Source organism: Candidatus Nitrospira neuquenensis (assembly GCF_979578155.1).
The window spans coordinates 1-57,671 of record NZ_CEFZDU010000006.1; the positions used below are offsets into that span (position 1 = coordinate 1).

General features: G+C 69.5%; 39 protein-coding genes (1 of these 39 running past the window's edge). 20 read left to right on the forward strand and 19 right to left on the reverse strand.

Features of this window, described 5'->3' with window-relative positions; all coding sequences use genetic code 11:
* The first annotated feature begins 265 nt into the window (after positions 1 to 265).
* The 5 genes from AC1U7O_RS03110 to AC1U7O_RS03130 all read left to right on the forward strand — a co-directional run bounded on the left by AC1U7O_RS03110 (position 266) and on the right by AC1U7O_RS03130 (position 4,422).
* Positions 266 to 859 (forward strand): hypothetical protein, encoded by a 594-nt coding sequence (locus AC1U7O_RS03110; protein WP_479893112.1) that lies wholly within the window; start codon positions 266 to 268, stop codon positions 857 to 859.
* 38 nt (positions 860 to 897) lie between these two features.
* Positions 898 to 1,446: a hypothetical protein gene (locus AC1U7O_RS03115; RefSeq protein ID WP_479893113.1), complete on the forward strand. Its 549-nt coding sequence runs from the start codon at positions 898 to 900 to the stop codon at positions 1,444 to 1,446.
* A 124-nt stretch (positions 1,447 to 1,570) separates the two neighbouring features.
* On the forward strand, positions 1,571 to 2,173 hold the full coding sequence (locus AC1U7O_RS03120) for a DUF3332 family protein (protein WP_479893114.1): 603 nt from the start codon (positions 1,571 to 1,573) through the stop codon (positions 2,171 to 2,173).
* Between the two features lie 20 nt (positions 2,174 to 2,193).
* On the forward strand, positions 2,194 to 2,343 hold the full coding sequence (locus AC1U7O_RS03125) for a hypothetical protein (protein WP_479893115.1): 150 nt from the start codon (positions 2,194 to 2,196) through the stop codon (positions 2,341 to 2,343).
* A gap of 42 nt (positions 2,344 to 2,385) precedes the next feature.
* Positions 2,386 to 4,422: a transglycosylase domain-containing protein gene (locus AC1U7O_RS03130; RefSeq protein ID WP_479893116.1), complete on the forward strand. Its 2,037-nt coding sequence runs from the start codon at positions 2,386 to 2,388 to the stop codon at positions 4,420 to 4,422.
* Here the strand turns inward: AC1U7O_RS03130 and AC1U7O_RS03135 are convergent, their stop codons facing one another.
* The 4 genes from AC1U7O_RS03135 to AC1U7O_RS03150 form a co-directional block, all read right to left on the reverse strand.
* A complete protein-coding gene (locus tag AC1U7O_RS03135; protein ID WP_479893117.1) occupies positions 4,423 to 4,707 on the reverse strand; it encodes a cupin domain-containing protein in 285 nt (94 codons plus the stop codon). It abuts the gene before it with no gap.
* A 68-nt stretch (positions 4,708 to 4,775) separates the two neighbouring features.
* Positions 4,776 to 5,186, reverse strand: coding sequence for a hypothetical protein (locus AC1U7O_RS03140; RefSeq protein WP_479893118.1), 411 nt, complete (start codon positions 5,184 to 5,186; stop codon positions 4,776 to 4,778).
* A gap of 111 nt (positions 5,187 to 5,297) precedes the next feature.
* Positions 5,298 to 11,015, reverse strand: coding sequence for an LAGLIDADG family homing endonuclease (locus AC1U7O_RS03145; RefSeq protein WP_479893119.1), 5,718 nt, complete (start codon positions 11,013 to 11,015; stop codon positions 5,298 to 5,300).
* Positions 11,016 to 11,446: 431 nt separating this feature from the next.
* Positions 11,447 to 11,830, reverse strand: coding sequence for a DUF4359 domain-containing protein (locus AC1U7O_RS03150; RefSeq protein ID WP_479893120.1), 384 nt, complete (start codon positions 11,828 to 11,830; stop codon positions 11,447 to 11,449).
* A gap of 126 nt (positions 11,831 to 11,956) precedes the next feature.
* Between AC1U7O_RS03150 and AC1U7O_RS03155 the strand changes: the two genes are divergently transcribed.
* Entirely contained in the window at positions 11,957 to 12,250 is a 294-nt protein-coding gene (locus tag AC1U7O_RS03155; protein WP_479893121.1) for a hypothetical protein, read from the forward strand.
* Between the two features lie 10 nt (positions 12,251 to 12,260).
* On the opposite strand, the gene AC1U7O_RS03160 is transcribed toward AC1U7O_RS03155, so the two are convergent.
* The 3 genes from AC1U7O_RS03160 to AC1U7O_RS03170 are packed head-to-tail and all read right to left on the reverse strand — an operon-like array spanning position 12,261 to position 15,374.
* Positions 12,261 to 13,658: a TrkH family potassium uptake protein gene (locus AC1U7O_RS03160; RefSeq protein WP_479893122.1), complete on the reverse strand. Its 1,398-nt coding sequence runs from the start codon at positions 13,656 to 13,658 to the stop codon at positions 12,261 to 12,263.
* On the reverse strand, positions 13,655 to 14,932 hold the full coding sequence (locus AC1U7O_RS03165) for an AmpG family muropeptide MFS transporter (RefSeq protein ID WP_479893123.1): 1,278 nt from the start codon (positions 14,930 to 14,932) through the stop codon (positions 13,655 to 13,657). Before AC1U7O_RS03165 ends, AC1U7O_RS03160 begins: the two co-directional genes overlap by 4 nt.
* 37 nt (positions 14,933 to 14,969) lie before the next feature.
* A complete protein-coding gene (locus AC1U7O_RS03170) occupies positions 14,970 to 15,374 on the reverse strand; it encodes a hypothetical protein (RefSeq protein WP_479893124.1) in 405 nt (134 codons plus the stop codon).
* Positions 15,375 to 15,550: 176 nt separating this feature from the next.
* Here AC1U7O_RS03170 and mtaB point away from each other — a divergent pair, with 176 nt between their 5' ends.
* The 11 genes from mtaB (at position 15,551) to AC1U7O_RS03225 (ending at position 43,665) form a co-directional block, all read left to right on the forward strand.
* On the forward strand, positions 15,551 to 16,879 hold the full coding sequence (gene mtaB, locus AC1U7O_RS03175; protein ID WP_479893125.1) for a tRNA (N(6)-L-threonylcarbamoyladenosine(37)-C(2))-methylthiotransferase MtaB: 1,329 nt from the start codon (positions 15,551 to 15,553) through the stop codon (positions 16,877 to 16,879).
* Positions 16,880 to 16,908: 29 nt separating this feature from the next.
* Complete coding sequence (miaB, locus tag AC1U7O_RS03180; RefSeq protein WP_479893126.1) at positions 16,909 to 18,237, forward strand: tRNA (N6-isopentenyl adenosine(37)-C2)-methylthiotransferase MiaB; 1,329 nt, start codon at positions 16,909 to 16,911, stop codon at positions 18,235 to 18,237.
* A 456-nt stretch (positions 18,238 to 18,693) separates the two neighbouring features.
* The gene (locus tag AC1U7O_RS03185) at positions 18,694 to 24,531 is read left to right on the forward strand and encodes a protein kinase domain-containing protein (RefSeq protein WP_479893127.1); all 5,838 of its coding nucleotides are present in this window, start codon (positions 18,694 to 18,696) and stop codon (positions 24,529 to 24,531) included.
* A gap of 79 nt (positions 24,532 to 24,610) precedes the next feature.
* On the forward strand, positions 24,611 to 25,525 hold the full coding sequence (locus AC1U7O_RS03190) for a nuclear transport factor 2 family protein (RefSeq protein ID WP_479893128.1): 915 nt from the start codon (positions 24,611 to 24,613) through the stop codon (positions 25,523 to 25,525).
* 70 nt (positions 25,526 to 25,595) lie between these two features.
* Positions 25,596 to 26,594: a hypothetical protein gene (locus AC1U7O_RS03195; RefSeq protein WP_479893129.1), complete on the forward strand. Its 999-nt coding sequence runs from the start codon at positions 25,596 to 25,598 to the stop codon at positions 26,592 to 26,594.
* 439 nt (positions 26,595 to 27,033) lie between these two features.
* Complete coding sequence (locus tag AC1U7O_RS03200) at positions 27,034 to 30,468, forward strand: serine aminopeptidase domain-containing protein (protein ID WP_479893130.1); 3,435 nt, start codon at positions 27,034 to 27,036, stop codon at positions 30,466 to 30,468.
* Between the two features lie 242 nt (positions 30,469 to 30,710).
* Complete coding sequence (locus AC1U7O_RS03205) at positions 30,711 to 36,146, forward strand: PAS domain S-box protein (RefSeq protein ID WP_479893131.1); 5,436 nt, start codon at positions 30,711 to 30,713, stop codon at positions 36,144 to 36,146.
* A 266-nt stretch (positions 36,147 to 36,412) separates the two neighbouring features.
* Positions 36,413 to 38,095 carry a PilZ domain-containing protein gene (locus AC1U7O_RS03210; RefSeq protein WP_479893132.1) on the forward strand — a complete coding sequence of 561 codons (1,683 nt, stop codon included), beginning with the start codon at positions 36,413 to 36,415 and terminating at the stop codon, positions 38,093 to 38,095.
* Positions 38,088 to 41,051 (forward strand): ATP-binding protein, encoded by a 2,964-nt coding sequence (locus AC1U7O_RS03215; RefSeq protein ID WP_479893133.1) that lies wholly within the window; start codon positions 38,088 to 38,090, stop codon positions 41,049 to 41,051. The genes AC1U7O_RS03210 and AC1U7O_RS03215 overlap by 8 nt, the downstream gene beginning before the upstream one ends.
* Positions 41,023 to 42,435, forward strand: coding sequence for a sigma-54-dependent transcriptional regulator (locus AC1U7O_RS03220; RefSeq protein ID WP_479893134.1), 1,413 nt, complete (start codon positions 41,023 to 41,025; stop codon positions 42,433 to 42,435). Before AC1U7O_RS03215 ends, AC1U7O_RS03220 begins: the two co-directional genes overlap by 29 nt.
* A gap of 108 nt (positions 42,436 to 42,543) precedes the next feature.
* Positions 42,544 to 43,665 carry an HD-GYP domain-containing protein gene (locus AC1U7O_RS03225; RefSeq protein WP_479893135.1) on the forward strand — a complete coding sequence of 374 codons (1,122 nt, stop codon included), beginning with the start codon at positions 42,544 to 42,546 and terminating at the stop codon, positions 43,663 to 43,665.
* Positions 43,666 to 43,673: 8 nt separating this feature from the next.
* On the opposite strand, the gene recN is transcribed toward AC1U7O_RS03225, so the two are convergent.
* The 11 genes from recN to moaC form a co-directional block, all read right to left on the reverse strand.
* A complete protein-coding gene (gene recN, locus AC1U7O_RS03230; RefSeq protein ID WP_479893136.1) occupies positions 43,674 to 45,359 on the reverse strand; it encodes a DNA repair protein RecN in 1,686 nt (561 codons plus the stop codon).
* Between the two features lie 27 nt (positions 45,360 to 45,386).
* Complete coding sequence (gene trxA / locus AC1U7O_RS03235) at positions 45,387 to 45,719, reverse strand: thioredoxin (protein ID WP_479893189.1); 333 nt, start codon at positions 45,717 to 45,719, stop codon at positions 45,387 to 45,389.
* A gap of 142 nt (positions 45,720 to 45,861) precedes the next feature.
* Positions 45,862 to 46,407 carry a hypothetical protein gene (locus AC1U7O_RS03240; RefSeq protein WP_479893137.1) on the reverse strand — a complete coding sequence of 182 codons (546 nt, stop codon included), beginning with the start codon at positions 46,405 to 46,407 and terminating at the stop codon, positions 45,862 to 45,864.
* A gap of 71 nt (positions 46,408 to 46,478) precedes the next feature.
* Positions 46,479 to 48,839 (reverse strand): LPS-assembly protein LptD, encoded by a 2,361-nt coding sequence (locus tag AC1U7O_RS03245; RefSeq protein ID WP_479893138.1) that lies wholly within the window; start codon positions 48,837 to 48,839, stop codon positions 46,479 to 46,481.
* Position 48,840: 1 nt separating this feature from the next.
* Positions 48,841 to 50,133 carry a bifunctional folylpolyglutamate synthase/dihydrofolate synthase gene (locus AC1U7O_RS03250; protein ID WP_479893139.1) on the reverse strand — a complete coding sequence of 431 codons (1,293 nt, stop codon included), beginning with the start codon at positions 50,131 to 50,133 and terminating at the stop codon, positions 48,841 to 48,843.
* A gap of 27 nt (positions 50,134 to 50,160) precedes the next feature.
* Positions 50,161 to 50,997, reverse strand: a complete 837-nt coding sequence (accD, locus tag AC1U7O_RS03255; RefSeq protein ID WP_479893140.1) for an acetyl-CoA carboxylase, carboxyltransferase subunit beta — start codon at positions 50,995 to 50,997, stop codon at positions 50,161 to 50,163.
* 21 nt (positions 50,998 to 51,018) lie between these two features.
* Positions 51,019 to 51,807 (reverse strand): MBL fold metallo-hydrolase, encoded by a 789-nt coding sequence (locus AC1U7O_RS03260; RefSeq protein ID WP_479893141.1) that lies wholly within the window; start codon positions 51,805 to 51,807, stop codon positions 51,019 to 51,021.
* A 106-nt stretch (positions 51,808 to 51,913) separates the two neighbouring features.
* Entirely contained in the window at positions 51,914 to 52,615 is a 702-nt protein-coding gene (locus AC1U7O_RS03265; RefSeq protein WP_479893142.1) for a HoxN/HupN/NixA family nickel/cobalt transporter, read from the reverse strand.
* 51 nt (positions 52,616 to 52,666) lie between these two features.
* Positions 52,667 to 53,725, reverse strand: coding sequence for a GTP 3',8-cyclase MoaA (gene moaA, locus AC1U7O_RS03270; protein ID WP_479893143.1), 1,059 nt, complete (start codon positions 53,723 to 53,725; stop codon positions 52,667 to 52,669).
* A complete protein-coding gene (locus AC1U7O_RS03275) occupies positions 53,722 to 54,429 on the reverse strand; it encodes a molybdenum cofactor biosynthesis protein (protein WP_479893144.1) in 708 nt (235 codons plus the stop codon). Before AC1U7O_RS03275 ends, moaA begins: the two co-directional genes overlap by 4 nt.
* A gap of 54 nt (positions 54,430 to 54,483) precedes the next feature.
* Complete coding sequence (gene moaC / locus AC1U7O_RS03280; protein ID WP_479893145.1) at positions 54,484 to 54,981, reverse strand: cyclic pyranopterin monophosphate synthase MoaC; 498 nt, start codon at positions 54,979 to 54,981, stop codon at positions 54,484 to 54,486.
* Positions 54,982 to 55,146: 165 nt separating this feature from the next.
* Here moaC and folB point away from each other — a divergent pair, with 165 nt between their 5' ends.
* Genes folB through AC1U7O_RS03295 form a run of 3 tightly spaced genes read left to right on the forward strand, consistent with a single transcriptional unit; the run spans position 55,147 to position 57,346 of the window.
* On the forward strand, positions 55,147 to 56,082 hold the full coding sequence (folB, locus tag AC1U7O_RS03285; protein ID WP_479893146.1) for a dihydroneopterin aldolase: 936 nt from the start codon (positions 55,147 to 55,149) through the stop codon (positions 56,080 to 56,082).
* Entirely contained in the window at positions 56,069 to 56,920 is an 852-nt protein-coding gene (locus AC1U7O_RS03290) for a PHP domain-containing protein (RefSeq protein WP_479893147.1), read from the forward strand. The genes folB and AC1U7O_RS03290 overlap by 14 nt, the downstream gene beginning before the upstream one ends.
* A gap of 45 nt (positions 56,921 to 56,965) precedes the next feature.
* Complete coding sequence (locus tag AC1U7O_RS03295; RefSeq protein ID WP_479893148.1) at positions 56,966 to 57,346, forward strand: hypothetical protein; 381 nt, start codon at positions 56,966 to 56,968, stop codon at positions 57,344 to 57,346.
* Between the two features lie 12 nt (positions 57,347 to 57,358).
* Here AC1U7O_RS03295 and AC1U7O_RS03300 read toward each other — a convergent pair whose 3' ends face one another.
* On the reverse strand, positions 57,359 to 57,671 hold the end of the coding sequence (locus AC1U7O_RS03300) for a hypothetical protein (RefSeq protein ID WP_479893149.1). 701 nt of this gene lie beyond the right edge of the window; only the last 313 of its 1,014 coding nucleotides appear in the window; its start codon lies off the right edge, out of view; its stop codon occupies positions 57,359 to 57,361.

The following is a 57,671-nucleotide window of genomic DNA, read 5'->3' on the forward strand; positions in this document are numbered from 1 at the left end:
TCCATTGTGGAGGACTGGATCTCTATCCGACCCACACGAAAGCCTGAAGAGCCGTAAAATTTTTCTGTTTGCAGCCCCCTACACCACCGGCCGGTCGGCCGACCACCTGCCACGAGGGCGCCGAAGTCATTGCCGGATTTCGACATTTTTCCTCATTTCGTCCGCGGAACCCGCCTGGTCCGGTCCTTGCTGTGCCTCCGGTGCGACAACGGCCCCTGCCTGTCTCACCGGCGACGGCGCGGGCCCAATTGCGAGGAGGTGCACCATGACCAGACTCACGAGCCCCTTCATCGCAGCCGGACTCTCTTTTCTCCTGCTCCAGACCGGGCCGGCGCCGGCGCAGATCGCGACGGAGGAGGCGCAACTTCAGACCCAGGAGCAGGAGATCAACCGCAGCGGCGGCTTGGGGCAAGACCGGGCCCGCGCGGAGGCCCTGGCCAGGCAATTCACCGTCTCCGTCTCGACGGTCGAGGAGATGCGGGACAAGAAGCAGGGCTGGGGCAGCATCACCATCCAACTGGCGATGGCGGCCCATCTCGTCAAGCTGGACCCGACGACCTACCCGACGATGGCCGACGCCCTGAAGAAGGTCGAAACGCTCCGCGCCGAGGGACGCGGCTGGGGGAACATCGCCAAGGAACTGGGCTTCAAGCTGGGGCCCGTCGTCAGCGACGTCCAGCAGGCCCGCCGGGAGCTGAGGGCCGAGGCCCGGGGCGACGCGCGGGTCGAAAAGGAGCGGGATCGCGGCCGGGCCGACCTGCACGCGGAGGGCCGGCTCGACCGACCGGATCGCCCCGCCAGGCCCGAACGCCCGGAGCGGCCGGCCAAGCCGGAGCGGCCGGAGCGGCCCGGCCGCTGACCGGGCGCCGAGGAAAGCGAGGAAAGGCGCAGACAGCCATGAACACCGCGACGACACGAGGACGGGCATCGGGCGGAGCCCTGCCGCGCCTGCTCCTGCTGGCGGGGCTCTTCATCGGAGGCTGGGAGGGCGCGGCGCGGGCCGCCGAGCCCGCGCCCGGCACCTGGACCGTCGGCGGCGGGATCGGCTTCCTGGCCAATACGCCGGACGACACGGCCTTTGCCTTCAACCTGAACGTGGACCGGTTCCTGACTCAGCACTGGTCCGTCGGTCCCCTCCTGCAGATGGGCTTCACGGGCGACATGGTGCAGACGGGGGTCTCGGGCCAGGGCAAATACTGGATGGACCTGCCCGGCATGTCCAACCGGTTGAAGCTGGTCATACAGGCGGGGATCGGGTTCGTTCACTCGGACTACCGGGACGGCGACACCTCCTGGCTGATCCCGATCGGCGTGGGGCTGGACTACAAGGTGGACGACACGGTCACGCTCACCTCCACGTTCTTGCTCAACTTCACCGACCTGGACACCGGTCGAGGGACCGGGTCCAGCGTGATGCCGGGACTGACCTTCGGCGTCCGGTTCTGACCGAACCGACTGATCAGCCTCGACCACGACGAGACAACGAGACGTCGGCGAAGCCCGGCCGCCGGGCCGGGCACGGGCGCGGACCGTCGTCCGCGGTCGGACCGGCGGCGATGAGGAGGAGACCATGCTGCGACTTCGCGCGTACCGGGCCGGACTTGCGGCCCTGGCGATCGGCGCCCTGCTCACGACCAGCGCCTGCTACGGCCCCTTCAACCTGACCCGCACGATCTACAACTGGAACGGCAAGGTGCAAAGCTTCCAGGACATCCCGGCGAAGTGGATGCAGGAGGCGGTCTTCGTGGCCCTCGTGCTCATCCCCGTCTATCCCTTCGCCCTGATCATCGACGCGCTGTTCTTCAACTCCGTCCAGTTCTGGACCGGCGAGAACCCGATCAAGGTGAGCGAGGCGCCCGACGGGGACGGCCGGATCATCACCGCCGGCGACATGACGATCACGATGAGCGCCCCGGACGCGGACGGCCTGGTGCTGGTGACCTACAGGCGGGACGGGCGGGTCTTCGCCCGCGCCAGTCTCCGGACGGAGAACGGACGGATCAGCCTGACGGACGCGGGCGGCGACGCGCTGCTGTCGGCGGAGGTCGGCCCGGCCGGCACGGTCCAGATCGTGGATCGGGACTGCCGGCTGATGGGGATGCTGCCGGTGGAAGCGGCGGCGCTGGCCGCCGGGCCGTCGCCCTCGACCGCGCCAGCCGGGCCCCTGTCCTGACCGCCGAGCGGACGGCGCTCGTGTCCGGCCTCGCGAACCCCCGCGACCTGCTGTTCGCCGCCAACTGGACGCCGGCGCCGCGGGTGAGGGTCCAGTCCTCCTTCGAAGTGGGCCTCTCCAGCGGCGCCCCGAACTACGGCCTGACCGGAGGCCTCGCGGTCCGCTTCTGACGGGGTTCGGCGCAGGCCGGCCGGCGGCCGCCGGAAGAGCAGATGGAGACACCGAGCACAGGGCCCAAACCCGGGCGTGCGCGGCGCGCGGCGCTGTGGTCGGGCCTCGCCCTTGCCCTCCTCCTCTCCTGTTACGTCGGCTACCTTTGGCTGACGATCACCCTGCCGGGCCCTTTGGACCGCCGCACCCTCCTGGTCTACGCCGCCTCGGGCCAACTACTCAGCAGCCTGGCGGATGGGACGAGGCTGGTCCGTCGCTGGGTCCCCCTGCGCGACGTGCCGGCGCCGGTCGTGTCGGCCGTCCTCGCGGCGGAAGACCACCGGTTCTACGACCATCCCGGCGTCGATCCGCTCGCGATCGGCCGCGCGCTCTGGACCAACCTCCGCCACGGGGAGGTCCGCCAGGGCGGGAGCACGATCACCCAGCAACTGGCCAAGAACCTCTACTACGGCCGGCAGCGGACGATCACGCGCAAGGTCCAGGACGCGCTCGCCGCCCTCGTCATCGAGCGGATGTACGACAAGGACCAGATCCTCGAAACCTACCTGAACGAGGTCTATCTCGGACAGATCGGCCCGGTGGCCATCCACGGGATCGGCGAGGCGGCCTACCGGTACTTCGGCAAGCCGGTCGGCCGGCTGACCCCGGCCGAAGGGGCCCTGCTCGCCGGCATGATCAAGGGGCCGAACACCTACTCCCCGCTCAGGGACCGACACCTCGCCCGCAAGCGCCGCAACGAGGTCCTCCGGCAGCTCAGGGACCTCGGCCGGCTGTCCGAGGAGGAGTACCGGACGGCGATCAACAGCCCGCTCACGCTCTCGCCCCGGATCGAGGGCCTGACCCTCGGCCCCTATTTCCTCGACTACGTGCTCCAGGAGGTGGAACGCTCACAGACGCCGGGACTGCCCCCCGGCGCCCGCATCGACACGACGCTCGATCCCCGGCTCCAGCGGCTGGCGGAAGGAGCGATGGCGAAGGGGCTCGCCCGCCTGGAGTCCCGCGTGCCCGAGGCGCGGACCAGGAGCCAGCCCCTACAGGGCGCGCTCGTCGCCCTCGACGTACGGAGCGGCGCGATCCTGGCCATGGTCGGCGGACGCGACTACCGGGCGAGTCAGTTCAACCGGGCGGTCCAGGCCAGGCGCCAGGCCGGCTCGCTGCTCAAGCCCTTCGTCTATCTGGCCGCCCTCGAGGCGGGCGCGGAGGTCGAGGGCCGGCCCCTCACCCCCGCGACCCTCATCAAGGACGAGCCCTTGACCTTCGACGCGGGCGCCGCCGCCTGGTCCCCGCAGAACTATGATCGGCAGTACCGCGGGCCGGTCAGCGCCAGGGCCGCGCTCGAACAGTCGCTCAACGTCCCGGCCGTCCGCCTCGCCCAGGCGCTGGGCGTCAGGCCCCTCATCGCCCTTCTGGAGCGGCTCGGGCTCGCCGGCCCCTTCGGCGAAGACCTCTCGCTCGCCCTGGGCTCGGCCGGCGTGTCGCTGCTGGAGATGACCGCCGCCTACGGCGCGCTCGCGCAGGGCGGCCTCTACCTGTCGCCGACCGGCCTGCGCGCGGTCGGCCTGCCGACGGGCGAGCGGCTGCTGCCCGCCCCCCAGGAGCGACGTCAGGCGGTCTCGCCCCAGGCGGCTTACCTGACCACCTCGCTCCTCCGGGGCGTCGTGGACCGGGGCACGGGGGCGCAGACAAGGGCCCTGGGCCTCACGGCCGTCCTCGCGGGCAAGACCGGCACGACGGACGAGGAGCGCGACGCCTGGTTCATCGGCTACACGCCGGACCTCGTCATCGGCGTCTGGGTGGGGTTCGACGACGGAACGCCGCTGCGCCTGACCGGCGCCCAGGCGGCCCTGCCGATCTGGGTGGACTTCGCACGGCAGGTCATCCCGGCCGACTCCCCGGACTTCCCGCAGCCGAGCGGAATCGCCGTCCGGATGGTGGACCCGGCGAGCGGGCTCCTCGCGACGGCGGACTGCCCCGAGTCCGTCGAGGAGGTGTTCATCGAGGGGACGGAGCCGGAGGACTACTGCCCCCTGCACGGTGGGGGATTTTGGGACCGCCTCAAGCGCGGCCTCGGCCTGTGACTACTGCCGGTACCCGTACAGCCAGCGGGCGGTCGTTCCGCCGACGTTCCTGACCGAATGGCGGGCATGGGCGGGAATGAACACTTCCTCGCCCGGCCGAGCCCGGAACGTCCGCCCCTGAATCTGCAGCTCTAGCTCGCCCTCCAGGACCAGGAGCAGCTCGTCCATCTCATGGACATAGTCCTCCCACGTCCGCCCCGGCGGGTCCGTCCAGAGTCCGCAACTGAAACCGCGGGCGTTCCAGTCGCGCTGCACCCGCGCGCGGTCGGTCGTCGTCTCGATCATGGCTCCCTCCTCGAACAACCATGGCGCGTCGGACCGAAGGGCCGTCGCGGCCGCGGGCACGCGGCCCCTCACCAGATGCGGAGGTCGTTCCCGTCCAGGACGTACTCGTAGATGCCGTTGAAGGTCACGCCCGCCCCCAGGGCCAGCCGCCGGGCGGCGGCTCGACGCCCCTTCGGCACGAACAGATAGAAGGGGACGCCCAGGACAGCACCATCCTGCCATCGGCGATTCGCACGCGAGGCCGACAACGATTCCTCACTCTCCACCTCCGCGATCCATTCGACTATCCGTCTGCCGGAATCCGCTCGCCAGACGACGACGTCGGGCTCGGCTCCCGCCTCGGCCGGCAGCCGACCCCGCTCCGCATCCGTCGTGATCGTGATCGTCCACTGGACGGTCCTGGCCCACCGCTCCGCGACCAGGCTCACCACCCTGTCGTGCAGCGACTCGATGCCGATCTCGCCGGCGAGGACGTTCATGGGCGCGCCTCCCGTCCGTGACCAGGGATTCCGGCTTTCCCTTCCGTGCTCAGAGAGATGACGCCGAAGCCCGCAAGGGGCTTCGGCGCCCATCAACCCTTTCTCCACGCTTCAGGAGCACCCGCTCGTCGCGCCGCAGCCCATGCACTTCAGGCAGGTGCCGTTGCGCACCAGCTTGAACTCCTTGCACTCCGGGCAGGGGTCGCCCTCGTAGCCCTTGAGCTTGGCGCTGGTGACCGCCGTGTAGGTCAGGGTCTCGCGCTGCAACTCCAGCGTGTGCGCCACCGTCTCGTGGCCGTTGGAGCCGTTGCCGTGATCCTGGCGCTTCGGGAAGATCGGGCTCAGCTTGGCCGTGGCCAGCGCCTGGGCGTCGGTCGGCTCCTCGTCCGTGCACTCGGGGTCCTGCTTCACCGTGTCGCCGCGCAGGTCGTCGGCCAGGACCTGGGCCAGGTCGTCCCGGCCGAGGTAGGTGATGGCGAGCTCGCGGAAGATGTAGTCGATGATCGAGGTGGACATCTTGATGTGATCGTTCAGCTTCACCGGGCCGTTGGGCTCGAACCGGGTGAAGACGAAGGCCTCGACGAACTCTTCCAGCGGCACGCCGTGCTGGAGGCCGAGCGAGATGGCGATCGCGAAGCAGTTCATGAGGCTCCGGAACGCCGCCCCCTCCTTGTGCATGTCCAGGAAGATCTCCCCCAGCGTGCCGTCCTGGTATTCGCCGGTCCGCAGGTAGATCTTGTGGCCGCCGACGACGGCCTTCTGCGTGTAACCCTTCCGCCGCGCCGGAAGCGGCCGGCGCTTGGCCAGGTACCGGACCATGACGCGCTCCGCCGCCTTCTCGGCCGCGCCCAGCACCTCGACGCCCGCCGCCTCGACCGCCGCGCCGGAGTCGCTGGAGGCGTTCAGCGGCTGGCTGAGCTTGGACCCGTCCCGGTACAGGGCCACGGCCTTGAGCATGCTCTGCCAGGACAGGAGGTAGGCCGCCTTGACGTCGTCGAGCGTGGCGTCGGCCGGCATGTTGATCGTCTTGCTGATGGCGCCGCTGATGAAGGGCTGGGCGGCGGCCATCATACGGATGTGCGCCTCCACGGGGATGAACCGCCGGCCCGTCCGGCCGCAGCGGTTCGCGCAGTCGAACACCGCGAGATGCTCCGGCTTGAGGTGCGGCGCGCCCTCCACGGTCATCGTCCCGCAGCAATAGTCGTTCGCCGCGAGGATCTCCTCCTGCGTGAACCCCAGGACCCGGAGCATGTTGAACGCCGGGTCGTTGAGCTGCTGGTCGGTGAGGCCGAGCTTCTCCCGGCAGAACTCCTCGCCGAGGGTGAACTTGTTGAACGCGAACTGGATCTCGAAGGCCTGGCCGAGCGACGCCTCCAGCCGCTCGATCGCGGCCGCGTCGAAGCCCTTGGCCTGGAGCGTCTCGTGGTTGATGAAGGGCGCGCCCTTGAGCGTGCGGCGCCCCGTGCAGGCGAGCACGATGTCGTTGATCTGGGCCTCGCTGTAGCCCAGGGTCTTGAGCGCGGGCGGGAGGCTCTGGTTGATGATCTTGAAGTACCCGCCGCCGGCCAGTTTCTTGAACTTGACGAGCGCGAAGTCCGGCTCGATCCCCGTCGTGTCGCAGTCCATGACCAACCCGATCGTGCCGGTCGGGGCGATGCAGGTGACCTGGGCGTTGCGGAACCCGTAGGCCGTGCCGAGCTCCAGCGCCCGATCCCAGGCCCGCCGCGCCCCGAGCAGGAGGTCGGGCGGACAGTGCTCCGCCTGGATGCCCACGGGCTTGACGGTGAGCCCCTCGTACTCCTCGTCCGGCGCGTGGTAGGCCGCCCGCCGGTGGTTGCGGATGACCCGCAGCATGGCTTCGCGGTTCCTGGCGTACCCCTCGAAGGGGCCGAGCTCCGCCGCCATCTCCGCCGAGGTCGCGTAGGCTTCCCCGGTCAGGATCGCGGTGAGCGCCCCGCAGATGGCCCGCGCCCTGGGCGAGTCGTAGGGGATGCCGAGCCGCATGAGGATCGTGCCCAGGTTCGCGTAGCCGAGCCCGAGCGTGCGGAACACGAAGCTCTTCTCCGCGATCGAGCGGCTCGGGAAGGAGGCCATGAGCACGCTGATCTCCAGCACGATCGTCCAGAGCCGGACCGCGTGCCGGAAGTCCTCCAGGTTGAACCGCCCGTCCTCCGTGTAGAACTCGCCGAGGTTGAGCGAGGCCAGGTTACAGTTGTGGACGATCAGCCCCTCGACGATCAGCGAATGGGTCACCGGCTCGGAGACGTCGTAGACGTCCTCGATCCCCTCCTGCACGATGTCCACGACGCGGGCCCGCCGCCCCTCATTCACGTTCCCGCGCCAGGGCTGCTCGGCGACGGTCATCGCCTCCTTGGCCTTCCCTGGCGACAGCGGGAACCCGATGAGGTGGCAGAACTTGTACGCCTGGTACCCGTAGATGCGAAGCTGGCCCTGGGTGTTCTTCCGGCTCGCCGGATGGTACCACCCGATGGAGGAACGGATGCCGAAATCGGCCAGCAGGACCTGCACGTCGCGGAGCAACTCGCGCGAGCTCGACGCGAGGTGGACGGAGAAGAACGATGCGTCCGACGTCTCCTTGACTTCCACCGAGCCGTCGGCGCTGAACAGGGCGCCGATGAAGGCCGCCTGCGCGACCTTGGGCGCCGTGAAGAGGGGCTCGGGCATCCGCTTCTCGGTCGCCGGGGCCGGCTTCATCCCGAGGGACCTCAGGAATTCCACGACTCCCCTGGCGCTCGTGCCGATCTGGCAGACTCCGTTCTTCTGCTCATGCACGAGTATCCCACGCTCCTGTCCGCCCTGTTCGCGGTGGAGCCGCTGGAAGTAGGCGCCGAGCCGCTCGCGCGCGTGGATGTCCTCCGGGCCGAAGACCAACTGCGCGCCGGACTCCTCGGTGAAGACCCCGCCCCCGAGCAGCCAACCGAGGAACAGCGCGCGCTCGACCTCCGCCTCACTACAGCCCCCAAAATCGATCGGAGCCGACTCGCGCTGCATCTCCACGGCATCCTCGTTGATCACGAGGTGGCGGACTTCCTTCCATCCGTCCTGCGTGAGCACTCGATGGTCGTCCGTCAGCCGCAGTTCCTGGCCGGTCGAGAGCTTGACGCGGTACACCGGCTTGCGGCCCGTCTTGACGACGACGGCCGGCCGGTACGCCAACTGCCGATGGTCGGCCGCCTCGGTCGCCAGTTCCGTCTTGATCAAGACCGACCGGCCCTCCTGCTGGCGGCGGTACAGTTCGGCGACGGGCACGAGCCCCTCGCGCGTCGCGACCCGCATATCTCCAGCTAGACACGCGGTATCGTCGAGGAACATGTACTCGGAGCACGGGTTCGACGCGTTGATCCGGCCGTCCTCCGGGCAGGTGTGCCACTCGTTGATCGTGGTGTCGTACTGGACGCCGGGGTCCGCGCAGAGCCAGGCGGCCCAGGCGATCTTGTCCCACAGCTCACGGGCCTTGACCGTCTTGGCGACCTTGCCGTCGGTCCGGCGCGTGAGCGGCCAGTCTCCGTCCCGCTCCAGCACCTCGAAGAAGCCGTTCGGGATGCGCACGCTGTTGTTCGAATTCTGGCCCGAGACGGTCTGGTACCCCCTCCCATCCCAGTTCGTGTCGTACTCGTGGAAGACGAAGTGGGTGTAGCCCTGCTTGGCGTAGGCGAACATGCGCTGGATGTAGGCCTCCGGCACGGCGGACCGGCGGGCGGCCCGGATCGCCGCCTTGAGGCCGGGGTTGCGCTCGGGATCGGTCTCGACCCTCGCGCCCCCGCTCCCGTCGGCCAGGTAGCAGGCCTTCAGCACGTCGTTCAGCCGCTGCGCGCAGATCTTGGAGCCGGTGACCATCGCGGCCACCTTCTGCTCCTCGATGACCTTCCAGTCGATGAACTCCTCGACGTCGGGGTGATCCAGGTCGAGGCAGACCATCTTGGCCGCACGCCTGGTGGTGCCGCCGGACTTGATCGCCCCGGCCGCGCGATCCCCGATCTTGAGGAAGGACATGAGGCCGGAGGACCGGCCGCCGCCCGAAAGCCGCTCGCCGTCGGCGCGCAGCTTGGAGAAATTCGTGCCGGTGCCCGAGCCGTACTTGAACAGCCTCGCCTCGCGCACCCAGAGGTCCATGATCCCGCCCTCGTTGACGAGGTCGTCCTCGATGGACTGGATGAAGCAATTGTGGACGACCACGTTGTTTGAGAGGTACTGGCCGCTCTCCGTCTGGATGTCGAAGACCGGCTGGATACCCGCCGCTTCGATGCGGACGATGGCCTCCTCCCTCAGCCCCGGCAGTGCCCTGCCCGCAAACCGGCTGGAGCAGGCCTCCTGCAGCTTGCGTCGCTTCGCCTCGGAGACGAAGCCGACGAGGTCGCGGAACCGCCGCCTGGCCTCGGCATACCCGATCGACACGACGTAGGGCACCCGCCGGTTCTCCCGGGTCTCGACGCCGCGCTGCACCCGCGCGTAGATGCCCAGGTTCAGCAGCAGCGCCTGGACGCCGAGCGCCAAGGGGTGCGACGTGGTCGTGAGCACGATGGCGGCGGCGCGGCTCCCGCGCGAGCGGAGTCGGACCGTCCCATCGGCCTGGAACAACGCCTTCAGGTAGGCTGCCTGGGCGTCCACCCCGGCCGTCCTGATGGTGGACGGCACGGCCAGGTCTTCCTCCCCCGGCAGCAGCCCGTAGGCGTCGACGAACGGCCTGAGCGCCTCTCCGTCCAGGCGGATACGGCGGAGGTCCAGGCCTTCAGCCTGGGTGTCCACCGGTCGAACATGGTAACGGTGGCCCGGAAATACCCGTTCGATCCGCTCGAGGACAAACGTGTATTCCTCCTTGTCGAGGGTCATGAACTCGATCGTCGGGCTGCGGTTCGTACCTTCCCGGCACTGGCCGACGAACCCGTCACCCTGCAGCCAACCGGCGAGCGCCGCCTCCGCGATTTCCCGCGCGTCGCTCTGTCGCGCCACGGTCGTGGCCGTCGACAGCCGCAGTCTCATGCCCGGCGCGAGCTCGTCCACCCGGCGCCAGGAGCCGGTCTTCCGACGCGCGTCCAGCGCATAGACCAGGTGGTCGGGCGTGGCTTCGACGCAGGCGCCGTTCTTGAGCCGGACGCGGAAGACCGGCTTGTCGCCGTTCTCCCTGACCGCGACGATCCTGGTCGTTCCACGGCCACCCTTCAGCCCGTCGAAGACCTCAAGACCGATCAGCCGCTTCGTCACGATCTCCCCGATCGGTATGGGCCCCTGCGGCGTGGAGACGAGCGCGTGGTATGGCTGGCACGCATGGGGCTGCGGGTGCTCGAAGGCGTTCGTCGCCTTCATCGTCTCGCGGGTGACTGGGTCCACGTAGTAGTGGCCCTGGGCCGGGCCGGACAGGCCGTAGGCCCAGTGCAACCCGGTGTTGAACCACTGCGGCGAGTTCGGAGCGGCCATCTGGTGGGCGAGCATGTAGCAGAGCTCGTCGTAGAAGGCCGCGGCGTCCTCGTCCGTGTTGAAGTAGCCGTGGGTCTTCCCCCAGTGGGTCCAGCAGCCGGCCAGGCGGTGGAAGACCTGCTTGGCGTCCCGCTCGCCGCCCAGCAACGGCTGCCCGTCCGGTCCGGTCAACGGCGCGCCGTCCGGGCCGACCTGGGGCACGCCGGCCTTGCGGAAATACTTCTGCGCAAGGATGTCCACCGCGAGCTGGGACCATTGCTCGGGAACGTTGATGTTGTCCAGCTTGAAGACCGTCGAGCCGTCGGGGTTCCTGATCTCCGACGAACGCTTCACGAAGGTGATGCCCTGGTAGGGATCCTGGCCCTTTTTCGTGAACCGGCGTTCGATTCTCACGTCGTGCCTCCCTCTTCAATAATGGGAATCCGCGGCCCCAACCGGCTCCGCGACCCGAGCCCTTGCCTACCCTTGCAGCCGCCGGCGGCACCGGGGCGCCGACGCCCCGCCCCTTAGGAGCAGCGGTCAACTGTGACGAGCCTGTCGTCTGGAGATTGTCGCCGGATCGAGCGAGCGCCGGACCTGCCCACGAGCGACCTCTGGCAGCCTGGAGAAAGGGGAAAATCCACGGCCCCCGGCGGAAGATGGCGCGCACTATAGACCCAGGATTAGTGTTTGTCAAGAGCGCTCCCCCAACATATGGTAGGAGTCTGGACAGGATGGGGATAACCTGGGAGAGGGAGGCTGCTCGGGGCACTGGAAGCGCGGCGAGCCCGCAGGGCTGACTTATCCACAGGATCGGCGTGAAGTGGGCCGGGGGGGGTTGCGGCCTATTGCGGAAGGGTGGCGCCGAACCTGCCGAGCTTGCGAATAGCCTCTTCGGCCCCGGGCAGGGGAAGGAACCGATGGGCGATGCCGAGCACCAATACCCGCTGCTCCAGCAGCCTCGTCTCGAACAGGCTGAAGGCGACGTAGTCCCGCCGGACCGTATTCGTGCGGATGAGGGAACCGATGAGCCGATGCCCCTGGCCCTCGAGCATCTGCGCCACCCGTTCCCGCTCGGTCCCGCGACCGGCCTGCCCGGCCCCGCCGATCGCCCGCTGCGCCGTCGCCGCGACGAACTCCGTGTAGTCATCCAAGGTCGGGTTGGTCGAGACCAGCCCGATGCCCAGGACCAACAGCAGGACCAGGCCCACCAGGGCCCCCGTGCTCATGATCGTGCCGTCTTCCGGGGAACGCCGCGGCCCCGGCCCGGTTTGACAATCACGGCCGGCTCGCCTATCGTCGCCGCCCAGGCCCCTCGCCGCCTTCCTGGCCGGCGCGGAGAAAGGAGTCTCGCCATGTATGTGTGGAGCAAGCGCCTCGTCATCGGACTGCTCGCCGGCTTCACCCTGCTCGGGCTGCTCTTCCTGGTCGAAGGGTCGGCGGCCGGCCCGAGCGGGCTCAAGCCCCACACGACCAGATGGATCCTGCTCAATTACAGCGGGCTGCTCGTCTGGCTGTTCGTCTGGATGATCGACCAGGCGCGCGTCCGGGGGAAGAACGTCTGGCCCTGGCTCCTGCCCTTCCTCCTCGCGCCGCTGCCCGCCCTGATGGCCTTCGTCCTCTTCCTCCAGCGCCGGCTCAAGCCGTGACCGGCCCCGCCTACCCGATCACCACCTTGGACTCGGGGTAGCGACGCAGCATCTGCGACGGCGTCTTGACTGAGAAGAGCCCGATCATCAGGGGCCCGAACCGCCCGATCAGCATCGTCAGGATGATCACGCCCTTGCCGACGCCGGTGAAGAGCGCCGACAGGCTCCGGACCCCGCCGTCCCCGACCGAGAGGCCCACCGTGCCGATCGCCGAGGTCACCTCGAACATCAGCGAGAGGAACGAGCGCTGCTCCGTGTAGGCCAGCAGCAGCGTCAGGGCGGTCACGGCCGCCATCGCCAGCACCGCCAGGCACGTGGCGCGCACGACGAGGTCCGGGGCGATCCGCCGGTGGAAGACCTCCACGTCCGCTCGCTGCCGCAGGATCGACCAGATGGAGAGCCAGACGATCGCGAAGGTGGTCGTCTTGATGCCGCCGGCGGTGCTGCCGGGCGACCCGCCGACCGCCATCAGCAGGATGATGAAATAGAGCGTGGCGTCGCGCATCAGGCTCAGGTCCACCGTGTTGAAGCCCGCGGTACGCGCCGAGACGGAATGGAAGTAGGACACCAGGGCCTGATCGGACGTGGGCAGGGGCACGAACGTCTTCGGGTTGTTCCACTCCAGAGCCCAGATCCCGAGGGTGCCCGAGACGAGCAGGAGCACGGACACCAGCACCGCGAGCTTGGTGTGGGTCTGGAACCGGAAGCGACGGCCGCGCACGTTCTCGACCACATCCTGGAACACCAGGAACCCGATGCCCCCCAGGATGATCTCCGTCGTGATGACCGAGTTGACGACCAGATCGCTCCGGTAGCGCATCAGATTGTCGGAGAAGAGCGAGAAGCCCGCGTTGTTGAAGGCCGAGACCGAGTGGAAGAGGCCGACGTAGAGAGCCGCACCCGGGTCCATGTCGAGGGAAAACCGCAGGGCGAGCACCGACGCGGCGGCGCCCTCGATGAGCAGGGTGACGGCCACGATCGTCTTGACGAGCCGGACGAGCCCTTCCATGTCCAGCGCGCTGAGCGCTTCGGCCATCATCATCCGCTCCTTGAGCCCGATCCGTTGCCCCAGCGCGAGCAGCAGCAACGTGGCCATGGTCGAGTAGCCGAGGCCGCCGACTTGGATGAGCAGCATGACGACGACCTGGCCGAAGACAGTGAAGTCCTTCGGCGTGTCCAGGACGATGAGCCCGGTCACGCAGACCGCCGACGTGGCGGTGAACAGCGCGTCGAGGAACCGGATCTCCACCCCGGGGGCGGTCGCCCAGGGCAGCATGAGCAGCGCGGCGCCGGCCAGGATGACGGACACGCCGGCCAGGGCGACGACCTGGCCGGGCAGCAGGCGCACGGCCAACAACCGCTCGAAGAGCGGGCGGTTCATCATCCAGGTCAGGCTCCCCGGTTTCATCGCGTGCGTCCTCCCGTTTCGTCCCCCCCCTCGCCGGGGCTCCGGCCGAGACGGAGGAGGTCTCCCCGCAGCCACAGGAGCAACGCCAGCCCCGGCAGCGCGACCAGGACCGTCACCAGGAAAAACCAGACCCAGCCGACCGCCTCCACGAGGAAGGCCGCGGGCGGTCCCACGAGCACGCGCCCCATCGCGCCCAGGGCCGAGAGCAGCGCGAACTGCGTGGCCGAGTAGCGCGCGTCGCAGAGCGCGATCAACAGAGCGACGAAGGCCGCCGTGCCCATCCCGCCGGCCAGGTTCTCGACCGCCACCGCAGCCACCATGACCGGGTAGCTCTTCCCGACCCAGGCCAGGGCCATGAACGTCAGGTTGGACAGGGCCTGCCCGACCCCGAACCAGAGCAGCGCGGCGAACAGGCCGATGCGAGCCATCAGCGCACCGCCCGTCAGCGCCCCCGCGATCGTCGCCAGGAGCCCCATGCCCTTGTTCACGAGCCCGACGTCCGTCGGGGTGAAGTCCACGCCACGGATCAGAAAGGCCGTGGTCAGGGAGCCGGCGAAGGCGTCGCCGAGCTTGTAGCAGACGATGAGCGCCAACAGCATCGGGACCGCCGGGCGTGCGAGCAGTTCCCTGAGCGGCCCCGCCACCGCCTCGGTCAGCGACGTCGGAGGGTCGGTCGCCGCCTCCGGCTCCGGGCTTAACCACGTCGCTCCCACGGCCACCGCCATGATCAGCGCCATCAGCCCATAGGTCCGGGCCCAGCCGATCTGCTCCGACAGGATCAGGGCCACGGCGCCGGAGAGGAGCATCCCCAGACGGTACCCGGTCACCGAGAGCGCCGCGCCCAGGCCCCGCTCCGCCGGCCGCAGCACGTCGGCCCGGTAGGCGTCGAAGACGATGTCCTGGGAGGCGGACAGGAAGGCGACAGAGAGCGCTACCCCCGCGAGCAGCCAGGGAGCGGCCGACGGGTCCGTTCCCGCCATGGCCGCGAGCCCCGCCGCGACCCCACACTGGGTGAGGGCCATCCATCCGCGCCGGCGCCCCAGCCACGGCGGGACGAAGCGATCCATCAGGGGCGCCCAGAGAAACTTGACGGCGTAGGGCAGTCCGACCAGCGTGAGGAGCCCGATCGTGCGGAGGTCCACGCCCTCCACGGTCAGCCAGGCCTGGAGCGTGGCTCCGGTCAGCGCGAGGGGTACCCCCGAGGCGAGGCCCAGGGGGACCATGAGGGTGAGCCGGCGCGGGGGAAGGAACGGGGCGGCGGAAGTCTCGCTCACCGAGGCTGCGGCCGTCGCCGCCCCCCGAGGCCGCCGCTCAGCAAGGCTGCCCGTTGAAGACACAGGGCTTGTAGCGGCTGCGGTCGAACTCGACGTTCTCCTGGTAGACCCGCTCGTTGCCGTTCACGCCGTCCCGCTCGGGGTCGTTCCAGAGGATGTGGTTCCACCAGTAGAACAGCGGATAGGGCTCGGTGTAGTAGACGGGGTTGCCGTAGTGGCTGCGGGCATGCTCCTCGACCATCCGCCCCGTCACGTAGTCCACCTCGCCGTTCCCCTTCAGCGAATAGAGGAAGAGGAACATGCGGGCTTCGTGGTCGTACACCTCGTCGAGGCGGGTGTCCTCGTCCGGCTCGGGCGGCAGGGGACCGGTCGCAACGGCGGGAAAGGCGATCAAGCACGACGCCAGCAGGGCCGAGAGGATTCCGACGTGCCGTCTCGTCATGAGCATACCCCCGGTGCGGTGGAAAGAGGCCATCCGCCCGTCCGCTCCCCGCCCGGCCACCGAAACCGGGCCGCCGCGCAAATTCTAGCATGAGCGCGGCGAGGCCTGTCAATCCGCGCGGGTCGGCCCGTTCCCGCCTTTACTCTCCGCGCCGCGGCCTTCTATAATGCGCGCCCATGGCTCCGATGACGCCGCCCCGCGCCTCCCTCGCCACGATCGGTTGCCGGCTCAACCAGGCGGAAACGGCCCTGCTCGCGGACCGCCTCCGGCAACGAGGCTACCGCCTGGTCGCCTTCGGCCAGCCGACGGACCTCCTCGTCCTCAACACCTGCGCCGTGACCGATCAGGCCGAGGCGGATTGCCGCTACCTCATCCGGCGGACGCTCCGGCGGTCGCCGCGGGCTTTCATCGCCGTCACCGGCTGCTACGCCCAGACCAACCCCGAGGCGATCCGGCGGCTGCCCGGCGTGGACCTGATCCTCGGCGCCCAGTACAAGATGGCCCTGCCGGAGTACCTCCCGCCCGCTGCGGGGCTCCGGAAGCGACCGGGCCCCGAGCTGCTGCACACCCGGACCCTCGCGCGAGAGGAATTCGACCTGCCCGGCGTCGGCGACTACGCGACCACGAGGGCGAACCTCAAGGTCCAGGACGGGTGCAATTTCATGTGCTCGTTCTGCCTGATCCCCTTCGCCCGGGGCCGCGAGCGCAGCCGGCGGGCCGGCGACGTGCTGCGCGAGGCGGAGGCGCTGGCCGCGCGGGGCCACCGCGAGCTGGTCTTGACCGGCGTCAACATCGGGCACTACGCCAGCGAGGGCCTGGACCTTGCCGGCCTGATCCGCCGCCTGGAGGCCATCGCCGGCGTGGACCGGATCCGCATCTCCTCCATCGAGCCGACGACGATCACGGAGCCCCTGCTCGAACGGCTGGCGACCTCGCCCAGGCTCTGCCGCCACCTGCACATCCCCCTCCAGAGCGGGGACGACGAGGTCCTGGCGGCCATGAACCGACGGTACCGGGCGGGCGACTATCGGACGCTGATCGAGCGGGTGCTGCGCCTGGTCCCGGACCTCGGCCTGGGGACCGACCTCATGGTCGGCTTTCCCGGCGAGACCGACCGGCAGTTCGCCAATACGGTGGCCCTCGCCAAGGACCTGCCCTTCTCGTACCTGCACGTCTTCAGCTACGCGGAACGGCCGGGCACCGCCGCCGCCCGCCTGGCCGACCGGGTGCCGGAGCGGACGGTCAAGGCCCGGAGCCGGATGCTCGCGGAGCTGTCCCGGGCCAAGCGGCTGGCCTTCTGCCAGCGCCGGATCGGCCGTAGGGTCCGGGTCCTCGTCGAGCGGCGGGAAGGCGACGGCCTGTGGACCGGCTTGACCGACGACTACCTCCGCGTCGGTCTGGCCTCCCCCGACGACCTGACCAACCGGTTCGTGGACATCGTCGTCACGGGCGCCATGGACGGCCTGGCGATCGGGCGGCTTGCGGTCGAGGGGGCCGGGCGGTAAGATCACGGCTTCGCCACGACGGGAACCGCATGCAGGACTATCGCGTCCACATCGAGACCTTCGGCTGCCAGATGAACGAGTACGACAGCGAGCTCGTCCGCTCGCTGCTCAAAGCCCGCGGTTTCTCGTTCACGGAGGACCGGGCGCGGGCGGACGTGGTGCTGATGAACACCTGCGCGATCCGCGAGAACGCGCACAACCGCGTCTACGGCCACCTGGCCGAGCTGAAGGCCCTCAAGCGCGGGCGGAGCCTCGTCGTCGGCGTCCTGGGCTGCATGGCTCAGAACCTCAAGCAGGATCTGATGGACGCCGAATCGGTCGTCGACGTCATGGTCGGCCCGGACGGGTACCGGAAACTGCCGGACCTGCTGATGCGCGCGATCGAAGGGCGGGAGAAGGGCCTGGCCGTCGACCTGTCCGAGTATGAAACCTACGGCGACATCGTGCCCGACCGAACCGAGGGGGTCACCGCCTGGATCGCGGTCATGCGCGGCTGCGACAACTTCTGCTCCTTCTGCGTGGTCCCTTACACCCGCGGGCGCGAGCGCTCCCGCGACCCGCAGGGTATCCTGGCCGAGGCCGAGCGGCTCGCAGCCCAGGGCTACCGGCAGGTGACCCTCCTCGGCCAGAACGTCAACTCCTACCGGTTCGGCGAGTGGGACTTCGCCCGGTTGCTCCTGGCTGTCGCGGAGGTGCCGGGCCTGGAGCGGGTCCGCTTCACCTCGCCGCACCCCAAAGACTTCCCGCCCGCGCTCCTGGACGCGGTGGCGGGCCATCCGAAGGTCGGCAAGCACATCCACCTCCCCCTCCAGTCGGGCAACGACCGGATCCTGGAGCGGATGAACCGGACCTACACACGCAAGACGTACCTGGCGCTCGTCGAGGACATCAGACGCCGCACGCCGGAGATCGCCCTCACCACCGACATCATCTGCGGGTTCTGCGGCGAAACGGAGGCGGAGTTCGCGGACACGGTCCGGACCGTCGAGGAGGTGGCCTTCCACGCCGCCTTCATCTTCAAATACTCCGAGCGCAAGCACACGATCGCCGCCCGCAAGTATCCCGACGACGTGCCGGAGCCGGTGAAGTCCGAGCGGGTGACCCGCCTGGTCGAGCTCCAGAAGGCCATCTCACTCCGTCATAACCTCGCCATGGTCGGTCGGACGCTGTCCGTGCTCGTCGAGGGCGACTCCAAGAAATCCGACCGGCAGTGGATGGGCCGTGCCGACAACAACGTGACCGTTGTCTGGGAAAAGGGCGGCTCCGTGACGAAGCCCGGCGACCTGGTCCCGATCCGCATCGTGACCGCCTCGGCCACGACCCTCCTCGGCGAGGAGACCTCCTCCACCTCCACGTAGGTCCGCGCCGCCGCCCGACGGCTACCGGCCCCCCGCCCATTCTGGTCGCGATTACCGCGCTTGGCGCTCCGGGGCGAAGCGCGCCCTCGCCCCCTCCCCAACGTTGTTCTTCACGGCTGTTGGGGAGGCATCGGCCCGGCCGAGCTCGTGCCGTGCTCCCGCGCAGCGGTTGAATCGAACCGCCCTGCGTATGAACGAGAGGGAGAAGCCCCCATGCCCCTGGAACGAATCATCTCGACCGGCGTGCGCGGCTGGCCGCTCCTCGGCATCCTCCTGACGGGGATGGCAATCCGGTGAGCGCCCCCTCGATTCAAGTTATTTCACCTAACACTTTTAAGGTGGACAGTAATGATGATATCGGCATTGCGCCCTCCCGCTTACACTGGCCCTATCGGTGAGGTGACGTGACGCTCCTTCCATCCTGACGATGCGGGCGCCGGCAGCCCAGGCCGCCACGTGAGCTACACGGCCCACATATTCGGGACGCGCTACCGCGCGGACCGTCTTCTGAAGACCGGCCAGGGCGTCGACACCTACCTCGGCACCGACCTGGCCCGAGGTCAGGCGGTCGTGATCAAGACGGCCGAGGCCGACAGCCTCTCTCCCGGCGCACGCCTGCGCCTCGAACATGAAGCCCGCGTGCTCAAGGAGGTCCGCAGTCCCTGGCTGGTCCCCCTGCTCCACCTGGGCGCGGAGGCCGGGGTGCTGTACCTGGTCATGCCCTACCTGGCGGGCATGACGTTGGAGCATCGCCTGCGCTCCGGGCCCCTTCCCCTCCGCGAGGCCCTCACCGTCGGCTATTGCCTCTTCGCCGCACTGCAGGAAGCCCACGATCAGGGGGTCCTGCACCGGGACGTGAAGCCAGCCAACGTGATGGTGCGGGAGGAGTCCCCCCTGCAGGGGGCGATGCTCATCGATTTCGGCCTGGCCCGCAGCCTGTGGCTCGCCCCCACCCTCCGCGACCAGCCCGTCGGTTCCATCCGGTACATGGCGCCGGAGTTGGCCGGGGGCATCAAGGACGAGGTGGCGGAGTACTCGGACCTCTACGCCGCGGGACTCGTCCTCTTCGAGTGTCTGGCCGGTCATCCCCCGTTCCGGGGGAACGACGTGGGCGAGGTCCTGCGGCAGCACCTCACCGCGCCGGTCCCCGACCTCCGCCAACTCGGCGTGGCGGTCCCCACCGTGGTGAACGACATCCTGCAGCGACTGTTGCGCAAGGACCCGCGTGACCGCTACCAGTCCGCGGCGGCGGTCGTGGCCGACCTGGCGGAGCTGACCGACGCGCTCGCGCGGGGCGTGGCCGACCCCCTGATCGTCGTCGGCGCGCACGACCGGCGGCGGACCCTCGCCGAGCCGGCCTTCATCGGGCGCGGGAACGAGCTGGCCGCCCTGGGCGATCGTTTGCAACGGACCTGTTCCGGAGCGGGCGGCCTCGTCCTGGTCGAGGCGGAGTCCGGGGGCGGCAAGACCCGATTGCTCGGCGAGCTGAAACGGATCGCCGAGCACCAGCGGCTCTGGGTGCTCATGGGCCAGGGGGTGGATCAGGCGGCCCAGCGGCCCTTCCAGGTCCTCGACGGCGTCGTGACGGAGTTCGTCGCCAGGGCGCGGGCGGATCCCCGGTGGTTGGAGGGGTTCGGGGCGCGCCTGGGGGACCAGGGCGGTGCGGTGGCGGCGGCGCTGCCGCAGGTGGCCTCGATCCTGCGGCCAGACCCCTCGCATTCACTGGGGCCGGAAGCCTTCGGCGAAACCCGCACGATCGACGCCCTGGGCCGTCTCCTCGACGAACTGGGGACGGAGGAGAGGCCGGCGCTCGTCCTCCTCGACGATTGCCAGTGGGCCGACGAGCTGACCGTTCGACTGCTCATCCATTGGCAACGCCGGCGCCCGGCCACCTCGCAGCCTGCGCGGTACGTCCTGGTCGTCGCCGCCTTCCGCGGCGAAGAAGTGCCCGCCCACCATCCCCTCCGCACGCTTCCGCCGGAGCAGCGCCTGCTCCTCGAGCCGCTCGGCGTCAAGGACATCCAGCGGCTGCTGGAATCCATGGCGGGGCCGCTGCCGGCCGAGGCGGTCGAGGTCGCCACCCGGCTGTCCGCCGGCAGCCCCTTCATGGCCTCGGCCGTCATGCGGGGCCTCGTCGAGATCGGCGCCTTAGTCCCGGAATCCTCCGGCTGGGCGACCGACCCCCAGGCCCTGGCCGAGGCACGCTCCTCCTACAGGGCCGCCGTCTTCCTGGCCCGGCGCCTGGAGCAACTCCCCTCCGACGTTATCCGGCTCCTCACGGTCGGAGCGGTGCTGGGGCGGGAGTTTGACCTCAAGTTCGCGCGGAGCCTGGCCGGCCAGGTCGCCGGCCAGGTCGCCACGGGCCTGGAAGCAGCCCGGCAACGCCAGTTGGTCTGGATCGACGCGGCCTCCGGACGATGCACCTTCGTCCACGACAAGATCCGCGAGGCGCTCCTGGCGCGCCTGCCGGACTCGGAACGCCGGCGGTTGCACCACGAGGCGGCGCTCTCGCTGGAAGCTCTCCAGCCCGAACGGATTTACGAACTGGCCTACCACTTCGACGCGGCGGGCGACCCCGAGCGGGCCTTTCCCTATGCCCTGGCCTCCGCCGAGCGGGCCCGACGCCAGCACGCGCTGGAGATCGCCGAAAAACAGTACCGGATCGCCGAACGGGGCGCCGGCATGTGCGAGCCGGCGGTCCGATTCCGCTTGGCGGAGGGGCTCGGCGATGTCCTGATGCTCCGGGGCCGGTACGACGAGGCGCAGCGGCAGTTCGAGCTGGCCAGAACCCTGGCGGCCGAGGAGATCAGCCGCGCGCAGGTTGAAGGCCGGATCGGGGAGCTCGCCTTCAAGCGGGGCGACTGCCAGGCCGCGAGCCAGGCACTCGAAAACGCGCTGCGGTTGCTCGGGCAATCCGTGCCGCGCCGGCGGCCGCTCGTCTTCCTCCGGCTCTGCCAGGAGCTCGCCTCGCAGACCTTGCACACCCTGGTCCCGAGCTGGTTCGTCGGCCGCCGCCCCCTGCAGGGCGCCGACCGCGACCTGCTCGCCGTCCGCCTCTACAGTCGCCTGGCCTACGCCTACTGGTTCCAGAAGGGCACCCTCCACTGCCTCTGGGCCCACCTGCGCGAGATGAACCTGGCGGAGCGCTATCCGCCGACGCTGGAGCTCGCCCAGGCCTACTCGGAGCACGCGCCGGCGTTGAGCCTGATCCCGCTGTATCGCCGGGGCATCGCCTACGTGGAGCGTTCCCTCGCCATCCGCAAGGCCATGGGGGACCTCTGGGGCCAGGGACAGTCGCTCCACTTCTACGGCGTGATCCTGTTCGCCTCCGCGCGCTTCGAGGAAGCCATCCAGAAGTGCCGTGAGGCCCTGCGGCTCCTGGAGCAGACCGGCGACCGCTGGGAGGTGAACCTGGCGCGCTACCACATCGCCTACAGCCTCTACCGGCAGGGGGACCTGGCCGGCGCCGTCAAGGAGGCCCGGCTCGTCTACCAGGCGGGGCTCGACATCGGCGATGCCCAGGCTCCCGCCATCAGCCTGGAAATCCTGGCCAAGGCCACGGGCGGGCGCGTGCCCGCGGACGCCATCCAGAACGAGTTGGGACGCCTCAAGGAAGACGTCCAGCGCACCTCCAACCTCCTCCAGGCGGAGGGCCTTCGCCTGCTCGGGGAAGGCCGGCCGGACGACGCCGTGGCGGCGATGGAGCGGGCCTTCGACATCCTCACCCAGACCGGGATGATGAACGCGTACGTGGCGCCGGCCTTGGCGTGGCTGGTCACGGCCCTGCGCGAAGCGACGGAACGGACCCCCCTCTGGGACCACCGGCGGCGGCGGGCGTTGCTCCATCGTGCGAGGCGGACCGCCCGCCGGGCCGTCCGCCTCGCGCGCAAATTCCCCGGAGACCTGCCCCATGCCTGGCGCGAGGCGGGCCTGCTCGCCGCGATTCGGGGACGCAACGAGCTGGCCCGCCGCTGCCTGGACAAAAGCCTCGCGACGGCCGAACTCCAGGGCGCGCGGGACGAATGGGCCCGCACGCTGCTGGCCAAAGGCCGCATCGGCCTGGCGTTGGGATGGCCCGGCGCGGCGGCGGAAACGGTTCACGCCGAGCAGCGCCTCCTCGCCCTGCGCGAAGGCTTGCACGAAGGGGACCGCCGGGCCCCGTCGTCCTCCGCGCACAGCCTGTCCCTGGCGGATCGCTTCGACACCGTGCTGGAGGCCGGCCGCGCCATCGCCGGCGCCCTGACCGCCCCGGCCGTCGTCGCGGCGGTGCGGGACGCGGCGCTCAAGCTGTTGCGGGGCGAGACCTGCCTGTTCCTGGACGTCACTCTCTCCTCGTCCGCAGACGGCCCGATCATCACCTGTCCCCATGAGGCGGCGGGCCCCTACAGCCGGACCCTGGTCGAGCGAAGCCTCGCCGCCGGCCTTCCCCTGATCGTCACGGAGGGGCTTCCCGACTGTCCCTCGGAAAGCACGGTGTTGACCGGCGTTCGCTCCGTGCTCTGTGCCCCCGTCTTCGTCCGGGGACGGCCCGCCGCCTGCCTCTACGTCAGCCACCGGCAGTTGGACCGGCTGTTCGGGGACGAGGAACGCCGGCTGGCTCAATTCATCACCACCCTCGCAGGAGCCGCCCTGGAAAACGCCGCGGGGTTCGCCGAGCTGACCGCGGCGCACGAGCAACTGCGCTTCCAGAAGACCCTACTGGAATGCCAGGGAGAGGCCTCGATCGACGGGATCCTCGTCCTTTCCCCGCAGGGGGCGATTCTCTCCCGCAACCGCCGGCTGGTCGAGCTGTGGGAGCTTCCAGACACGGCGTTGACCGCCGGAGCCGTGGAAGACCTCTGGGGGGAAATCGAGCGGCGGGTCGCCGCGCCCCCGGGCTGGGCCGCCACCGCCGCGGCGTTGACCGCCCGGCCAGAGGGCACGCAGCAGGAGGAGGTCCTGTTGACGGACGGCCGGACCCTGGATTGCTACACCGCCCCCGTGGCCCATCCGGACGGGACCTGGTACGGCCGCGCCTGGCACTTCCGCGACATCACCGCCCGCAAGCGCGCGGAGGAAGCCCTGCAGCTCGCGCACGCCCAACTGGAGCAGCGGGTGGCCGCCCGGACCGCCGACCTGGTCGAGTCCAACGCCAGGCTGCAGCAGGAGGTCGAGGAGCGGCGGCGGGTGGAGGAGGCCCTGCGCGAGAGCGAGGAGCGGTACCGGACGGTGGCCGAAACCGCCGCGGAGGCGATCATCACCATGGACGAGCGCGGCCGGATCGTCTTCGTCAACCGCGCCACGGAGCAGATCTTCGGGTACACGGCCGCCGAGCTGCTGGGCCGGCCGCTGACTGTGCTCATGCCGGACCGCTACCACACCGCCCATAAAACCGGCCTGACCCACTACCTGCGCACGGGACAACGGCGCATGGCCTGGGAGTGCGCCCATCTCCCCGGCCGCCACAAGAGCGGTCGGGAGATTCCGCTCGAGTTGGCCTTCTGGGAATTCACCCAGCACGGACGGCGGTACTTCAGCAGCCTGATCCGCGACATCACGGACCGCCTGCAGGCCGCCGAGCTGCGGACCCGGCTGCTGGAGCGGGTCATCTCGGCCCAGGAAGAGGAGCGACGCCGCCTCGCCCGGGAGTTGCACGACGAGACGGGGCAGGCGCTGATGGCCCTCCTCGTCCAACTGCACGAGATCGAGCGGGCCTCCACGCTGGCCGCGGCCCGGACCGCGGCCGAGCGGGTCCGGCAGATCGCCGCCCAGACGCTCGACGAGGTCCGCCGGCTCGCGATCGGCCTTCGCCCCAACGTGCTCGACGACGTGGGCCTCGTCGCCGCCATCGAGCGGTACGTCGCCGAATACACCAAGTCCTACGGCATCCAGGTGGACGTGCACGCGCGGGGCATCGAGGGCCGGCTGCCCGCGCCCATCGAGCTCGCCCTCTACCGCATCCACCAGGAAGCCCTCACCAACGTGGCCAAGCATGCGGGGGCCACGCTCGTGAGCATCGTCCTGGAGCGGCAGCCGCGCTGCGTGCAGGCGATCATCGAGGACGACGGGTGCGGCTTCGAGGTCCAGGCCACGCTGGACGCGACGGGACGCAACCAGCAGTTCGGCCTGCACAGCATGCGGGAGCGGGCCGCCCTCGTCCATGGATCGCTGGCGATCGAATCGACACCCGGCCGCGGCACCACCGTCTACGTCACCATCCCGCTGGACCAGGCGCCGCGCGACCCCGCCGACGGCGCCCCCTGCCCCACGGCCCCCTCGACCGGCCTCCGTCCTACCGGACCCGCAGGAGATTGATCTTGACAAAGACGCCCCGCCCGCGTAGCCTCGGCAGCAGTTTGACTGCTGCGCGGCACACCTTCCCAGCGAGCACCTTGTGACCCAATCTCCGAGGGCGCGACGTTTCGACCGACAGGCCTGTCGCCGGGGCTCCAGCCCCCTGCCCGCGATCCTGCTCGGCGTGCTCCTGGCGGGGTTCCCCGTCCTCGCGGCGGAGCCGATGGGGCCCGAGGAGGTCCTGCGGGCGCTGGTTCGCGCCAACGCCGAGAAGGACCTGGCGACGATGGCGAAGTTCATGGCCAAGGACGCCGACAGCGTCGGCTATTCCATCGCGGGGCGCAAGTACCTCGGCTGGCCGCCTTTCGCCAGGGAGATGGAGGAAGAATTCCGGTCCGTGGAACGGCTCGAGATCCCGATCACCGACCTGAAGGTCTGGACGCACGGCGACGTGGCCTGGTTCGCGATGGAACTCGATTACATCCGCTACGTCGGCACCGGCCCCAAGCAGACGCGCACCCTGCTCCCGCTGAGGGAAACCGGTGTCCTGGAACGGCGCGACGGCGTCTGGATCCTCGTGTCCTGGCACGAGTCCATGCGGACGGCGGACGGACCGCTCGCCCAGGCCGAGGCGGGCCTCGCGACCGAATCGAGCGGAAACGGCGCGGCCGCGAGCGCCGGGCATGACCTCAGCGGCCAGTGGGAAATCCAGGAGGAGGACAAGTCCTACGTGGCCACCCTGGATCGGGACGGCAACGGGACCTACTCCTGGCAAGGAGGGCGGATCCAGACGACGAAAGTCGCCGAGGGGCGGATCCAAGGCTCATGGCACCAGACCGGGAACGACCGGGAAGGCGGCTTCGACGTCCTCCTGTCCGCCGACGGCCGCGAGGCGCGCGGCGTCTGGTGGTACACCCGCGTCGGCGACCGGACCAACATCCCGCCCCGGCAATGGGGCGGCACGTACGTCTGGAAGCGGCTGGCTCCCGCGACTCCGACGAGGGGCGCGCCTTGATCCATCCGGCCGCCCCCGCGCCATTCACGATCGAACGATGGACGACAACCCTATGACTTCGGGAGGCCCCATGCTTCGTGCGATGTTCACCGCCCTATTGCTGTTCGGTCAGGCCGGGCTCGCTCTGGCGGACGGCGGACATGACCATGGCGCCGTCCCGACCCTGACCAACCAGACGACCACCACCGTGTCGATCGAGGAGGGCCGGGTCGTCCTGACCTTCGGGCCGATCGACCTCCCCTCGGCCCACGACGGCGAACTGGCCGCCAGCATGCCGAAGCACATCTTCAGCCTGCCGAAGGACATGTACCTGACCGGCTTCAAGTCCGAGGTCTTCACCAAAGACGGCCGTGTGCTGCCGAAGAACTACCTGCACCACATCCTGATGATCAACACGAGCCGCGACAGCATCTCCTGCCCGGGGGAGCCGCTGTTTTTCGGCGGCGCCGGCCTGGAGATGACCGAAGCCCGGTTTCCGGATGGCTACGGCGTCAAGCTGGGCAAGGGCGAGAAGATCATGTCGGTGGTCGCCTTCTATCACAAGGCGCCGCCGACCAAGGACGTGATGGCGCGGTTCACGATGTACATGGCTCCCGAAGGGGCGTCGGTCCAGCCGATGGAGGTCTACCAGGTCGGCGTCAACATCGTCTGCTACAGCAAGTTCAACCTCAGGGGCCCGGACCAGACCGACGAGGGCATCGAGATCAAGCCCGGCGTCCATGTCCTGTCGGCGCCGTTGAAGTTCCGGACCGACGGTTGCGTCAAGTTCGCCTATCCGCACGGTCACGACGAGCTGCTCTTGATCGCGCTGGAGAACAAGACGAGGAAGCAGACCCTGTTGAGGACCGTCCCCGACGTCGAGCGGGACGGCACCTTCATCGCGTTCCAGCCGCATCAAGTCTACCGGGACGGCCGGGGGTTCTCCATCTCGAAGGAAGACGACTACGAAATAACCATGGTCTATCACCACCCGCTCCACGCCCAAAACGTGCACCATGGGATGGGGAATTACCTCCTGTACATGACCCCGGGCACCTGCCCCCCCCAATCCGCCCTGTCGTTGCCCTGACCAGGCCGCCGACTCTCTTCGCGGCGGGCGCCGGTCCTCGACGGGGCGGCGCCGCCTGCCCGATCCTCTCCGACCTCCACTACATTTTGCGGTAAATCGAGATAACCATGGGCCTTGACTACCACATATAGTTGTGGCATAAGGCAGCATCGTAGACTTTCCGGCAAACCTTCTAGCCCAATTTGAGAGTAGACATTCCTCGGTCCTCCGATGTCTATGAGGCCGGCAGTGTCGCGGTTCTCGACTGCGCCGACGGTCGCACAAGTTGGGATGCGCAACCAGCCTCCTTCTCCAGGCCGACATCACGAGGGCACCGTTGCTCCCCGCGGCGCGGCGCGCGCGGGAGACGGCTGCGGCGGCCGCGCCACAAGTCGCGGCCCCCTCCCTTCGGCGGGGGGCGCCCGGCAATCCTCGGCGCGATGCAGAGGGGACCGCCTCCATGCCTGAGCCCCTCAACGCCCTGCTGGCCGGCAACCGTGCCGAGGACATCAAGCAGCTCACGCTGGCCCTGCGGCGGTGTTTCCCCGGCTGTCGCGTCGAGGCGGTCTACTCCGCGGGTGAGGCGGTCGAGTGGGCCGGCCTCCAGGAGTGGCAGGTCATCATCCTCGACGAGCGGCTCGACGAAGACACGGAGCGGGAGGTGCTGCCGGCGATCAGACAGAAGGCGCCGACCGCCGCGATCCTCGTGCACTCGGACCGGTGCGGCGAGGAGGACAGCGCGAGGATCATCAGGGCCGGCGCCGACGCCTGTCTGTACCGCCCCTCGCCGGCCTTCCTGGCGGAACTTCTCGCGGCGACCGGCGGCTCCCTGGAGAAACAGGGCCTGCACCGTCGCCTCCGGGCACTGGAGGCCCGCCACCGCGCCCTCCTGCAAGCCCTTCCGGACGTGCCCTACGAGTTGGACCGGGAAGGTCGGTTCGTCTCGGTCGGGGCGGAGATCCGCCGCCTCCTCGGGCATGCACCGGATGAGCTGATCGGGCTGGCCGCGGGCGAGCTGGTGCCCGCGGACGACCGGCCGGTCGGAGAGCGCCTGCTTCGCGAGCGGCGCACCGGGGCGCGACGAGCGAAGGATCTGCCGATCCACCTCCTCGTCAGGGGCGGCCCGGGCGGGGAACGCCGTGTTCGGACCTTCCTGCTCAACGCAGCCGGGTGCTACGCGTCCACCGGCGAATTCCTGGGCACCATCGGTTACCTTCGAAGCGCCGACGCGGCGGCGCCGGGGACGGCCGTTGCGGCGACGGACCTCGATCCGGCGCGATCGGCGGTCCAGACCGAGGAGCGGACGCAGGGCCGTCCTCCGCTCCCCGTCGGATCGCCCGCGAGCCCGCCGCCGGCCGTCCCCGGCCGCGAGCGCCGCCGCTCATCCCGCGTCTCCCTCGCGGCCGACGTCCATCTCACCATCGGCGGACAGAGCTGGAAGGGACGCGCGCACGACGTCAGCCTCCACGGCCTGTTCCTCGTCACGGAAGGCGATGTCCCCCTGGCCAAGCACCAGCCCCTCCGGGTCGGCCTGCTGAGCGACGTCGGTTTCCTTGAACTCGGGGGCGCCATTGGGGACCTGCGTCGCCGCCGGGCGGAGGGCGACCCCGCCCACTTGGCCGTCCAGGGGCTGGTAATCGTGTTCGATCCCCTGCCGGAGATGGAAGCCCAGGTGCTGGCCTCCATCCTGCGGGGGATCCGGGAAGAGTTCATCCCGTTGAAGGTGACGGTGGCGCTGCCCGATGCGGGGGGCGAACCCCTGTTGTTCGAGGCCGGCATCCAGGCGCTCCCCTCCCGCCCGTCCGCCCCGCTCGCGGGGGAGCGGCCCACCGGCGGAGCACGGCGCGCGGAGCGCCGCCGGTCGCTCCGCCTGCGACTCTCCCTGAGCGGCGAGTGGGCTCGGCCGGACGCGGTCCCGACCGAATCCCGTCGGCGGCTGACCACGGTCAACCTGGGCCTGGGCGGCATGCTCGCCCGCCTCGACGCCGACGCCCAGGCCCCCGAGCACGCGGCTCAGGTCATCCTGCGGGCCCCGCCCGAGGACAGGGGCGCGGAACCGGCGGCACCCATCGCCCTCGTGGCGGAGGCGGTCTGGACGGCGCAGGCAGACCGAGGCGGCTCCCAGCTCGTCGGCCTCCGCATCCTCCCCACCGTCAGCGCGGGCCTGGTCCCCCTGGCCAAGCTGCTCGACCGTGCCCTCGCCCTCCCCGCCTCCCGACTCGCCGACTTGGAGGCACTCCTCCTTCGGAGCGAACCGCTCGCCTGCCGCAATCGGCAGGGCCGCCGACTGGCCGTCCAGTGCGACCATCCCCACGGGCCCGATACCGGCGCGCCCCTGGCCATCATCGCGCCGGGTTTCGGCGAGACGAAGCGGGACTATGTCCGCCTCGCGTGCTCGCTCGTGCAGAACGGCTTCCGCGTCGTCCGCTACGACCACAGCAACCACGTCGGCGAGAGCGAGGGGGAGATCCGGCACACCAGGCCGAGCGACATGCGGGACGACCTGGCGACGGTGCTCGACCACGCCGCCCGCGCTTGGCCGTCGAGCCCGCTCGTCGTGATCTCGTCGGGCCTCACCGGACTGCTCGCCCTGAAGGTCTGCGCGCGGCGCGAGCGGGTCAGGCTCCTGGTCCTCACGGCGGCCCTCCTCGACCTTCGGGCGGCCCTCATCGCCACCCAGGGGGAGGACCTGATCGGCGCCCATCTGGAAGGCCGCCGACTGGGGGAGCTCACCCTCTTCGGGTTCAACGTGGACGGCGACGCCTGGCTGGAAGACGCGGTGGCCGCCGACTTGACGGGACTCCAGACGACCGTGAGGGACCTGACGCACCTGCGGATGCCGGTCGGGCTCCTGCTGGCCGAGGATGAGCCGTGGGACGCCACGGCCGCCCTCGCCGCCGTCGAAGCGGCGCTGCCGCCCTCGTCGCCGCGCCCCATGCGCCTCCCGCGGTCGCCGGGCCGTCTGGCCGAGTCATCCGACCAGGCCTCATCCCTCTGCGAGCGACTGGTCCGCCTGTGCCGGGACCATATCCGTCCCTTCTCGGGCGGTGAGCCGATCCTCCTCCCGCCCGAGCCGGCCGTCGCGGCCCAGGCGGCCGTCGAGGCGCAGCGGGCCAGACTGCGGCACCTGAAGGCTCCCAAGCACCTGCTCGCGCTCCACCGGGCGTGCCTCGACCGGGAGCGCAGCCTGCCCCACGTCACCGAGTATTGGCAACTGCTGGACCATATCGCCCGCTTGCTTGAGCCGCTCGACGACGGGTCGGTCATCCTCGAGGCCGGCTGCGGGAACGGCCACCTCGGCCTCTTCCTCCGGACACACCAGGCGTACCAGTCCCATCCACGGCCTCGAACCTTCCTCCGCTACCTGGGGCTCGACCCGGCGCCGGAGGCCCTGCGGCGGGCCCGTCAGGCCTTGACGAGTCGCCTGGGTGAGCCGGTCCTTCGGGCCGAGCTGTCGAGACCCCCGCTGGCGGCAACCCTCTGCCTGGCGGACCTGGACACTCGACTGCCATGCCACGACGGCGTCTTCGATCGTGTCGTGTGCAACCTGGTCCTGGATTCCCTCTACGATCCACTGGCCTTCCTCCGCGAACTCGTCCGCGTGCTCAGGCCGGGCGGTCGGCTGGTCCTGACCCACCTCCATCCGCTCGCCGACCCCCTGCCCGGTTATCGGGCGAAGCTCCACCTGGCCGACCGGCCCGCCGACCGTGAAGAAGGCCGGCGGTTATTGGCCGCCTGGGGCCTGGTGAACGAAGCGCGCCGCAACGGCCTGTTCCACTCCTTCACCCAGGCCGACCTCCTGACGCTGGTCGCCCTGAGCGGCGCAGAGCGTCCTCAGCTCTACCCCACCTACGCCGGCCAGGCCTACGCCCTGGTCGCAGAGAAGCCGCTGTAGCCCCCGCCGGTCGCCCACGGGACCGCCCTCACCCCGTCGCGCTCCACGCCATCCCGACAGGGCCCGGTCCTTCCCCCAACGGAACCACCCCATCGCACGGATTGACGCCTGACGGCCAACCCCCTAAGAGAGGGGCGCGACGGCCCCGGAGCCGACGGGCCAGCCGTAACCGGCCGGGTTCCCCCGTCAAGACGGCCGGCGAGCGCGATGAGGCCGGCCGACGATGCTCCGGCGCCCTTTCCATGGAGACCATGACGTTTCAGACCATCCCCGCCGCGCCGAGCCGAGCGGGCACGAGGGCGCGCTTTCGCCCCGACCGTCTGGTCAAGGAGACGGGCGGCGTCCGGACCTTCTTCGGCACCGACTTGGAAACCGGCCGGCCCGTCGTGATCAAGTCCACCTCGGCAGCCGCCCTATCGAGCGACGCCAAGCCGCGCCTGGCCCATGAAGCGACGGTGCTGGCCCGACTCGACAGCCGGTGGGTGGCGCCGCTGCTGGCATGGACCCAGGAGGACGATGGCCTGTCGCTCGTGACGGCCTATATCCCGGGCGTGACGGTGGAGGAACGCCTGCGGGGCGGCCCCCTCTCGCTTGCGGACACCCTCACCCTCGGCCGCTGCCTGTTCCAGGCGCTCGGCGACATCCACCGCCACGGTGTGCTCCACCGCGACCTCAAGCCCGCCAACCTGATCGTCAATGCCGATGGCCCGGTCGCCCAGGCCACGATCATCGACTTCGGCCTCGCGCGCAGCCACGGCTTGGGCCCGGCGATCCGGGACCTGCCGGTCGGAACGGTCCGATACATCGCGCCCGAGCAGGCCGGTCTGATGAAGGTCGAGCCAGGCCCCTGGTCGGACCTGTATTCGGCCGGCATCCTGCTCTTCGAGTGTCTGGCGGGACGCCCGCCGTTTCAGGCCGAGTGGCCGAGCGACCTCTTGCGGCAGCATCTGACCGAGCCGGTGCCGCGGCTGCGGACGCTCGGCCTGCCGGTGCCGCGGGCGCTGGACGAGATCCTGCAGCGGCTGCTGCGGAAGGAACCCCTGGCCCGCTACCAGTCCGCCGACGGCGCGCTCGGCGATTGGGCGGACCTCGCCGACGCGGTCGGCGGCGGCGAGACGGACCCTCCGATCGCCATCGGGTCATGGGATCGGCGGCGCACCGTGACGGAGCCGGCCTTCGTTGGCCGGCGCGAAGAGTTGGCCGTGCTGGAGGCGCGCTGGCAGGAGGCGCGGCGCGGCGCGGGCGGGCTCGTCCTCGTGGAAGCCGAAGCGGGCCTCGGGAAGACCCGGCTGCTTCAAGAGTTGGCCCACCGCTGCGAATCCGGCGGCGGATGGGTGCTGCGGGGCCAGGGCCGGGAGCGGACCGCGCAGCGGCCCTTTCAGATGCTGGAGGGCGTCGTGGATGCCCTGGTCGTCAGGCTGCGGTCGGACACGGCATGGGCCGCCGCCCTGCGGCAGCGACTCGGCGCACAGGCCGAGGCGGTCGCGGTGGCGCTCCCGGCCGTGGCGGCGCCGCTCGGCTTGGCCGCCTCCCCGAACCTCGGGCCGGAGGAGTTCGGCGAGCGTCGGAGCCTCACCGCCCTCGCCGCCCTCCTCGATGCGTTGGGCGATGCGGACGGGCCGGTGCTGCTCTTGCTCGACGATTGCCAGTGGGCTGACGACCTCTCGCTCAAACTCCTGCCGCGCTGGCACGCTGAACGGGTTTCGGGGGCGCGGGCCGGTCGTCCCATCCTGCTGGTCGCAGCCCTCCGCTCCGAGGAGGCGTCCGCGGACCATCCCCTGCGCCGCCTGGCCGGCTGCGCCCCTCTGCGCCTCCTCCCCTTCGGGGCGCCGGAGGTCCGCTGCCTGATGAGGTCCATGGCCGGTCCCCTGCCCGAGGAAGCGATCGAAGCGGTCACCCGCCTCTCCTCCGGGAACCCCTTCATGGCCGCCGCCCTTCTCCAGGGCCTGGTCGAAGCCGGGGCGCTCATCGCGGAGGAAGCCGGGTGGCGGGTCGAGCCGACCGCCCTGGCACAGGTCCGGTCATCGGACCGGGCCGCCGTGTTCCTCGCCCGGCGCTTGGAGCGATTGCCGGCCGATGTCCTTCGCCTGCTCTGCGTCGCCGCGGTCATGGGAAAGGAGTTCGATCCGCAGGTTGCCGCCGCTCTGGCCGGCTTGACGCCGGACCGGGTCGCCAGGGGGATCGAGGAGGCGGGATGTCGCCATCTGGTCTGGATGGACAGAGGGACCGGGTGCTGCCGCTTCGTCCACGACAAGATCCGCGACGCCTGCCTCCTTCGCCTGTCCGAGGCCGAGCGCCGTGCCCTCCATCGCCGGACCGCCCGCCTTCTGGAGGCCCGGGGCACGAACCGGGTCTTCGACCTCGCCTACCACTTCGATGCCGCGGGCGATTCGGAGCAAGCCCTTCCCTACGCCCTGAGGGCGGCCGACGAGGCCCGCCGCCGCTTCGCCTTGGAGATCGCCGAGCGGCAGTACCGGATCGCCGAGCGAGGCGCCGCGGACGCCGACCGGGCGACCCGTTACCGGATCGCGGAGGGCTTGGGGGACGTCCTGATGCTCCGGGGCCGGTACGACGAGGCCCGCGAGCAATTCGAGCGGGCGCGGAGCTTGGCGGACAGGACGTTCGCGCAGGCCCAGATCGAGGGCAAACTGGGCGAGCTGGCCTTCAAGCGGGGCGACGTCAAAACAGCCGGCGAGGCCATCGAAGGCGCACTGCGGCGACTCGGCCAGCGGGTCCCACACGGCAGGCTCGGCTATCTCGGATGGCTGCTCTGGGAGGTGCTCGTCCAGACGCTGCATACCTGGCTGCCAAGCCTTTTCCTGGCTCGGCGGTCGCTCGACCAGGCGGGACCGGAGCGACTCGCCATCCGGCTGTACAGCCGGCTGACCTACGTCTACTGGTTTTCTCGGGGAACCCTCCCTTCGCTCTGGACCCACCTTCGAGAGATGAACCTGGCGGAACGGTATCCTCCGACCCCGGAACTGGCCCAGGCCTACTCAGAGCACGCGCCGGTCATGAGCCTGCTGTCCCGGTTCGACCGGGGTCTGGCCTATGCAGCCCGGTCGCTCTCCATCCGCCAAGAGCTCGACGATCCGTGGGGGCAGGGACAATCGCTGCATTTCCGCGGCATCGTGCTGTATGCCGCGGCGCGATTCCAGGAGTGCCTCGACGCGTGTCAGCAAGCGTTACGGCTCTTTGAGCGGACGGGCGACCAGTGGGAGGTCATGGTCGCCCAGTACCACATCGGGTTCTGCCGGTACCGTCTGGGCGACCTCGACGTTGCAGTTCAGATCGCCAGACACCTCTACGAGCTGGGCTCTCAGCTCGGAGACCATGCGCTCGGGTTCAGCCTCGAACTCTGGGCCAAGGCCGCGGAGGGACAGGTGCCCGCCCATGCCATCCACGCTCAGATGGAACGGACGACAGGCGATGTGGAGCGCGCCTGTGTGGTGTTGCAGGCGGAAGGGGTTCGGCTGCTCGCCGCCGGACGGCCGGCCGAGGCCGCGGCGGTGCTGGAACAGGCCGGGCGGATCGTCAAGCGGGCAGGTCTCATGAACGCGTACGTGGCCCCCGCCTTTTCCTGGGCCTTAACCGCCGGCCGCATGGCGGTTGAGGAAGCGTCTCCATGGGCACTTGCCGGACGAAAACGGCCGCTCCGGCATGCGGAGCAACTTGCTCGGTTTGCGCTGCACGCCGCGCGGCGGTTCCAGGCGGAGATGCCTCGTACCTTGCGCGAGGCCGGGCTGCTCGCTGCGATGCGCGGGCGCCGCCGCCGTGCCCGTACATTCCTCCAGCACAGCCTCGCTGTGGCCGACCGGCAAGGCGCGCGGTACGAATATGCCCAGAGCCTGCTCGCGCGGGGCCGGGTGGGGCTGGCCCATAGCTGGCCCGGAGCGGCAGAGGATATCGCCGAGGCCGAGCGCCTCCTGGCCGACATGCGGGCGGGGATCGAAGGGGAGACCTCGGCTCCGCCCCCTGCGGGCGATCTGTCCCTGGCCGACCGTTATACGGCCCTGCAGGACGTCGGCCGCACGATCGCCGCCGCGCTCTCGCCCGACGCGGTCTTCGCCGCGGTCCGGGAGGGCGCGCTGCGGCTCTTGCGCGGCGATCGCTGTCTGGTCCTCACGGTGGAGCCGGACACCGGCCGGGACGCCGTTCCGCGGCTCCAGCCCGACCATCGGGCCGTGGCGTACAGCCGCACGCTCGTCCGGCAGGCCCTGGTACTCCGCCGTCCGGTCCTGGCCACCGAAGGCCTGCCGCCGGAAGCCGACGCCAGCCTCGTGTTCGCCGGGGTACGATCGGCCCTGTCTGTCCCGATTCTCGTCCGCGACGCGCCCGCCGCGTGCCTCTACGTCGCCCACGGGCAGATCGGAGGGCTCTTCGGCGAGGAGGAGCGTCGCCTGGCCGAGTACCTGGCGACCCTGGCCGGCGTGGCCCTGGAGAACGCGGCCGGGGCGGCCGTGGTTCAGGCCTTGAGCGACCACCTCCGGCGGCACACCGAGGCGCTGGAAGCCAACCGGACGGCGCTCCGGCAAGCCTACGACGAGATGGAGCGGCGGATCATGGAGCGCACGGCGACCCTCGCGGAGGCCAACGCGAGGCTGCGACGGGAGATTGCGGAGCGGCAGCGAGCGGAAGCGGCGTTGCGGGAGAGCGAAACGCGCTACCGGATGGTCGCTGAAACCGCCGCCGACGCCATCATCACCATCGACGAAGACGGCCTCGTCGTGTTCGCGAACCGGGCCGCTGAGCGGATCTTCGGCTATACCCCGGAGGAGCTGCGCGGGCGGCCGCTCACGGTGCTCATGCCGGAGCCGCTCCGCACTCGGCATCGGCAGGCCTTCGACCGCTACCTCGCCACAGGGACCCGACACATGGCCTGGCAGCAGCTCCGGCTGACCGGGCGACACCGATCCGGACGGGCAATTCCGCTGGAGCTGGCCTTCTGGGAATACACCCAACAGGGACGCCGGTACTTCGGCGGCCTGATCCGCGACATCTCCGATCAGCTACAGATCGCCGAGCTCCGGGCCCGCTTTCTCGAACACGTGATGTCGGCCCAGGAGGAGGAACGCCGCCGGCTCGCGCGCGAGCTTCACGACGACACGGGCCAGGCGCTCATGTCGCTGCTGGTCGGGCTGCACACGATCGAGGCGGCGACGACGCTTCACGCCGCCAAGGTCAGGGCCCGCCGGTTCCGACAGGTCGCGGCCCGGACGCTGGACGAGATCAGGGGCCTGGCCATGGGCCTGCGTCCGCGCGTCCTGGACGACCTGGGCCTGGTCGCCGCGATCGAGCGGCACGTCGCCGAGTACGAAAAGGCCCACGGAATCTCCGTCGACCTCCATGTGGCCGGGCTTGAGGGCACCCGCCTGTCCCCGACCGTCGAGACGGCCCTGTATCGGGTCATTCAAGAAGCGCTCACCAACGTCGCCAAACATGCGCGGGCCACGATCGTCAGCCTCCTCCTCGAGCGACGAGCGGGGTTGGTCCGCGCCATCGTCGAGGACAATGGCCGCGGTTTCGACGTCGAGCATTTCCGCCGGCACCCGGAGGCGGCAGGGCAACTGGGTCTGCATGGCATGAGGGAACGGGCGGCGTTGGTGAATGGAACCTTAGACATCGAGTCCCGGGAAGGCCGTGGGACGACCCTCTATCTGACAATCCCCTGTGAGTGATCCACGCAGCCGCCCCCGACGTTTCAGACGAGGCCAGGCGGACGGCATCGTGCGGACAATTGACGATCCCATTGACAAAACAGGCCATCTTCCCCATCATGGTGCCGATCGCTCGGTACAGGCAAACCCGTATCAGACGGAACACGCGCTCCATCAGACCAGCAGGGCGACAGGCCCACAGCTTTACTCGTCTCGATAAGGGAGCAAGGGAAATGGACGACTCTATCGCAAGTCAACACGGGGTATCGATTTCAGCGAGCCTGCCGGTGACCTTAGACCTGCAGGGCTCGCTGGCGCGCGGCACGACCGCTCGGGTCAGCTCGGAGGGGTTCTCCTTCTTCACCACCCTCCCCCTCGAAGAGGGCCGTCGTCTCTCTGTTCAGTTCTGCTTCGCCAATGACTTCGCTTACATGCGCCTGTCTGGCCTGGTCGTTCGTGTCAGAGAGGTCGGCGGATCGGAGCCGGATCAACGACTGGCCGATGTTCGGTTCGTGAACCTGAACGAGCCGGAACGGAGCATTCTGGAATCCTGCGTCGAAGCATTCCGCGTCGAGGCGGACCCGGAAGAGCGCCGCGCCTTCACGGGGCTGGGCTCCCGACTGGAATCGAGCCCCCGTGCCATCATCTCCCTCTTCGTGACCGATAACCCCTACCTGCTGACCTATCGGAGGCGGACCTCCCTCTCTTCAACCCCGTCGCTCCCAGAGGTGTCGGCTCAGAGAGCCATGGCCGCTGATCGCCGGTCGGGGGGTATCCGTCGGCTCGCCCCCCCACCCCTGTCCTGGCGGCTTCTCTGGCAGTCCGTTTGCCTCACGCTCCAGTTGGTCCGCGATGCCATGATCCCGTTCCTGCCCCGGCCGGTGGTCCGACTTCTCGCGCCGACGATTCAGTTCGCCTTCATCGCCCATCCCAGGGACCTGACCGACATTCCGAGAAAGTTCCCCTGCGCGCACTTCTTTTCCCCCAGACTGACCGAGCTGTGGTTCCGGCACCAGCGCCCGTTCATCGCATCCTACATCACGGGACTGCGCGGCCACACCGGCGAGCCGCTGACGGGCGCCATGCTCATTTCCCCCCCCACGACCGAACAGATGATCCGCGACCCCCGCCTCGCGAGGAAACGGGTCTGTCAGACCGCGCGGCTCGCCGAGCGCCTCGGCGCGCGCATCGCCGGCCTGGGAGCCTTCACCTCCATCGTCACCAGGGACGGCCAGGACTTGGACGGAAAAGTCCGGGTCGGCATCACGACCGGGAATGCGCATTCGGCGGCCATCGCCGTCCAGAACGTGTTGATGGCGGCCGCGCTCACCAACCTGCACATTCCCGGCGCCACGGCCGCCGTCGTCGGAGGCGCCGGATCGGTCGGCTCGGCCTGCGCCAGGTTGCTGAGCGGTCTCGTGCGGAAGCTGATCCTCGTGGACATCAAGAAGGACGAATTGATGCGCGTGGTCGCGGCCCTGCGGGAGGGACGGTCGGAGGTCGTCGGCGGCGCCCAGGTCGAGCTCGTACAGGAAGCCGACATCATCATCGCCGCGACGAGCAGCCCCCGCGCCTTGATCACGGCATCCCACCTCAAGCCGGGTGCGATCGTCGTGGACGCTGCCCAGCCCAAGAACGTGTCCGAGTCCATCCCCATCCAACGTGATGACGTCCTCGTAGTCGAGTCGGCCATCGTCAGGACCCCCGGCGTCGATTGCCACTTCGACCTCGGCCTCGGGCCTGGGGAAGCCCTGGGCTGCCTGTCGGAATCCATGATCCTCACCGCCGTCGGCTGGCAGGGTCATTACTCTCTCGGGAAAGCCACTCCCCAGCAGGCGGCGGAGATCATCAAGATCGGCCGGGCGCTGGGATTCGGCCTGGCCTATTTTCGGAACTCGCGCGGCTACATCACGGAGGAAGACCTCCAGCGCGTGACCGAAGCACGGAGGACCGCCAGCGTTTGTGTTTGACCTCTCGGCCTATGCCTTCAATCCCCACGCCGTCCCGATCGCCTTCATCGGGGTCCTGTCACTCTGCCTTGGGATCCTGACCCAATTTTCCAGCCGGGTCGCCGCCGCCCATCGCCACTTTCTCGTCCTGTGCTCGAGCATCGCGGTCTGGCTCCTCGCCACCGCCGGCGGCCTGTCGGCCAGGACTCCCGATCTCGCGCTCTGGTGGTTTCGGCTGGACAACGTCGGCGTGATGTTCATCTCTGTCGCGTTCTACGCCTTTTCGGCGGAATTTCTCGAACTGCGGCGGTCCCGGTCGATCCGCCTCGGTTACGCGCTGGCATCCACCCTGGCCGCGACCGTGCTTCTCAGCGACCACTTCGTCGTGGGCGTTCACCGCTATTGGTGGGGTCTCTGGCCCGCCTGGGGTCCATACTCCCTCCCGTTCTTCCTTGTGTTCATCGCCTACATGGCCGCCGCATTCACGTCCTATTTCTTCGCCTTGAAGCACGTCCAGACGCCCATCCGGCGCAACCAGATCGCGATCGTCCTGATCGCGTTCCTGGTGGCCTATACCGGCTCCGTCGACTTCCTACCGGTCTTCGGGTACGAAGTCTATCCCTTCGGCTACCTCCCGATCTTCTTCCTCATCTGCGTGATCACCTACGCCATCCTGCGCTACCGCCTGATGGACGTGTCGCTGGTGCTCAACAAGAGCCTGGCCTACGGGCTCGTGCTCGGGATCGTCCTCGGTCCGGCCTACCTGGCCGTCCTGATCAGCCACCGGGCGACGCCGTTCTCCCTTCCCTCGCTCATGGCCGGCACCTTGGTCTTCGCCTGCGGCTTGTGGATCCTATTGAAGCGACCGACGTCGGTCGCTCATCGCACATTCGCGGCCCTCTGCGCATCGGCCTGCCTGTGGCTGTTCGCCATGTTCATGCTGTATTCGACCGCCGTGCCGCAAGACGTCGAGCTGTGGGGCAAGGTCGCCACCGTCGGCGTCACGTTCATTCCGTCCTTCTTCTACCATTTTTGCGCGAGTTTGCTGGGCCGACCGGCTCCGTTCCTGCCGGTCCCGGCGGCCTACGGCCTCGGTGCGTTGTTCGCGCTCCTGCTGCCCACCTCCTACCTCCTCGATGGCTCCTACAGCTACCCCTGGGGCCTCTACCCAAAGGCCGGGATTGCCCACCCGGCCTTTCTCCTCTACTTCGGCGCGGTCAGCGTGCTGTCCCTGCGGTTGCTGTTCCTCGAAGGCGCGCGAATCGCATCGGAGGCGCAGGCCGACGCGAAGCGCATCACGCTGCTGTTCCGTGCCTTCCTGCTGGGATATTGCGCCTCGCTGGACTTCCTGCCGAGCTACGGCATCGGGATCTATCCCCTGGGCTATGCCTTCGTCTGCTCGTGGGTCGCGATGGTGAGCTACACCCTCGTCAAGCACCGCCTGATGGACGCCGCTCCGGAGCCGCGGCACGACCGGCTGATTCCCTACCAGCAGTTGCTGGTCCTCATTCCGATCTATGCGATCATCCTCCTGCTAATCCGAGCCTTCACCGGCTCGGCCCACTACGTGCTGGCGGGTGTGCTGGTCGCCACCTTCGCCATCTTCTCCGAGTTCCTCGCCAACCTTCAGCACCGCGTCGAGCGGGCCGTCGAGAAGGCCCTGTTCACCCGACGCTACGACGCCTACGAAACGCTCACGGAGTTCAGCAAGGCGATGGTGACCATCCTGGACCTGAAGACCCTCAACCAAGAGATCGTCCAGACCCTCGCCAAGGTCATGGGGATCGAGACGGCCTCGATCTACCTCCTGGACAAGGAGAAGGACGTCTACGAGTTGAAGGCGACGTACGGCGCGAGCGCCGTGCGCCCCTCCCCGGAGCAGTTCAAGAGCGGGCACGCCCTTCCCCAGTTGCTACGGCTGGCCGGGCATCCCGTCATCCGCGAGGAGCTGACCCATGGCCTCGCCAGCCCCGTGGAGGATGCCGCGATGCTGTCCGACGCCGCCGACGCCCTCGGGCTGATCGGCGCCGAAAGCGGCATTCCGCTGCTCAACAAGGACCGGCTCATCGGCTTCCTGAACCTCGGGCCCAAGTCCCGGTCGGGCATGTACTCGCAGGAGGACTTGAACCTCCTGTCCACGCTGGCCCACAACGCGGCCATCGCCCTCGACAACGCACTGCTGTACGAAGACCTCCGGCGCCAGAAAGCGATCATGCAGCGGACCGACCGCCTGCGGTCCCTCGAGACCATCGCCGGGGGGTTCGCCCACGAGATCCGCAACCCGCTGACCTCGATCAAGACCTTCGTGCAGCTCGCGCCGGAGCGACGCAACGACCCGGAATTCATCGAGCACTTCAGCGCCGTGGTGGCGGAGGACGTCGACCGGATCGAACGGCTGATCCAAGAAATCCTGGATTACGCCCGGTACATGGAGCCGAAGCTGAACGTCCAGGACCTCAACGAGGTCGTTGCCTCCTGCCTCTATTTCATCGAGGTGAAGGCCGCGACGAAGGACATCGTCATCCAGCGCCACCTCGCGGCGGACCTGCCGCCGGTCATGCTCGACCGGCAGCAAATCAAGCAGGTGCTGCTCAACCTCTTCCTCAACGCCCTGGACGCGATGGGAGACCGCGGCGGCCGTCTCACCGTCCGGACGCACCGGCTGACCAAGCGCAACGGCGACGAGTGGGTCCAGGTGGAGGTCGCCGACACCGGCTCGGGGATCGCGCCGGAGAACCTCGAGCACATCTTCGACCCCTTTTACACCACCAAGCACGAAAGCGGCGAACGAGAAGGGACCGGCCTCGGCCTGACTATCGTGCACCAGATCGTGCAGGAGCATCGCGGCTACATCGAGGTGGAGAGCGCGGTCGGTCGCGGCACGACGTTCTACGTGAACCTGCCGACCAACCCCCTGCAGGCGGGCCAGGTCAGGGGTGGCGAGGCGCATGAAAAAACGGGTTCTCTTGATCGATGACGAGCCGGGCGTCCGGTCTTCCCTCAAGATGGCGCTGGAGCCCGAGCACGAGGTGCTGTGCGCCGCGGACGCGCCGGAGGGCTTGGAGCTGTTCCGTCGCGAGTCCCCCCACCTCGTCCTGCTCGACCTGGCCCTTCCCGGAGCCGACGGCTTGAGCCTGCTCGCCACCCTGCACACCGAGGACCCGCCGCTGCCCGTCATCATGCTCACGGCCACGAAGACGGTCAGGACGGCCGTCGCCGCGATGAAGCTGGGCGCGGTGGACTACGTTACCAAGCCCTTCGACGTGGAGGAGCTCCGCCTCATCGTCGCCAAGGCCCTCGCCGCACGCGAGTTGGAAGAGGAAGTGCGGACCCTGCGCGCTCAGGTGTCGTCCCGGTACGGGCTCCACAACCTGATCGGCCGGAGCCCCGCCATGCAGGAGGTCTACACGAAGATCGCGCAGCTCGCCGACGGCCGGACGACGGTCCTGATCACGGGAGAAAGCGGGACGGGCAAGGAGCTGGTCGCCCGCGCCCTCCATTACAACAGCATCCGCCGCCACGGCCCCTTCGTCGCCCTCAACTGTGCCGCCCTGCCGGAGACCCTGATCGAGAGCGAGCTGTTCGGACACGAGCGCGGCGCCTACACGGACGCGGTGACGCGCCGCATCGGCCAGTTCGAGCTCGCCCACGGCGGCACCCTGTTCCTGGATGAGATCGGCGATCTGAGCCCGGCCACCCAAGCCAAGCTGCTGCGGGTCCTGCAGGAACGCGAGTTCGTGCGGATCGGGGGCACGCAGCCGATCCGCGTGGACGTGCGGATCGTCGCCGCCACGAACAAATCGCTCGAGGACCTCGTCCGCCAGAAGGCCTTTCGCGAGGACCTGTACTACCGGATCAACGTCGTCTCGCTCAGGCTGCCGCCGCTGCGCGAGCGGCGCGAGGACATCCCCCTGCTCGCCCGGCACTTGCTGGACAAGCGGCTCGAAGCGGACAAGCGGCCGCCCCAGCGGTTCTCGCCCGCAGCCATGGACCTGCTCGTCCGGCACCACTGGCCCGGCAACGTCCGCGAGCTGGAGAACGTCATCGAGCAGATCCTCGTCTGGTCGCGCGGCCCCGAGATCCTGCCCGACCACCTCCCGGCCTCCTGTCGGGGGAACGGCCGCGCCCCCTCGCTCCGGGAGGAGGTGCTCTCGGGCCGGATCTCGTTAGCGGAAGCCGTGACCCGGTTCGAGCGGGACCTCATCCTTGACGCGCTGGAGCGGACCCGGCACGTCCAGACCCGCGCGGCGGCCCTGCTCGGGATCAGCCGACGGATGCTCAAGTATCGGATCGACCTGCTCGGCCTGCAGCGAGGGGAAGGGCCCGGCGGGCAGGACGAACCCCTCCGCGGCGAACTCTGAGGCGGCGAGGGCCGAGCCCGACGGACTCCGGGCGACCCGGCCGAACCCGTCGGCGATCGCAGGATTGACTTGACAAACCGCCCCGTCAGGCGTAAGTGAAGCGGCATCATGCCCGTAGTTCACCCGAACACCGAGCGGCCGACCATCCTCATCGTGGAGGATGAGCCGGGCCCCCGCGACGCCCTCAGGATCATCCTGCGTCCCTTCTACAGCCTGCTGGCCGTGGAGACGGCGGAGGCCGCCCTGCGGCTGATGCGGGAGCAGCCCGTCGACCTCGTGACCCTGGACCTGAAGCTGCCGGACCGCCAGGGCACCGACCTCCTCCACCAGATCAAGGTCGAGCACGACGACGTGGAGGTCATCATCATCACCGGCTACGGCAGCCTGCACTCGGCCATGGACGGGCTCCGGCATGGCGCGGCCGGGTACCTGCTGAAACCCTTCAACGTCACGGAGTTGATCCGGCTGATCGATCAGACGATGGCGAAGAAGCGCCGGCTGGACCGCCTGCGGCAATTCCTTCTCACGGGAGGCGCCCTGTGGGAGAGCGCGCAAGAGCCGGCCGGGGTGTGGCGGCTCGTGCGGGACATCTACGCCGCACCGGCCGCCGTCGGCGAGCCGACGGCGGAGGAGGACCCGGTGCCGCTGCTGTCGGATCTCCTGCTGGCCCGGTGCCGCAACCTGTACAACCATGCCTGCCGCGTGAGCGCCTACGCCGCCCTTCTCGGGGAGGCCCTGCGGTTGGCCCATGCCCAACGGCAGGCCCTGGCGCTCGGAGCCTTTCTCCACGACATCGGGCTGCTGGCCGTCTCGCCCTGGCCCAAGGACCGCGCCCTGCCGGCCGAGCGGGAGCCCTTCGGCGGCGACATCGCCCGCCATCCTGAAACCGGCTCGCGCATGGTGCTGCCCTTCGCCCTCCCCTCCGAGGTGTCGGCGATCATCGCCGGCCACCACGAACGGTTCGACGGCTCGGGATATCCGGCGGGACTCCAGGGCGATGAGATCCCCCTGGTCGCCGGGATCGTGGGACTGGCGGACGAGCTCGACCATCTGATCGCCGGCCCCGGCGCCATGACCGTCGAAGAGGCGGTGCGGCACCTCCAGGACCAGGCCGGCCGGCACTTCGACCCGGCGCTCATCGCGGTGCTCGGTCGCGTGTCCGCGGAATGCCGTGGCGCCCTTCCCTCCGAAGTACCGTTCTCCGGCCCGGCCGCCATCCCGCCCGCCTGACTGCGGCCTCAGCCTGTCCCTTCCGCCTCCCGCAGCATCTCGGCCGCCGTCTCCCGTACCCGCCGGGTCACGGCCAGCCCTCCCAACATTCTCGCCAGCTCCTCCTCGCGGGCGGCCCGGTCGAGGCGACGGACGCGGGTCACGGCCCGCTTCCTGGACACCGTCTTTTCCACCAGCAGGTGTGTGCCCGCCTGGGAGGCGATCTGCGGCAGGTGGGTGACGCAGAACACCTGATGGTACTGGGCGAGGGCGCGAAGCCGCCGCCCCATCACCGCCGCCACCGCGCCGCCGACGCCGGCGTCCACCTCGTCGAAGATCAGCACGGGGACGCCGTCCGTCTCCGCCATGACCGTCTTGATCGCCAACATGACGCGGGAGAGCTCCCCGCCCGACGCGACACGCGCGAGCGGCTGGAGCGGCTCGCCGGGATTGGCCGAGAACAGGAAGGCGGCCCGATCGCGGCCGGTCGGGCCGGGGTCGGCGCCCTCCGGCTCCTGCGACACCTCGACCCGAAAGCGGATGTGCTCCATGCGGAGACCGGCCAGCTCCTCCTGGACCCGCGCCTGCATCCGTCCCGCGGCCTTGACCCGCCCCTCCGTGAGACGAGCGGCCATGGCCTCGACCTTGCTCCGCTCGTCCGCCGCCGCCGCGCGCAGCGCGGCGACTCGGTCCCCGTCCTCCTGCAACTGCTCCAGCTCCCGGCCGACCTCCTCCGCCTTCGCCAGGAGCGCCTCGAGGCTGCCGCCGTATTTCTTCTTCAGCCGCTCCAACCGTTGCAACCGCGCTTCGATCCGCTCCAGCCGCTCGGGGTCCGGCTCGATCGCCCGCTCGTAGTCCCTGAGCCGCTGCGCAAGCTCGCGGGCCTGCACGAGCGCCCCGGCGCACAGGTCGGCCAGCTCCGCAGCCTGCGGGTCGAGCCTGCCCATCTCGCCGAGGCGGTCCGCGGCGGCGCCCAGCCTGGTCACCACCGCCCCCTCGTCCCCGTAGATCGCCTCGTAGGCCGCCGCCCGCAGCTCCCCCAGACGGCCTGCATGGGCCAGCCGGCTTCGCTCGGCCTCGAGCGCCGCTTCCTCCCCGGGCCGCGGATCGGCCTCCGCGAGCTCCTGATATTGGAAGCGGAGGAACTCCTCGCGCTGGGCCCGTTCGCGCGCCGCCCGTTCGGCCTCCTCCAACGTCCGCTCGCTCTCCCGCCAGCGGCGATACTGCGCTCCGTAGGCCCGTCGCAGGGCCCTCAGCCGCCCGAACGCGTCCAGGGCGTCGAGCTGCGCCTGCGGGGCCAGCAGGGACTGCTGGTCGTGCTGCCCGTGGATGTCGATCACCGTGCCGGCGAGGGACTGGACGACGTGGAGCGGAGCGAGGGTGCCGTTGAGGTAGAAGCGGTTCCGGCCTGATCGCGAGAGCACGCGCCGGACGAACAGCTCGGACGCCTGCCCGTCCAGGAGGCCCTCGGCCCGGAGCCGCTCGACGAGGGGACTCTCCGGCGGAAGCTGGAAGGCCGCCTCCAGGACGGCCTCGCTCGCGCCCGCGCGGATCTGGTCGCCCGACGCGCGACCGCCCAGCAGCAGGGCGATCGCGTCGATGATGATGGATTTGCCGGCGCCGGTCTCGCCGGTGAGAACATGGAACCCGGGGGCGCATTCCAACTCGAGCCGCTCGATGACCGCGAAGTTCGAGATACGCAGCTCGGTCAGCATGCGGGCCGGATCACCGGCGGGGGCGCCTCACGCCGTGGCGGACGGTTGCGCGAGCAGGGAATCGATGACTTCCTTGAACTGGCGCTTCGGCCTGGCGCCGATGAGGGTCTCGACGGGCTGGCCGTTTTTGAAGAACAGGATGGTCGGGATGCTCAGGATCTGATAGCGCCCGGCGATCTCCGGGTTCTCGTCCGTGTTCAGCTTGAGGACGCGGACCTTGCCCTCGTACTCGCTGGCCAGTTCCTCGATGATCGGGGCCACCATCTGGCAGGGACCGCACCAGACCGCCCAGAAATCCACCAACACCAGCCCCGGCGCCTTCAACACCTGGCTCTCCCAGGAGCTGGTATCCACCTTCATCGCCTGTGCTCCCACTGGGTCTCCTCCTCCTACCCTTGACCACGACACCTGCGTCTGCGGACTGCGTGCGCGATCGTATCCTACGCGCGGAGAGACTGTCAACCGACGCGGAGGGCGGTCTCGACCCTCGCAGCCTGCCGGATCACCAGTCCCATTCCGCGGGCACCCCGAACCACCAGTCCTCCGGTCGGCCCCGGCGATGCGCCGTCTGTTGCTTCCAGAGCCGGGCGACCGCCTGCTCGTCCAGTCTCGCCGCCATGGCCGCGCTGACGTCCGCGTGCTGCCTGACGCCGTCCTGGATGACTTCCTTCGCGATGCGCGCCAGGACATCGGGAGGGTCCACCAAGTCCTCCGTCCCCCGTGAGGCGAGGCTCAGGTAGAGCTGGCCCACCTGCACCCACCGATCGTGCTTGGCCAGGTGTTCGAGATACCCCTCCAGCGCCTGGTAGGCGTAGGTCAGGTACACATAGCTCTCGACGGCGGGAAACTCCTCGACCTGTCGCTGGCAGGCCTCGATGGCGTGCCGGTAATCTCCGGCGGCCAGGAAGACCTTGGCCCGGCCCAGGTGACCGTGGGCCGGCCGCGCCGCCCCCGGCTGGCCGGCCTCGGCCGCCGTCGCCAGCAGAACCACCGCGAGCAGCAGGCTAAAGGCCCGCCGTCCGGAAGCGTCGCCGTTGATCCTTCTCATCATCCACCTCCGTGTTCCCCGTCGGGCTCGACCGCGAGCATCGGCGCCGATCGCGGGGCCTCCGGCCCGGCTCACCGCGGCCCGACGGGTTCCGATCCCGCGGCCGGCTGGACCGTCATCTTGCTCGGCCAGGGCAGGCCGCGCTCGTTGCCCAGGAGCGGACCGAGGATGGTCTTCATCACCTGCGTGCCGAAGCTCTCGGTCCCGCCCACGCCGGTCATGCTGATCATGAAGTTATACTGCACCCGGTCCGGGAACTGGATGTAGAACAAGCCGAGCGACCAGCAACGGCAGGGATTCTGGTAGATGCCGACGATGTCGGTTTCCGGTCGCTGCCCCGTCTGCATATCGTAGTAGGTGCGCGCCCCGACCGTCCAGCCCAGGGGCAGGCGGATCGCGGCGGAGGCCGTCAGGTAGTCCAGCTCGGGGGTCGGGGCGAACACTTCGGCGAAGGAGAGGGGGTTCCAGATGTCGCCGCGGCGCGGCCGGTTCCCCGACTGCGTGTGGCGCTGCCCCACTTGAACATACCACTGGTCCTCGTGCTGGTAGCGGAGGTCCGTGTTCCATTGGCTTACGGTCACGCCGTAGGGGTCGAAGAAGGCGTCGATCGAAAGCGAGACGGGGTGGGGGTTGAGGGGGGACACGACGGGGTTGCCGAAGACGGCCCGCGTCCAGACGTCCGAGAATCGCCGGCCCTGCACCGGCACGGTCTGCGGTTGAAGCTGCTGGGCGTCCGAGATGAACAGCGGGCTTCCCGGGAAGGGGAAGAACCGCGCCTGGCTCTGCAGGGCGGAGACGTGGTAGCTCTGCGCCACGGTCAGGTCCATCCAGTTGGACGTGCCGCCGCCGACCAACTGCTCGAGCAGGCGGCTTTTCAGCGAGTAGGTCACGAGGTTCTTCTTGGGCAGGTCGTCCACCGCGTCCACCTGGATGATCTGGGATTGGTCCGTCGCCGGGACGAATTCATAGAAGATGTTCGGCTCGATCGTGTGCAGGAAGCTCCCCCCGCCGTCCGCCCGATACTGCCGCGACAGCCGGGTCGTCGCCTCAAGCCCGGCCCAGAACGTCGTGCGGTGCACCGATTGGGCCGTGCTCACGCCGCGGCTGTAGTAGACCTCCCGGAACTTGAACTGCGGGGTGAGCCCGACCATGTGGCCGGCATGGAGCACGTCGGTCGCGAACCCGGGGACGAAGTCCACGCGCTCGTAGCCGAACCCCTGTTCCCGGTAGAAGTACACGGCATTCGCCTGCCCGCCCAGGACCAGCGGGCCGCCGAAGGGCGAATAGTTCGCCAGGGAGTAGCCGATCTCCGGCAGGCGTTGGAAGGTCTGGGAGCTGCCCGCGGCGAGGGGCTGCAGGTACTGTCCCAGGAAGTACAGGTTCCCCGTGGCGAGACGCTGCGATACGAAGAGATTGGACTCGGTGCTCGGCAGAGCGCGCAGGACGCCGGAGCTGCTGAGGTTGTTGTAGACCGTCCGGTCGGACAACAGGTTCGCATCCGCCTTGATCGTCAGCGTCGGCGTGACGTGCTGCACATGGGAACCGGTGATGAAGGCCCGCACCCGCTGGACCGCGTTGTCCTGGAACACGTTCATCAGCCATTGGCCCCTGGAATGCTTGTCCAGGACGTAGCGGTAGAGCAGGTCGCTTCCGTACCCCCGCGTGCTGTAGTAGTCCGGCGTGATCGTGACGTCCTGGCTCCGGTTCACGGCCCAATAAAAGCTCTCCCGCAGGTGGAGGCCGAAGGTGTCGTACCCCACGTTGGGCACGAGGAACCCGCTCTTCCTGGTCGTCTCCAGCGGGTAGGAGATGGACGGCAGCGGGAGGATCGGCCGGTCGAGCACGCAGAGCCAGACGTCGTTCCCGTAGATCTGCTCGCCGAGGTCCAGCTCCACGTCCTTGAAGCGGAAGCGCCAGGCCGGGACCTGCCCCTCGCCGGCATCGCAGTTGGTGAAGGTCCCATCCTTGACCCGGTAATGGTCCTCCGAGAACCGCTGGAACAGCCGGCCGGTCACGAGGCTGTTGGAGCCCTTGACGAAGAGCGTGCCCTCCGTCAGCACCCCCGCCTCCGTGTTGACGTCCAGATCGATCCGCTCGGCACGGATGTCGCTGGTCGCGTCCGTCAGGTGGGCGTTGCCGCTCGCCACCAGCGTGCCCGAGAGCATGAAGATGGTCACCCGGTCGGCGGTCAGACGGAGAGGACCTTGGACGATGACGACCGATCCCGTCGCCTCGTAGACGTCCGTGTTCTGAAGGTACTGCACCCGGTCGGCGGTGATCTCGATGGGGCCGGCCCCGATCTTGCCGACCTGGCTCGCCTGGGAGGCGCCCCTGGAGCCGGCGGCGGACCAGGACGGGGGGGCGGGCATCACGCCGGCGACCAGAGCGGTCGCGAGCGCCAGCGGGCAGACGAGCCGGCGGGCCGGGGCCATATCAGCCCCTGAGAGGGGACAGTGCACACCCGCGCAGGAGGGCCTTGACGTCGCCCACCAGCATCAACGAACCGGTGACGCAGATGAGATCGTCCGGGGAGGCCAGGCGCTCGGCCAGGGCCACGGCGTCGGCCGGCAGCGGAGCGACATGGGCGCGGCGGCCGAGGTCGTGGACGGTGTCCGTCAGCTCTTCCACGGTCGCCGCCCTCGCGATCTGCGGTCGGGTGACGACGAGCTCATCCACCACCGTCAGCAGGGACCGGAGGAAACCGACCCGGTCCTTGTCGCGCATCATCCCGAAGACCAGCACGACGCGCGCGCCGGGATGGGCCAGCCGATGCCGTCGCAGGTAGTCGGCGAGGGCTTCGCCCGCGGCCGGATTGTGCGCCCCGTCCAGGACCAGGCGAGGCCGCGCCCCCACCGTCTCGAGGCGCCCCTCCCAGCGAGGGGAGGCGACGCCCGCGACGACCGCCTCGGGAGGAATGCGCAACCCCCGCCCGGCGGCCGCTTCCAGCAAGGCGATCGCGCAACCGGCGTTGTCGAGCTGGTGTCGCCCGGCCAAGGGGCAGGTCAGGCCCCGCCAGGCCCAGGCCGGCCCCCGGTAGTCGAAGCCCGATTCGGTGTCCCCCTCGACCAGAAAGTCCTCGCCCAACCGCCGCCACGGCGCGCCGCGCACCGCCGCGATCCCCCCGATGACCTCCGCCGCTTCCCGGCTCAGCCGCCCGGTCACGAGGGGGGTGCCCGGCTTGACGATGCCGGCCTTCTCGAAGGCGATCGCCTCGACCGTGTCTCCCAGATGCTCCTGATGATCGAGCGACACGTTCGTGATCGCCGTGGCGAGGGGCGCCACCACGTTGGTCGCGTCGAACCGCCCGCCGAGCCCCACTTCCACGACGGCAACCTCCACCCCGGCCTCCGCGAAGACGGCGAAAGCCATCGCCGTCGTGAACTCGAAGAAGGTCGGGGCCGGATCGCCCCCCGCCTCCCGCAGCCGTCCGGTCAGCTCCGCCACGACGGACTCCCCGACCGGTTCGCCGTTGATCCGGATCCGTTCGCGGAACTCGACGAGGTGCGGGGAGGTGTACAGGCCGACGCGGTAGCCGGCGGCCTGCAGGACCGCGGCGGCGATCGCGGCCGTGGAGCCCTTGCCGTTCGTCCCGCCGATGTGCAGGGAAGGATAGCGATGCTGCGGATCGCCCAGGTTCGCCAGGAGGGCCGACACGGTGTCGAGCCCCAGCTTGATCCCATGCCGCTGGAGGCCGAAGAGGACGTCGAGCGCCTCGGGGTACGACATCGCCATAGGAGGGAGGGGCCGGGGCGGCTATAAATGGGTCAACAGCGCGCTCAGCGTATCCTTGAGTCGTTTGCGCTCCACGATCATGTCGATCATGCCGTGCTCCAGCAGGAACTCGGCGCGCTGGAACTGGTTCGGCAATTGCTGTTTGATCGTCTGCTCGATCACCCGCGGCCCCGCGAAGCCGATCAAGGCCTTCGGCTCCGCGAGGATCACGTCCCCCAGCATGGCCACGCTCGCCGTCACGCCGCCGAAGGTCGGGTCGGTCAGGACCGAGATGAAGGGGACGCCGGCCGCGTGAAGTCGCCCGACGGCCGCGGAGGTCCTGGCCATCTGCATGAGGGACAGGATGCCCTCCTGCATGCGCGCGCCGCCCGAGGAGGTCACCAGCACGAACGGCGCCCGCGACTCCAGCGCCCGCTCCGCCGCGCGGCAGATCTTCTCCCCCACGACCGAGCCCATGCTCCCGCCCATGAACCCGAAGTCGAAGACCCCCAGGACGATCGGCCGGCCGCCGACCGTCGCGGCGCCGGCCACCAGGGCGTCCTTCCGTCCCGTCTTCTCCTGCTGGGCCCGGAGGCGGTCTCGGTAGGAACGGGTGTCCACGAACTCGAGGGGGTCGCAGGGCTCGATGTCCGCGTCCCATTCCCGGAAGGAGCCGAGGTCCGCCAGCAGCGCGATCCGCTCCTGCACGGACACGGGAAAGTGGTAGTCGCATTTCGGACAGACCTTGTTGTTGCGGTCCACCTCCTTGCGATAGACGATCTCGCGGCAGTGGTTGCACTTCAACCACATGCCCTCGACGGCCTTGGCCTTCTTCGGGCTCTCCGCCGTCGCCCCCTTGTCCTTCTTAAACCACGCCATGCGTCTCCGCTCCGCGCCCGGTCAGATCACGATCTCCCGGCCTTCCTCGAGCACCGTCAGGTTGGCGATGCCCAGCCCCTTCAGCTCCCGTTCGATCCGCGCCCGGTGCCGGGGCTTGAGGTGATAGACGTAGACGGGCAGGTCCGGCCGGCCGATCTTCCGGAACTCCCGCGCGAACAGGCCGGGGGTGAGATGCTTGCTCACCCGCGCCAGCTCCGCCATGTCGTCGGGGAAACTCGTCTCGATCAGGGCCGCCTTCAGGGTGGGCTCCCGCGCCGCTACGCGCCAGATTTCCTCCGTCTCGTAGGTGTCCCCGCTGTAGAGGAAGGAGGCGCCGCCCTCCCGGACCAGGAAGCCGACGGCCGGGACGAGGTGATTGACCCTGATGGCGGTCACGCCCAGGCTTCCCACCGTGTATTCCTTCCCCTCCTCCAGCACCTCGGTCGTGAAGACCGGCCGCTCGCGGTTCGGCAGGGCCAGGAAGTCCGGGTAGACGTCCCCGTTGAAGATATGCGCCCTGAGCCCGTTCAGCACCTCCGGGATGCCCCGCAGGGTCACGGATTCCACCGCGTCGTCCACCAGATTGTCCGCCAGGGTGGGCAGGCCCCGGATGTGGTCGAAATGCAGGTGGGAGACGAGGACATGGCGGATCCGCTTCTGCTCGTCCAGACGGAGGGCCGAGCCGATGGTCCCGGCGTCCACCATGACGGTGTCATTCACCAGGAACCCGCAGGTCTGGCACTGGTGGGGCCCCCCTGCACCGTCTTGCACCTGGTCCGAGCCGTGGCATCCCAACACGCGGATTTTCACAGGGTTACTCCCAGGGAGGCGCCAGGATACCACAAGCGTCCGCAACAACCAACACAAGCGACCGATGGAAACCGCGGGGCGGCGGCCGCCAAAGGGGGCCAGTCCGTCAGGGGGAGCCAAGGCCGGTCCGGACCATCGTGACGATCCCAAGCCCGATGCTCCCCAGACACGCCAGGCTCTGGGCGACCGCGAGCACACGGGGACCGGTTCGTGCGGAGAGAACGAGCGGCAGACTGATCAGGCCCCCGACCAGCCCCATCCCCAGGATCGACCCGATGCCGAACAGGAGGATGTACGCCAGACCCTCCCACAGACTGCGCGCCAGGGAGAGCACCAGGAGCATGAGGGCCGCGGAGCCGGCGAGACCGTGAACCATGCCGACCAGGAAGGGACGGGTCGAGAGCGCCAACCAGTGCTCGTGCCGATGCTCCGCATCCAGGCGATGGCGGTGCAGGTGGGCATGGGTCGCCTCGTCGTGTCGGTGCAGATGCCAATGCCACCGCTCGCGAGCCACTCGGCGCGCCAGGGAGAGCCCGAGGACGACCAGCATGAGGCCGACGCCGAACTCAAAGGCCCGCGCCAGGCCCTCCGGGATCGTCACCCGGAGGGCCAGGACGGCCAGCCCCACGGCCAGGAGCATCGCCGTGTGGCCGACACCCCAGGAGCAACCGATCAGGCCGGACCGGCGAAGGTCGGGGCGGGCCGAAAGGATGGTGGAGACGGCGGCGAGATGGTCGGCGTCCAGGGCGTGCCGGAGCCCCAGCACAAAACCCAGGCCAAGGACAGAGAGCGGTCCCGGATCAGGCATGGTCGGCGGGCCGAGCGGAGCGGAACCGCGACGCTGAGCGATCGCGGGCCATCACCCGCCCCGCGCGTGCATCTCGAGGTGCGGATCCTGGCGCAGCCGGTCGATCTCGATCAGGCGACCCCGGGCCCCGACCTGCTCCAGCTCCTTGCGCTCCTCGGCGCCCCGGTTCGTCCGGGCTTCCCAGCCGGAACGGATGAGCGCCTTGATCGCCTCAGCCGGCATCCCCGTGCGCAGGGGCCGGCGGAGGTCCGTTCCTTCCTTCGCGTAGAGGCACAGGAACCAGAAGCCGTCCGCGGTCAGCCGGCTGCGGTCGCAGGTGGCGCAGAAAGGCACGGTGGTGGACGCGATGATGCCGAACGTGGCGCCGTCCCGGAAGCGGTACCGCTGCGCGGGCGCCGCGCCGTCCTCGGCGATCGGCTCGATCGGGCCGTAGCGGCGGCCCAGGGCCTCCAGGATCGCGTCACGCGAGAGCACCTGGTCCATGGACCAGTCGGTCGCCCCGCCGACGTCCATGTACTCGATGAACCGGACCTCCGCCTCGACGCGGCGGCCGTACTCGATCAGGTCCGCCAGCTCGTCGTCGTTGTAGCCGCGGATCGCCACCGTGTCCAGCTTGAGGGCCGTGAACCCCGCACGCCGCACCGCCGCGATGCCCGCGAACACCCGCTCCAGCCCGTCCCGCCGGGTCAGCGCCCGGAACCGCTCGGGCCGGAGCGTGTCCAGGCTCACCGTCACGCGGTCGAGGCCGGCCTCCCGGAGGGCGGGCGCCATCTCATCGAGCAGGATGCCGTTGGTCGTGAGGGCCAGGTCCTTGATCCCGCGGTTGCCGCGGAGCATGCCGATCAGGCTGGGCAGGTCGCGGCGCAGCAGCGGCTCGCCGCCCGTCAGACGGACCTTGTCCACGCCGAGGTCCGTAAAGAGCGCGGTGAGCGCGCAGATCTCCTCGAAGGTCAGGAGGGTCTCGCGGGGCAGCCAGGCATAATCCTCCTCTGGCATGCAGTACTTGCACCGGAGGTTGCACCGGTCGGTCACCGAGAGGCGCAGGCTGCGCAGCGGGCGGCCGAAGCGGTCGCCGACGGTCGGCGGGCCCTTCGCCGAAGCGGCGCTCACGGGTGCTCCTCCACCCAGACCTCGCCCTCCGGCGTCTGCTCCCGCTTCCAGATGGGGGTGATCTGCTTCAGCTCGTCGATGCACCACCGACAGGCCCGGAAGGCGTCCGCCCGATGCTCGGCGCCGACGATGATGAGCACGATGTTCTCGCCGATGCCGATCTCTCCGTAGCGGTGCAGGATCAGCACTTCCAGGACGTCGAAATCCTTGAGGGCCCGCTCGCGGATTTCCCGGAGCTTCTTCTGGGCCATCCCCTCGTAGTGCTCGAAGGTGATCGAGCTGACGTCGTGGCCCTTGGACCGGTCCCGCGCCGTGCCCAGGAACATGGCGACCCCGCCGATCCTCGTGGAGCGGCGGCGCACCCGATCGAGCTCCTCGTCGAGGGAGAAGTTCTCCCGCTGGACGCGGACCAGCAGATCCTCGCCGGCGGACCCGCCGCCCGGCGTCATGGCCGCGCCGCCGGCGAAGGGCGGGAGCAGCGCCACCTCGTCGCCGTCCTTGATCTCCGTGTCCTCATGCGCGATTTCCTGGTTGACCGACACCAGGACCTTCTTTTTGTGGACGAGCTCGCCGATCTGCGGATACCGGGCGGCGAGCCGTCCGATGAGATCCTTCACGCACCGGCCCTCGTCGAGCGACAGGGTCAGCTCCGACCGATTCTCGGCCAGGCTCTTGACCAGACCGAACAGCTTGACCGCGACCATGGCTCCCCGTCACATCCGTCCGATCCGGCGCGCCGTGCCCGCCCCGGGTTTCCGCTAACTCGCCGCCCGGCGATAGACGCCCGATTTCCCGCCCGACTTCTCCAGCAGGTAGACGTCGCTGATCCCGATCCCCTTGTCCACGGCCTTACACATGTCGTAGATCGTCAGGGCCGCGACGGTCACGGCCGTCATCGCCTCCATCTCGACCCCCGTCTGTCCCGTGGTCTTCACGGTGGCCGTGACGGTGATGGCGCAGCGCCCCCCCTCGTCCGGTTGCGGATGTTCCTGGAAGGCCACGTCCACGCTCGTCAGGAGCATGGGGTGACACATGGGGATGAGGTCGGGGGTGCGCTTGGCGCCCATCACGGCCGCCACCTGCGCGACCGCGAGCACGTCCCCCTTGACGATCTTCCCCTGCTGGATGCGCCGCAGCGTGTCGGGCAGCAAGAGGACGCGGGCCTGCGCCGTCGCGACCCGCTCCGTCGCGGGCTTGGCCGACACGTCCACCATCCTCGCGCGCCCCGACTCGTTGAAATGCGTAAAGTCGTCCATTTCAGGCGAGAAATCAAGATGTTGCATGCACCGGCCGATGCAGGGCCCAGCGGCTAAAGGATTATAGGAGTCGTCGGAAAATGAAGTCAAGCGGGATTCCTGCGCGCGCCGGGCGCCTCCGCCCTCGTCTTGACACCCTTCGAAGCAATCAACGACAATGCCCGCATGTCTGATCAGATTGTGATCGAACGCCTTGAATTTCAGGCTCATTGCGGCACCACCGACGCCGAGCGGGACGTCCCCCAGCCCCTGGCGGTGGACGTGGAGTTGTTCGGCGATCTAACCGGCGCGGCCGCCACGGACGACCTGGCCCGGACGCTCGATTACGAACGGGTCGCCCGGCGCATCACCGAGACGGCGGCCGGCCGGCGGGTTCGCCTTCTTGAGACCCTGGGGGAGGACCTGGTCCGTCTCCTGTTCAGCGAGTTTCCCGCTTCCCGTATCCGCCTCTGGATCAGGAAGATCGTGCCGCCGGTCGCGGGGGTCCGGGGGTCGGTCGGGGTGCGGCTCGACCGCAGCCGGCCGACCCAGGAGGCCGTTCCCCTCCCCGCCCGGTTTCTCCTGGAACAGGAGCACCGGCTGCCCAAGGGCGACGCCCTCGACCTGGCCTGCGGCTCTGGGCGCCACGCCCTCTACCTCGCCGCCCGCGGACACACGGTGGAGGCCCTCGACCGGGACGGAGAGGCCCTGGCGATGCTCCAGGCGACCGCCAAGGATCGGAACCTCTCCTCCCTCACCGTGCGCCGAGTGGACCTGGAGGCGGACCCTGCCCATCCGCCGGACCTCGGCTTCGAGCGGTACGACACGATCCTCGTCTTCTTCTACTTGCAGCGGCCGCTCCTGCCCTCCATCATCAGAGCGCTCCGGCCGGGCGGCGTTCTTCTGTACGAAACCTTCCTGATCGACAACCATCTCCGGCACGGCCATCCCCGTCGTCGCGAGTTCTGTCTCGCGCACAACGAACTGCCGGCGCTCGCCTCCGGGCTCCGCCTCCTGCACTACGATGAGGGCCTGCACGACTCGGGTGCCGGCACCGCCTTCACGGCCCGCCTCGTCGCCCAAAAGCCGCCCGGCGGGGAGGCGCGGCATGGGCCGGCTTGACCTGCACCTGCACACCACCTGTTCCGACGGCAGCGTCGCACCGGCCCGCGTGCTGGCGATGGCCAAGACCGCGGGGGTGGTCGCGCTCGCCATCACCGACCACGACATCGTGCAGGGGATTCCCGAGGCGCTCGCCGCCGGCGCCGAACTGGGCATCGAGGTCATCCCCGGCATCGAGCTCAGCTCCCTGCACGGCCAGATCGAGGTGCACATCCTCGGCTATGGCCTGGACTGGCAGGACTCCACGCTCGCGGGCCGGCTCGCGAGGCTCCGGGCCGGCCGGCACGAGCGCAACCCGGTCATCATCGAGCGGCTGCGCGCCCTCGGCCTGGCCGTGACCTACGAGGAGGTCCTCGCCCTCGCCGGAACCGAGGCCGTCGGGCGGCCCCACATCGCCAGGCTCCTGATGCAGAAGGGGTACGTGACCTCGGCCAAGGAGGCCTTCGACCGCTACCTCGCCGAGGGGGCCGCTGCCTACGTGCCGCGGAGCCTCCCGACGCCGGCCGAGGCGATCGGCTGGCTCCGCGACGCCGGCGGCGTGCCGGTGCTGGCGCATCCGGTCTGGCTGAAGCAATCGGGCGAGAGCCTGTTCAGGACCTGCGCCATGCTCAAGGAGGCGGGGCTCATGGGGGTGGAGGTCCACTACAGCACGCACAAGCCGCAGCAGACGGCCGAGTACCTGGACGTCGCCAAGCGTCTCGACCTGTTGGTCACGGGCGGGAGCGACTTCCACGGCGTGACCAAGCCGGACATCGCCGTCGGCGTCGGCCGCGGCGGCCTGGAAGTCCCCACGGCGCTCCTGGCGCCCCTCAAGGAGGCGGCCGCACGCCTGCGGTGAGCACATCCGGCCGCTCCTGGACGGCCCCTTGAAGAGCAGAGACCCATGCCACGGAGCATCCCACTGATCATGCTCGGCGGATGGCTGGTCGCGGAGCCCCTGTGGGCCGGCGGGGTGACGGTCCTGCCGAAGGCAGACGGCTCGGTCGGGGTGATCAGGGACCTCGGCGGCGGGACCCAGGCTTACGCGGACTCGCAGGGCAACGTGGGAGGGATCGCGGCGAGGGGGACGGGCCCGCGGCCCTTCGAGTTTTCTTCGCCGCAGGGCGGCGGCCAGTCGGGAATCCTGGTCCCCTTCGGGAGCGGCGCACACGGCTCGGCGAGGGGCCTCCCCCTGATCCGCTCGCCGCAGCCGACGCCGGACCGTGAGGAGCAGGATGCCGTTTCCCGGGAGGAAGAGTCGCGGGAGTCGTTCCGGAGTCGGTAGGGAGGCCCGCGGTCAGTTCTCCGGCGCCTCGACGATGTGGTTCTCGAAGCGCGTGCAGCCCTCGGCCAGCAGCCGGTTGGTCAGCATTTCCCCCGGCCACTCGATCGGCAGGTCCGCCGTGAACACCCAGACATCCGGCGAGGTCCACACGGGCCCATGGTCCTCGGGCAGCTCGGGATCGAACAGGTCCGTCCAGACCGGCATGTAGACCCCGTTCCCGCACTGGGTGTGCAGGTGGACGATCGTGCGGCTCCGGACCGAGGGGTCCAGCTCCCGCCAGACCGCGATCGTCTCGTCCGCCAGCCGGTGGAGCCGGACGGCGTTC

Excerpts from the sequence above, each read along its gene's own strand:
- moaC (WP_479893145.1), bottom strand. The coding sequence starts at position 54,981 with ATGGACGACTTTACGCATTTCAACGAGTCGGGGCGCGCGAGGATGGTG.
- AC1U7O_RS03220 (WP_479893134.1), top strand. The coding sequence starts at position 41,023 with ATGAAAAAACGGGTTCTCTTGATCGATGACGAGCCGGGCGTCCGGTCT.
- AC1U7O_RS03295 (WP_479893148.1), top strand. The coding sequence starts at position 56,966 with ATGCCACGGAGCATCCCACTGATCATGCTCGGCGGATGGCTGGTCGCG.
- trxA (WP_479893189.1), bottom strand. The coding sequence starts at position 45,719 with ATGAAGGTGGATACCAGCTCCTGGGAGAGCCAGGTGTTGAAGGCGCCG.
- folB (WP_479893146.1), top strand. The coding sequence starts at position 55,147 with ATGTCTGATCAGATTGTGATCGAACGCCTTGAATTTCAGGCTCATTGC.
- AC1U7O_RS03250 (WP_479893139.1), bottom strand. The coding sequence starts at position 50,133 with ATGTCGTACCCCGAGGCGCTCGACGTCCTCTTCGGCCTCCAGCGGCAT.
- AC1U7O_RS03140 (WP_479893118.1), bottom strand. The coding sequence starts at position 5,186 with ATGAACGTCCTCGCCGGCGAGATCGGCATCGAGTCGCTGCACGACAGG.
- AC1U7O_RS03110 (WP_479893112.1), top strand. The coding sequence starts at position 266 with ATGACCAGACTCACGAGCCCCTTCATCGCAGCCGGACTCTCTTTTCTC.
- recN (WP_479893136.1), bottom strand. The coding sequence starts at position 45,359 with ATGCTGACCGAGCTGCGTATCTCGAACTTCGCGGTCATCGAGCGGCTC.
- AC1U7O_RS03265 (WP_479893142.1), bottom strand. The coding sequence starts at position 52,615 with ATGCCTGATCCGGGACCGCTCTCTGTCCTTGGCCTGGGTTTTGTGCTG.
- AC1U7O_RS03115 (WP_479893113.1), top strand. The coding sequence starts at position 898 with ATGAACACCGCGACGACACGAGGACGGGCATCGGGCGGAGCCCTGCCG.
- AC1U7O_RS03160 (WP_479893122.1), bottom strand. The coding sequence starts at position 13,658 with ATGAAACCGGGGAGCCTGACCTGGATGATGAACCGCCCGCTCTTCGAG.
- AC1U7O_RS03135 (WP_479893117.1), bottom strand. The coding sequence starts at position 4,707 with ATGATCGAGACGACGACCGACCGCGCGCGGGTGCAGCGCGACTGGAAC.
- AC1U7O_RS03290 (WP_479893147.1), top strand. The coding sequence starts at position 56,069 with ATGGGCCGGCTTGACCTGCACCTGCACACCACCTGTTCCGACGGCAGC.
- mtaB (WP_479893125.1), top strand. The coding sequence starts at position 15,551 with ATGGCTCCGATGACGCCGCCCCGCGCCTCCCTCGCCACGATCGGTTGC.
- AC1U7O_RS03195 (WP_479893129.1), top strand. The coding sequence starts at position 25,596 with ATGCTTCGTGCGATGTTCACCGCCCTATTGCTGTTCGGTCAGGCCGGG.
- AC1U7O_RS03200 (WP_479893130.1), top strand. The coding sequence starts at position 27,034 with ATGCCTGAGCCCCTCAACGCCCTGCTGGCCGGCAACCGTGCCGAGGAC.
- AC1U7O_RS03130 (WP_479893116.1), top strand. The coding sequence starts at position 2,386 with ATGGAGACACCGAGCACAGGGCCCAAACCCGGGCGTGCGCGGCGCGCG.
- AC1U7O_RS03225 (WP_479893135.1), top strand. The coding sequence starts at position 42,544 with ATGCCCGTAGTTCACCCGAACACCGAGCGGCCGACCATCCTCATCGTG.
- AC1U7O_RS03155 (WP_479893121.1), top strand. The coding sequence starts at position 11,957 with ATGTATGTGTGGAGCAAGCGCCTCGTCATCGGACTGCTCGCCGGCTTC.
- AC1U7O_RS03120 (WP_479893114.1), top strand. The coding sequence starts at position 1,571 with ATGCTGCGACTTCGCGCGTACCGGGCCGGACTTGCGGCCCTGGCGATC.
- accD (WP_479893140.1), bottom strand. The coding sequence starts at position 50,997 with ATGGCGTGGTTTAAGAAGGACAAGGGGGCGACGGCGGAGAGCCCGAAG.
- miaB (WP_479893126.1), top strand. The coding sequence starts at position 16,909 with ATGCAGGACTATCGCGTCCACATCGAGACCTTCGGCTGCCAGATGAAC.
- AC1U7O_RS03170 (WP_479893124.1), bottom strand. The coding sequence starts at position 15,374 with ATGACGAGACGGCACGTCGGAATCCTCTCGGCCCTGCTGGCGTCGTGC.
- AC1U7O_RS03275 (WP_479893144.1), bottom strand. The coding sequence starts at position 54,429 with ATGGTCGCGGTCAAGCTGTTCGGTCTGGTCAAGAGCCTGGCCGAGAAT.
- AC1U7O_RS03205 (WP_479893131.1), top strand. The coding sequence starts at position 30,711 with ATGGAGACCATGACGTTTCAGACCATCCCCGCCGCGCCGAGCCGAGCG.
- AC1U7O_RS03240 (WP_479893137.1), bottom strand. The coding sequence starts at position 46,407 with ATGAGAAGGATCAACGGCGACGCTTCCGGACGGCGGGCCTTTAGCCTG.
- AC1U7O_RS03150 (WP_479893120.1), bottom strand. The coding sequence starts at position 11,830 with ATGAGCACGGGGGCCCTGGTGGGCCTGGTCCTGCTGTTGGTCCTGGGC.
- AC1U7O_RS03245 (WP_479893138.1), bottom strand. The coding sequence starts at position 48,839 with ATGGCCCCGGCCCGCCGGCTCGTCTGCCCGCTGGCGCTCGCGACCGCT.